This window comes from Priestia sp. 40 (assembly GCF_049368575.1).
In the GTDB taxonomy this organism is placed as follows: domain Bacteria; phylum Bacillota; class Bacilli; order Bacillales; family Bacillaceae_H; genus Priestia; species Priestia zanthoxyli.
The window spans coordinates 1,803,058-1,860,728 of sequence record NZ_JBMPZA010000005.1; the positions used below are offsets into that span (position 1 = coordinate 1,803,058).

Here is a 57,671-nt window from a genome sequence, read left to right on the forward strand (position 1 = left end):
TCGGTATGCGTAAATCTCCGCTTGAGGTGCTACACCTTTAACATTTCCGTTTGCTGCAATAATACCAGCTACATGAGTGCCATGCAGAGTAGGCTCTCCTTGCTCCCGAGTGGTTTCCATCGGCTCATAATCTTCATCTATTACATCGTACCCCCCTCTGTAGGTTTGTTTTAAATCAGGGTGAGAATAATCAACCCCCGTATCGATAACGCCTACTTTGATTCCTTTTCCTGTTAAGCGCTGATTGTGAGTATCTAACAAGCCTCTTACCTGTTCTGAGCCAATGAACGTTACGCTATTTTCTTCTGCAACCTGGTAGTTTTTAATAGAATGTGAACTAATAATAGAAGGATTATGAGATAGTTTTTCCAAATCCGAGATGGAGCCGTTTAACGAAAGTCCTGTAAACACCGTGTGAAATTCGCTTTTAATCTTTATATTAGGATAATTTTTTTGTAGCTGACTTTTAAATTTCGCGAATTTTTCTTTTTCAATCATGACAATTATTGATTTTTCCTGATGATTCATTTCTTGTTTTATAGAAGGAAATGTGGGATCGAGCGACATTTGCCCTCCCCCGCTTCCTAATATAAAGCTAATCATTAACCATTTAATCCACATAAAAAAACACCTCTCACACTATCGTGTCTCAAAGAGACACTTTTCATGTGAAAGGTGTTTAGAAATCTTACGAAAGCGGATTAAAAGCTTCCGGTCTGTTTTCACGACGGTTGAAATAGTAGCTAATAGCATCACAAATGCGTTTAGAAGCTAAGCCGTCTCCGTAAGGATTCGATGCTTGTGACATTTGCTTATATACGTCTTCATCTATTAACAGCTCTTTTGCTAGCGCATAAATCGTTTCTTCTTCCGTTCCTGCTAGTTTGAGCGTCCCTGCTTCAATTCCTTCCGGTCGCTCTGTTGTATCACGAAGTACCAATACAGGTACGCCTAATGAAGGAGCTTCTTCTTGAACACCACCCGAATCTGTCAAAATAATATGAGCGCGCTCAGCGAAGTTATGGAAGTCAATTACGTCTAACGGTTCAATTAAATGAATGCGTGAGTCATTTCCTAAGATATCGTTTGCTGTTTCTCTAACTACCGGATTTAAATGAACAGGATACACAACTTGCACATCTTCATGTTCATCCACAATACGTTTAACAGCACGGAACATGTTTTTCATTGGTTCGCCTAAATTTTCGCGGCGATGCGCCGTTAATAAAATAAGACGATCATCTCCCAATTTCGTTAACACTTCATGCTCATATGTCTCTTTTACTGTCGTTTTTAACGCATCGATAGCTGTGTTTCCAGTCACGAAGATTCGCTCTTCTTTTTTATTCTCTGCTTGCAAATTAGCTGCAGACTTATCGGTTGGAGCAAAATGCAAATCAGCGAGAACGCCTGTAAGCTGACGGTTCATTTCTTCCGGATATGGAGAATATTTATTCCATGTGCGCAAACCTGCTTCAACATGTCCCACCTGAATTTGATTATAAAAAGCTGCCAGTCCGGCAATAAACGTCGTAGTTGTATCGCCGTGTACAAGTACGATGTCCGGCTTTACTTTTTTCATTACGTCGTCCAAACCTTCTAATCCTCTGGTCGTTACGTCCATAAGGGTTTGGCGATCTTTCATAATGTTAAGATCATAGTCAGGCTGAATGTCAAAAATGCTCAATACTTGGTCTAACATTTCACGGTGCTGAGCCGTTACTGTAACAATCGCTTCGAACTCCTCCGGTCGCTTTTTAAGCTCCAGCACTAGAGGGGCCATTTTAATTGCTTCTGGTCTTGTCCCGAATATCGTCATTACTTTAATTGGCTGCTTCATGTTCATCACCCGAATCTACAAATTATTTTGTACCGAATAAACGATCTCCTGCATCACCTAAACCTGGAACAATATATCCATGGTCATTTAATTTTTCATCTAATGCCGCAATGTAAATATCTACGTCAGGGTGTGCTTCTTTTACGATTTCCACGCCTTCAGGAGCAGCAATTAAACACATAAATTTAATGTTTTTAGCGCCTCTTTTTTTAAGAGAGTTGATTGCTTCTACAGCTGACCCTCCTGTTGCAAGCATAGGATCTACTACAATAAAGTCACGCTCTTCTACATCATTAGGTAGCTTTACATAATATTCAACAGGCTGTAATGTTTCTGGATCACGATATAAGCCAACGTGTCCAACTTTAGCAGCTGGCATTAGTTTTAAAAATCCATCTACCATGCCGATACCAGCACGAAGAATTGGAACAATACCAAGCTTTTTCCCTGCAATAACTTTTGACTTTGTTTTGCAAACCGGTGTTTCAATTTCAACGTCTTCTAGCGGTAAATCACGTGTCGCTTCAAAAGCCATTAAGCTTGCCACTTCATCAACTAATTCACGAAACTCTTTCGTTCCCGTTTTTACATCGCGTATGTAAGTTAATTTGTGTTGAATAAGCGGGTGATCAAATACGTATACTTTGCCCATTGATATCTCTCCTTATATATAAAGATGTACACATTAAAATACCATTCAACGAATTGAATGGTACGTACTAGTAAAAACATATCTCTTGCTAATTAAATTTATACATTGCATTCATTTTACAGAAAAAAGTTTTTGAGTTCAAGCATTATTCAAAAAATGATTGAATTGCTACCACTTTCTCCATAAAAAAACAGGCACAAAGGCCTGTCTCTCTTAGAGTGATTTATACATTTCAAACTTGCTTGTTAAAGCTTCAACGCGTGTTTTAGCTTCAGCTAACTTTTCTTCATCTTCAATATTTTTAAGCGTTAATCCGATGATAGAAGCAATTTCATCCATCTCTTCTAAGCCAAATCCGCGAGTTGTAACCGCAGCTGTACCAATACGAATACCGCTTGTTACAAATGGGCTTTGCTCATCATAAGGAATTGTATTTTTGTTTGTTGTAATACCTACATCATCAAGTGCTTTTTCAGCTACTTTACCTGTCAAATTCATTGAGCTTACGTCGATTAACACAAGGTGATTGTCTGTTCCTTCAGATACAAGAGCAAATCCTTCTTTCTTTAATCCTTCTGCTAAACGATTAGCATTGTCGATGATATTTTGAGCATAGTGCTTAAATTCATCTTGTAATGCTTCACCAAACGCTACTGCTTTGGCAGCGATAACGTGCATTAATGGACCACCTTGAATACCAGGGAAGATTGACTTATCAATCTTTTTCGCGAATTCTTCTTTACATAAAATCATACCGCCGCGTGGTCCGCGCAGTGTTTTATGTGTTGTAGTTGTAACGAAATGAGCATGTGGCACAGGATTTTGATGAAGTCCTGCAGCTACTAGACCAGCAATGTGAGCCATGTCTACCATTAAATAAGCCCCTACTTCATCAGCGATTTCACGGAAACGCTTGAAGTCGATTGCGCGTGGATATGCGCTTGCACCAGCCACAATTAATTTTGGTTTATGTGTACGAGCTTTTTCTAATACATCATCGTAGTTAATACGATGTGTTTCACGATCTACGCCATATTCGATGAAATTGTACTGAACACCACTAAAGTTAACAGGACTTCCGTGCGTTAAGTGACCGCCGTGCGATAAATTCATACCTAGTACTGTGTCTCCAGCTTCTAAAACAGTGAAGTATACAGCCATGTTTGCTTGTGCACCTGAGTGAGGTTGAACGTTCACGTGCTCTGCTCCGAAAATTTCTTTTGCACGATCACGAGCTAAGTCTTCTACTACGTCCACGTGTTCACAACCGCCGTAGTAACGTTTAGCTGGATAGCCTTCAGCATATTTATTTGTTAAAACTGAACCTTGTGCTTCCATTACCGCTGTTGTTACAAAGTTTTCTGAAGCAATTAGCTCAATCTTAGTACGTTGTCTTTGTAATTCATCCTTGATCGCATTATAAACTGCTGGATCTTGTTGCATTAGTTGTTTCTCCATCAAAATCCTCTCCTCGTTTCGTATTCGCAATGTTCGTTATTTGTTGATTCAACTACATTGTAACATGATTTATTTAGAATAAAAAAGAAAAAATGTGTATTATTTTAATATATTTAATTACGAAAGTTCGTAAAACGCTCTCATTCCACCAATTAGTTTTGGACGCGTCTTTGCTACAGTAACATGAGCGTGTCCAACTGCGTTTAACGTACAACGAACGGGTACTGCGACATGCTTTAAATGCATACCAATGAATGTATCTCCAATATCAATACCGGCATCAGCTTTAATAAACTCTACCAAAACAGGATCTTTAAGCTGGCCATAGGCCTGTGTAGCCATCGCTCCGCCTGCCTTATGAATAGGAACAACACTAACGATTTCTAACCGCTCTTTACGAGCTAATTCTCTTTCTACTACCAGTGCTCGATTGAGATGTTCACAGCATTGAAATGCTAAGTGGACACCCGTTTTTTTTCGAAAATCTGCTAGTGTATCAAAAATCATTTCTGCGACTTCCATTGCGCCTGCGGTTCCTATTTTTTCACCAATTACCTCGCTTGTACTGCATCCAATGACAAGTGTATGTTCTGAAGACAACTGCACTTGCGCTAAAAAATCAGATAAAACTGTTTCCAACTGCTCTTTCCATTTCGTAAGTTCAGACACGTTTTTCTTCCTTTCTTTCATTGAATACGTTCACATTATACAGTTACTGTTGCATCGCTTTGCTGCTCATACTGTTTAATTTTATTCACGCGATTTTCATGGCGACCGCCTTCAAATTCCGTCATTAACCAAATTTTCGCAATTTCACGTGCAAGTCCCGGCCCAATGACACGTTCACCCATTGCCAAAATGTTGCTATCATTATGTTCTCTTGTTGCTTTTGCACTGAATGTATCATGCACTAGAGCGCAGCGAATTCCTTTTACTTTATTAGCTGCTATACTCATACCGATACCTGTTCCACAAATAAGAATGCCTCGGCTTACTTCTTGGCTCGCCACTTTTTGGGCAACGGGAAGTGCATAATCCGGATAGTCGACAGATGTTGAGCATTCACACCCTAAATCCACATATTCAATATTTAATTCTTCCATTAAAGAGATAATTTCCTGTCGCAAATTTATACCGCCGTGGTCAGATGCAATAGCTACTTTCATCTTTGTTTCCTCCTCATACATAACCTTCGTCTTATATTAAATTTCTGTTCATTTTAAGTCAGCAAAAATTTATGGGACCTTTTATAATTTGTCGACTATTTTGTTAATCATACGCTCTAACTCTTCTAAAGTCTGTTCGTACGTCCGTAATGATCCTCCAAACGGATCAGATACTTCACCTTGCTCGTCGGCAAATTCTTTTAGTGTAAACAATTTATCACTTACGTATGGAGCTTGGTTCAAAATCAGCATTTTATGCTGCTCCGTCATCGTAAAAATATAAGTAGCCCACATCAATTGTTCTTCCGTTAATGCTGCCGAAGCATGAGAACAAGCTATACCTTTCTGTTGAAGGGCAACTTGTGCATGAACAGAAGCTTCGCTTCCATTTGAAGCGAATACACCTGCAGACTTCACGTTTATTCCATCTATCTCTTTAGCTTTGAGCAACGCTTCTGCCATAGGGCTGCGGCACGTGTTTCCTGTACATACAAATAAGATGTTTTTCAAGATACATCCTCCCTTGCTTTCACTATGTTCGACTATGTTGACATTCCACCCTATTGTATCTCTATTGCTTGCATAAATCCAGTTCGCTTTTCTGGGTATTTTTTATCCATTACCGCTTCATCCATCTCGAAAAAACGACTTCGCTTTCCTTCTTTTATCGCTACAATCCAAAAGAAGCAAAAAAAGACCATAACCTGCATGGTCATGACCCCTTACCAATTTATATATAGTTAAAAAGGTAGTAACAATTTGATGCCAAAAGCTAATAAAATGCTCCCGCCCAGCGCCTCACTATATGAACCAAGCCAGCCTTGTACTCTTCTGCCTAGCAGCAGTCCTAACCAAGTTAATAGCATACTCACTACGCCAAAAACAATAATGGTCAAAAACGTTCTTGCCCCAAAAATACCTAAGCTAAGTCCAACAGAAAAACTATCTAGACTCACGCTGAGCGCAAAAAATAACAGTCCAAAGCCAACTGGTTTGATAAACGGCGTATCGTCATGCTTAAAGGAGGAATAAATCATCTGGGCTCCAAGAATCAGCAATAAAATCCCACCGCCATAGGTAGCAAACATTCCAAGTTTATCAGACAATAGTCGTCCAATAAACATGCCTAACAGTGGCATCCAAATATGAAATACACCGATAACAACACCAATGTAGAAAATTTGGCGAAAGCGTAAACGAATTAACCCCATTCCCAAACCAACTGAGAAAGCATCCATTCCTAAGGCAAACGCCATAATGACTAACGTGATCATTTCACTAATTAACTGAGATACATTCATCTTTACCCTCCTCGGACGTGCTCCTATTTCAAAATATGCACATTCGAAAAGGTTTAGAAGATGAATTTTATTGCTTAATCACATGATGTCCTGCCGCTTTCATTAATCGATTCATAACGGCATGACCGACTCCTTCTTCAGAAAAACTTTCACTAACGATAATATCTACATCACACTCATTAAATGAACGAAGCGACTCGTATAAGTGGCTAGCAACCGTCTCTAAATTTGAACGAGATCCACATGTGATAACCGCATCCGCTTTATACGCATCTTCATGTTCAGATGTCGTTAATACCCCCACTCGCTTACCCTGATCTTTATAGCGATCAATAATAGATTGGAAAAAATCTGAACTGCCGTCAACAATGACAAGCGGTGCATCAGGTGCGTAATGCGTATATTTCATACCTGGAGATTTTGGCGCTTCTTTATCACTTAATAACGCTCGATCTACTTTTACGGGACCAATTACATTTTCCAACTCTTTCTGAGTAATGCCGCCCGGACGTAAAATAATAGGAATCTCTTCGGTACAGTCAAGGACAGTCGACTCTACTCCTACCCCCGTTGCTCCTCCATCCACAACTCCGCTAATACGCCCTTCTAAATCATTCATCACATGATGAGCTAGAGTGGGACTTGGCTTGCCGGAAAGATTTGCACTAGGAGCTGCGATAGGCAAATCCACTTTCTTTAATAATGCGAGGGCTACCGGATGTGATGGCATTCTCACTGCAATGCTGTTTAAACCAGCCGTAACCTTATCTGAAACTCGATCTTTTTTAGGTAATATTACTGTAAGAGGGCCCGGCCAAAAAGCATCAATCACTTTCTCTGCTTTTGAAGGAATCGACTCTACAAATGTATGGAGCTGCTCTTTATCTCCAATATGAACAATAAGAGGGTTATCACTAGGACGTCCTTTCGCTGCAAAAATTTTATCCACAGCTTTATCTGATGTGGCATCTCCTCCTAATCCATACACCGTCTCTGTAGGAAAAGCAACTACTTCGTGATTGCGCAGCAAATCTGCCGCTTCTTCTATCTGTGGATAAATATCTTTTTCGTTCATAAAATTATCCACAACCCATAACTTAGTTTCCATCTTCTTCAACTCCTTTTTCTTTCTATATCTAGGTTTTTTTTACTTTAAAAGTACAATATGTATTAAAAGTAGTAAAATACATGAGTTCATTATATCAATAAACAAGCTTTATCCACAAAATGTGGATAAAGCTTATATTTTTGTGAATAACATTGTGGATACTCCATTAAAATGATTTATCCACATTTTCTTTTAACTAGCTGCATAAAACATCACGTAGACATCCTGAGGGTTTGGTAACTTTTTTAAATAAGAATGTTCTTTTAACAACTCCGGCAGTGCACTGTAAGATGTTTGCTGAAAATTCATCATTTGAAAAAAATGCAGAGAAGATGCCTTATTTGTTAGTAAATATAGTTGCTTCACGCCATGCTTTTGAGCCAGCTGGACGATGCTTTTAAATAGCAGCAGAATATCAGATTGCATTAAAGAAGGTGATACGACAAGGGAGCGGAGAATTCCATCCACACCTTCTTTTTCAAACCCAACTGTTGCTAGCAGCTCGCCTTCTTCATTTTCCATTATGACAAATTGATGAATATGCTCTTCCACGCCAGCTGTGCTAATGCCCGCTTTTTGTAAGAACTGTTGAATTCGGATATAATCATGTTTACTGGCAATTTTTAATTGTTCTCTCATTTTAATCACCTCAACTTGTTTTCTAGTAACAAATCTATGAGATGATTAAAAAAAGTAGAACTGAATTTTATTTTTAATGATTCTATTAATTAAATACTGACGATACCCATTCTACTACAAAAAACTTAACTTCTACAGAATCTTCTTTTGATTGAGAATCAGCTTTTTTCTTAGATGAAACAGACTTTTCAGCTTCTTTACTTTCCTTTTTTTCAACTTTAGCACTTGTTTCTTCCTTTACTGTGCCGATTGTATCTTTTGCAATTGCTTCTTTAGAAGATATTGTTGGTTGAGAAGGTTCCTCAGCTTTCTCCTCAATAGAATCCGATGTAATAGTTGCCGATTGAATTTCTGTTTTCACTGCGGGTTCTTTACTTTCAGCCGATTTGGCATCTGTTTTGTCTGCAGATTTTGATTCAGAAGCGGCTGGTTTCTCTTTTTCTTCCTTTTGCTCTTCTTCAGATGGTTCTGGCGCCTTTACCGCTTCACCGTTTGAGAAATCTAAGAAGCATAAAGGAGGGAATAGTACACACCACCAGTTTGCTCCCTCTCCTTTGCCAAGAGTAATAAGCACGGCTTCATACTCACCTGCTGGATATAAAAACTGACCGTACAACTTAGTAGGAAACTCTACTTTTCCGAATTTAACATGAACAGATTCATTTACGCCTTCTTCTTTTAGCACTTCTTTCGCAATTGTTTCAAGCGCCGGCAAATTTTCTTTAATTGTTTTTCGAGCTACAGTTACAGATGTTAAATCTTTTACCCATTCTGTGATTTGTTCGTTCACGCGGTCACGAATCAGACGTTTTACGTACTGATCTTTTTCACCGTCGCTGTTTGCTAAAATGCGCAGTCGAATTGCCTCGTCTGGAATGACTGCAGGCTGATCTGCCTGCACTTGGTTATGTGTATATATAAGTTGAGCATTTGCTCCAATAATTAATAAAATAAAATAAATGATAGCATATTTCTTCATTTCGGCCACCGCCCTTTCATAGGAACAGTATGGCCGAAAGCAAGATATCTTAAACTAGTAATTTAGTAAAAAAATGCATGATTTTCAAAAATCAAAGGGAAAATCATTCCCTCTGATTTTTTTAGTGCTCACGAAGTTGTGCAAATACCATTCGATCTTTTCCATTAATATCATATACACATTCTACAAAAGCTGTCGGAAACGTTTTTTGCAGCATCTCAGCTACATCTTTTGTCTGTCCGGCCCCAACTTCAAATCCAATAATAGTATTTGGCTTCGTCACGTATGGCAGCTCTTCCATAAAACGTCGATAAAAATCCAGGCCATCTTTTCCCCCAAAAAGAGCTCGATTTGGCTCATGATCTTTTACCACTGTGGACAACTCATCATCTGCTGGAATATAAGGTGGATTAGACACAATCACATCAAATTTCTGCTTCGATGATAGAAATGGTTGTAATAGATCTCCCTGTATAAACTTGACATCAGCATCTAGATTTTGAGCATTTTCCTTGGCTACATTTAGAGATTCCGTAGCTATATCTGTTGCTATAACATCTACTCTGTTAAGTTCGAGGGCCAAAGTGATAGCAATTGCCCCACTTCCCGTTCCAATATCTACAAGCTCAATAGGCTGGTGTTGAAATTCTTTTTTTATTCGAGAAATCATTCCGTATACCAGCTCTTCCGTTTCGGGTCTTGGAATTAATACATGTTCGTTTACAATAAATGAACGCCCGTAAAATTCTTCTGTCCCGATGAGATATTGTACAGGCATCCCTGCTTTATGAGCATGGACATCTTGTTCAAATCTTTTTAGAATTTCTTCTTCTAGTTCTTCCTGCAGAGAACCTAGCAAATGAGTTCTCGTCATTTGTAAGTGATGGCGAAGCAAGAGTTCTCCCGCGTTTTCATCTCGCTTTGCCTCTTTCAAAAAAGAAGAAGCCCACTTAAGGGCTTCAAATACTTTCATTAGTTCGAATCTTCCATTCGGCGCGCTTGGTCTTCCATTACTAATGCATCGATAATTTCATCAAGCTTGCCTTCTAAGATTTGATCTAACTTTTGAATCGTCAGACCAATACGATGGTCCGTTACGCGATTTTGCGGGAAGTTATACGTACGGATACGCTCAGAGCGATCTCCTGATCCAACTGCTTGTTTGCGCGTTGCATCGTACTCTGCTTGTGCTTCTCGCTGGAACTTATCGTACACGCGAGCACGCAATACTTTCATTGCTTTTTCTTTATTTTTAATCTGAGACTTTTCATCTTGACATGATACCACTGTATTTGTTGGTAAATGCGTTAAACGAACGGCTGACATCGTCGTATTAACACTTTGACCTCCAGGTCCACTTGAAGCAAATGTATCTACACGGATATCTTTTTCATGAATGTCCACTTCGACTTCTTCTGCTTCAGGAAGACATGCTACCGTTGCTGTAGATGTATGAATACGACCGCCTGATTCCGTTTCAGGAACGCGTTGAACACGGTGTGCACCGTTTTCAAATTTCATCTTTGAGTACGCACCTTTACCGTTAATCATAAAGATGATTTCTTTATAACCGCCTACTCCAGTAGTCGTTGCTTCCATTACTTCTGTTTTCCAGCCTTGTGATTCAGCAAAGCGCGAATACATGCGGTACAAGTTAGCTGCAAATAATGCTGCTTCATCTCCACCAGCCGCTCCACGAACCTCCATGATTACGTTTTTATCATCGTTTGGATCTTTTGGAATTAATAAAATACGTAGCTTTTCAACTAGCTCTTCTTGCTGCGTTTCTAACTCGGCAATTTCTTCTTTTACCATGTCACGCATATCTGCATCAAGCTTATCTTCAAGCATCGTTTTCGCTTCTGATAACTGCTCTTTTACATCTTTGTATTCCTGATAAGCGGCTACCGTTTGTTGTATATCTGATTGTTCCTTCGAATATTCTCTCAACTTAGAGGGGTTGTTTACGATCTCAGGGTCACTCAGAAGTTCGTTTAACTTCTCATAGCGCGCCTCTACCGCTTCTAAACGATCAAACACGTCATTCACCTCATTCTTTATCCATAACATTGTAATTATAGTATAGCTTTAAAATAGAGTCAAAACCTTGTTAATACACGTATATGAACAAAAAAACAGAACTGCGCGTTCTGTTTTTATCATCATAAAATTCTTGCTTTATTTTTCGACCATTTCGCTTGAGTCCACAGACACAGCTTGTCCTTTGGACTTTTGCACAACGTGGCAATGACGACATCTTGGTTCGTAAGATTCAGACGCACCGACTAAAATGATAGGGTCGTCATAAGAAGCAGGCTCACCGTTAATCAAACGCTGCGTACGACTCGCAGGAGAGCCACATGAAGCGCACACGGCCTGTAGCTTTGTTACCGATTCTGCAATGGCCATTAACTGCGGCATTTGTCCAAAAGGTTCACCTTTGAAGTCTTGGTCTAACCCTGCTACGATCACACGAAAGCCTTGATCTGCTAAAGATTGAACAATTTCTAAAATATCTGTGTCAAAAAACTGTACTTCGTCTATCGCTACTACGTCTGTCTCTTCATTTACTCGCTTTAAAATATCGCGCGATGCCGAGATTGAATAAGCCATAACAGATGTACCATTATGTGAAACGACAGCTTCTTCGCTATATCGATTATCAATTGCAGGCTTGAACACTTGTGCTTTTTGTTTAGCAAACTGCGTACGGCGCACACGTCGAATCAACTCTTCTGATTTCCCTGAAAACATACTGCCACAAATTACTTCTATCCAACCGCTTTGTTTCATTACGTACACCACTGCGGGACTCTCCCTTCTTCTCGTTCCGTTTCTGAGCGAACCGCTACTAACTTAATCTACGTCTTCTATGTAGATCTTATTCTTATGATAAAGTACCCACTTTTTTATCAAGCAGACACTGTTTTTCTACTTTTATAAGCAAAAAAACAGGCAAGAAGTTAAGCTACTTGCCTGTTTGTTTCGACAATGTGATTATTTAAGACCGTATTTTTTGTTGAAGCGATCAACACGGCCACCAGCTTCAGCGAATTTTTGACGACCAGTGTAGAATGGGTGACATTCAGAACAAGTCTCAACGCGGATCTCTTCTTTTACAGAACCACTTTCAAATTCGTTTCCGCAAGTACATTTAACCATAACTGTTTTATAGTTTGGATGAATTCCTGTTTTCATTCGTTTCATCTCCTTCCGCCCTGAATCATTCTGAAACAGAGTTTATTGATAAAGATAGTGATGAAATAATAACTATTTCACTGTGTACTTTATCAACACACATGATGAAATTATAACAAGGGTTGTATGCTTTTGCAACCACATGTTTTATAACTTATCGTTTATTTGCTAGAAGCGTTTTTTTCTCTTCCGTTAACATCGAGAAGAACTCTTCATTTGTCTTTGTTTGACGTAAACGTTTTAAGAATTTTTCTGCAAAATCAGGAGCATCTGCCATTGATTTACGAATTGCCCATAAGTGGTCTAAATGCTCTTTTGGAATTAACAGCTCTTCTTTACGTGTGCCTGAGCGACGAATGTCAATCGCAGGGAAGATACGTTTTTCAGCTAGTGAACGATCTAGATGCAGCTCCATGTTACCTGTACCTTTAAATTCTTCATAAATAACATCATCCATACGAGAGCCTGTATCAATTAAGGCTGTTGCTAGAATGGTTAAGCTGCCTCCATCTTCAATGTTACGAGCAGCTCCAAAGAATCGTTTTGGACGGTGAAAAGCAGCCGGGTCAATACCCCCTGATAGTGTACGACCGCTCGGTGGAATAACTAAGTTATAAGCACGAGCAAGCCTTGTAATGCTATCCATCAAAATGACAACATCTTTTTTGTGTTCGACTAATCTCATCGCACGTTCAAGGACAAGTTCCGCTACTTTAATGTGGTTTTCTGGCACTTCGTCAAATGTAGAACTGACAACATCACCGTCAACCGAACGCTCAATGTCCGTCACTTCCTCAGGACGCTCATCAATAAGAAGGACAATCAATTCTGCATCAGGATGATTCGTTGTAATGCTATTGGCAATTTCTTTTAACAGCATCGTTTTACCTGCCTTTGGCGGCGCAACAATTAGTCCCCTTTGCCCAAATCCAATTGGTGAAATCAAGTCAATAATACGCGTAGAGAAACTTCTTGGCTGAGTTTCCAGCAGCATTTGCTCATTTGGATAAATCGGGGTTAGTGCTGGAAAATGTACGCGTTCTTTTGACGTTTCTGGGTCTTCTCCGTTTACTGCTTCTACATGTAATAATCCGTAGTAGCGCTCATTTTCTTTTGGAGGACGAACTTTCCCCGATACCTTGTCTCCATTACGCAGATCGAAGCGACGAATTTGTGAAGCTGAGATATAAATATCTTCTGAACTCGGTGAATAGTTAATTGGTCGTAAGAAACCGAATCCTTCTGACTGAATAATTTCAAGAACGCCTTCCATAAATAAAAGCCCATCTTGTTCAGCTTGAGCCTTTAAAATAGCAAAGACAAGTTCTTTTTTCGTTAATTTACTATAGTACGAAACTTTATACTCACGAGCATGTTCATATAGCTCTTTTAATTTCATATTTTCTAAACTGGATAATGTTAAGTTCATTAGGACACCACGCTTTATAATGAATAATTTTTAACCGTTCCTCCCATATTAAATTCAAATATAAAATTGAGAGATGATATGGATGGAATAAATCTGTGAAAATGGAGAATATAACCTTTGAAGTATAATAAGTAGAATCAATTGATTAACTATACACTTTTAGAAGAATAATTCCGACATAAAACCATTTATATTATCTTGATAAATTTAACGTAGCAATTTATATTCTAACCTTTTTCTATCTTTTTAATCAATCTTTTTTTACTTTAGAAGATGAATAAAAAAAAGGAAATTTAATAGCTTACGAGGAGCGAGGAAAACCTTTTCATAATTTCACATTAAAGGAAATAAACTGGACGTTAAAATAAGAAGTGAAATTTATCTTTTAGCTTCCCTTTCTATCTATTTACCCTATTCATAAATATATAAGCTACACAGACATAGAAGAACCCTCCTACGCCTGTGTAGCTTATTAAAAAGCTCTTTTCTAGACTTTGATTTCATGACTGTGGCACCGATTTGCCTCTATGAATTTTGAAATTGCTCAATTTCCTCTTGAGTCATCTCTTCACGCCAAATCATTGCCCCTAACTCCGATAGCTTGTCTACTAAATGACTGTAACCTCGGTCAATGTGCTCTAAACCCGTTACCTCTGTAATCCCTTTGGCCATTAAGCCAGCGGTTACGAGAGCTGCTCCTGCTCGTAAGTCCGACGCTTTCACACGCGCACCTTGTAAGTGAATGGGACCATTAATAATAGCAGAACGTCCTTCTACCTTAACAGATGCATTCATTCGTCTCAGCTCATCAATATGCTTAAACCTTGCACCGTAAATTGTATCCGTCACAACGCTTGTACCAGACGCTCTTGTTAGAAGCGTCGTAAATGGTTGCTGTAAATCAGTTGGAAAACCTGGATATACTAGCGTCTTAATATCTACGGGCTTCAATAGCTGACGAGTCGCTACAAGAATCTGATCTGAGCTTGTTTCGATATGAATACCCATCTCACGCATTTTAGCCGTTAATGACTCCAAATGCTGAGGGATAACGTTGTCGACAACAACTTCTTTTCCCATACTCGCTCCCATGATCATATATGTGCCTGCTTCAATTCGGTCTGGAATGATGGAATGACGGCATCCTTTTAATTGATCTACTCCATCAATTCGAATAACATCCGTACCTGCACCTTTAATACGGGCACCCATACTTGTCAGTAACGTAGCTACATCAATAATTTCAGGCTCTTTAGCAGCATTCTCAATAACGGTACGCCCTTTTGCTCTTACAGCAGCGAGCATAATATTGATTGTTGCTCCTACGCTAACAACGTCTAAATAAATTCGAGCACCAATCAGTTCCTCAGCTCGAATGTAAATAGCTCCTTGCTCATTTGTTACTTTAGCGCCAAGAGCTTCAAAGCCTTTAATGTGCTGATCGATTGGTCTAGGACCAAGATAACAGCCTCCTGGAAGCCCAACTACCGCTTTTTTAAAGCGTCCTAACATCGCCCCCATTAAATAATAAGAAGCGCGTAATTTTTTTACTTTTCCGTTCGGTAAAGGCATTGCAACCATTCCGGATGGATCTACTGTTAATTCGTCGTTATCAATGGTTACTTTCCCACCAATTTCTTCAACTAAATCCCCTAATAACTGCACGTCTGAAATATCGGGCAGACCTTCAATTGTAACAGGTGACTCGGCTAAAATTGTTGCTGGAATAAGCGCAACGGCACTATTTTTAGCACCACTGACGCGGACGGATCCACTTAAGGTAAAGCCACCTTGTATTTTTAACTTTTCCATTTATAGCTCCCTTCTAGTGAAAGAAAGTTTCTCACCTAGTAATTGAGGAAAATTTTGGTACAAAGAATACCTAAAAGAATGGTTATTTTTCCTATTACCTACTAGTGTACACGAAAATGAAAAAATCATGTATAGTTTCGACAAGATAAAAGAAAAATATGGCATTCACCTGTCAGGATGGTAAATGCCACACAAATTTATACATGTTTAGACATTTCGTTTTTCCCAATCCGCTAAAAATTGGTCAATTCCTGCATTTGTTAACGGATGTTTGAACAATTGCATTAAAACTTTGTAAGGAATTGTCGCAATATGTGCTCCATTTTTTGCAGCTTCTGTTACGTGCATCGGATGACGAATAGATGCTGCAATAATTTCTGATGGAATGTCATGAATTGCAAAAATATCTGCAATATCTGAGATTAAATCGAGGCCATTAAAACCAATATCGTCTAATCTTCCTAAGAAAGGCGATACGTAAGTAGCACCTGCTCTTGCTGCCATTAACGCTTGGTTAGCTGAGAAAATAAGCGTAACGTTTGTCTTAATACCTAAACTAGTAAATTCTTTTACTGCTTTTAAGCCATCTGGAGTCATCGGTACCTTGATTGTAATATTCGGCGCAATCGCAGCAAGCTCTTGTCCTTCTCGAATCATGCCTTCTGCATCAAGCGCAATTACTTCTGCACTTACAGACCCTTCAACGAACTCTGTAATTTCACGAAGACGATCTTCAAATGTGATGTTCTCTTTAGCTACTAAACTAGGATTTGTTGTAACCCCCGCTAACAAACCTAATGAATGCGCTTCCTTAATCTCGTCTAAATTAGCCGTATCAATAAAAAACTTCATGAATGCCATCCCCCTGTGTTATGTATTCAGAATGATAAGAAAATTATAGTAAAAATAAAACCGCCTTACAATAAAAATAAGACGGTTTTATTTTTCAGACTCAACTAACCGCAAACAGGTAATCCGAAGATTTCAAATTATGCTTTGTTAGAAGAACCGAATTCACGCATTTTACCTTGAACCGTTTCTTTGATTGCTTCGCGAGCAGGTCCTAAGTATTTACGTGGATCATATTGTTCAGGTTGCGCAGCTAATACTTCACGAACAGCTTTAGCTGAAGCAATTTGGTTTTCAGTGTTTACGTTGATTTTAGCAGTACCTAAAGAAACTGATTTTTGGATATCTTTTGTTGGAATACCAGTTCCACCATGTAAAACTAATGGTAAGCCTGTACGATCTCCGATTTCTTTCATTTCAGCAAAACCTAGGTTTGGTTCACCTTTGTATGGTCCGTGAACTGATCCTAATGCTGGAGCTAAGCAATCGATACCTGTACGGTTAACAAGTTCTTCACACTCGTTAGCATCTGCATAGATAACGCCCTCAGCAATAACGTCGTCTTCTTGTCCACCAACAGTTCCTAGTTCTGCTTCTACAGATACTCCGTGGAAGTGAGCTAGTTCAACTACTTTAGAAGTAATTGCAATGTTTTCTTCAAATGGGTGGTGAGAAGCATCGATCATTACAGAAGTGAATCCAGCATGGATTGCTTTTGCACATGATTCAAAGCTTGAACCGTGGTCTAAGTGAATTGCAACTGGTACTTGAACGTCGTAATCTTCGATTAGAGCTTCAACCATTGCTACAACAGTTTTGAAACCGCCCATGTAGCGTGCTGCACCTTCAGATACACCAAGAATAACTGGAGAGTTTTCTTCTTTTGCTGCTTGAAGAATAGCTTGAGTAAACTCTAAGTTATTTAAGTTAAATTGACCTACTGCATAGCCTTGTTCTTTTGCTGTAATAAGCATTTCTTTCATTGATACTAAAGGCATATTGAAATCCTCCTTAAAATCAACCTTAGATTAGATGCTAACCAAAAGGCACACTCAAATAGTATGCTCTTGAATTGAGTGTTTCATGTAGAAACAACGCGCATCTTTACATAATAGATTGTCGAATTATGAATACAGTAATTAGGATACCAACTAACAATGAAAACAGCAACATTTTTAGGCTGATATTCAAAATTTGTTAGTATGAAAACCCTATCAAAACCTTAATTCGACTTTACTGGTATATATTCCCTAACAACTTTTCGGATTTCATCAATATCAAACGGTTTTGCAAAGTGTGTTAATGCTCCTAAATCTTTTGCTTCTTGAATCATATCCAATTCACCATAAGCGGTCATAATGATGACTTTAATCGTTTCATCGTGCTGCTTTAACCTTTTTAAAATTTCAATTCCATCCATTCCTGGAATTTTCATATCTAATAAGACAAGATCCGGTGCTTGCTCTTTTGTAATGTCAATCGCCTGGAAGCCGTTCGCCGCTTGAAATGTCGTATAGCCTTCTTTTTGCAGCACTTCCGTTAATAAAATACGTATACCATACTGATCATCAACAATTAAAATTTTCTCTGCCAATATAATCCCACCTTTTATATTCCTCTTATACAGACAAAACTAACATATGTATTTCGCCTTTAAAACAAAAATCCCTGCTAATTAGAGAAATTGTTACAAAACATAGCTTTTTTTGTCGTCCATCCAACTTCATTGCACTTTACTTTCATTGTAGCTCATTTCAAGATAGAATACAGATAGCTTTTTTCGTTATAATGTGTAGATAGACGGCTTTAGCCGCTTAAATCGAAGGGAGATTCTATGCTTAAAATTTTCACAACTCAACTTTCAGGCTTTTTTAAACGAATTGAAGAACAAGAAGAATTCCAATTTGAAGATGCTGCGCGTATTTTAGCCCAGGCCTCTGTCGGAGAAGGATTTATTTATATTTATGGTGTAGAAGAAATGCACGCCATTACGCTGGAAGCACTAAGCAGTGCAGAACCTTTAAGTCAGGCAAAAGCTTTACCTTTACATGAACTGGATCAGCTGACTAGCGTTGATCGCGTACTGCTTGTCTCTCGATTCTCAACAGATAATAAAGCAGTGGAAATAGCTGAACGTTTAAAGAAACGGGATATTCCATTTGTTAGCATTGCTGCTGTTCCTAAAGAGATAGCCGAACCTTCTTTAACAGCACTCGCAGATGCACATATTGATACAAAATTGTTAAAGCCGCTTATTCCTGGAGAAGACGGCTCACGATTTGGTTTTCCAGCAATGATGGTCGCTTTATACGCATACTACGGTTTAACTTTCACATTAAAAGAAATCGTAGAAGAATATAAATAAAAAACACGCTGTCTTTAGACAGCGTGTTTTTTATTTCACTTATTTGTTTTGACTTGATTCCATTGATGCGCGAATAAATTCTTTGAACAATGGTTGTGGTCTAGTTGGACGAGAAGTAAATTCTGGGTGGAATTGTGAAGCCAAGAACCATGGGTGGTCTTTTAGCTCTACAATTTCAATTAAACGGCCGTCTGGGCTTGTACCAGAAAAGATAAAGCCTTTCTCTTCCATTTGTTGACGGTATTCGTTATTAAATTCATAACGATGACGATGACGCTCATATACCACTTCATCTTGATATGCTTCATATGCAAGCGTATCTTCAGACAATTTACAAGGATATAGTCCTAAACGTAGTGTACCGCCTAGGTCTTCTACGTCTTTTTGTTCTGGTAATAAGTCAATAATTGGATAGTTTGTTTCAGGTGCAATTTCTGCTGAATGTGCGCCTTCTAAGCCTAATACATTACGCGCAAACTCAACTGATGCTAGCTGCATACCTAAGCAAATACCTAAGAATGGAACTTTTTGCTCACGTGCATATTGTGTTGCTACAATTTTACCTTCAATTCCACGATCACCAAATCCACCTGGAACTAAGATACCGTCTACATCACCAAGTAAATCTTGAACATTTTCTTTTGTTACAAATTCAGAATTTACCCACTTGATGTTTACATCTGCATCGAATGCATATCCAGCATGTTTCATTGCTTCTACGACAGAAATATAAGCATCTTGAAGCTCTACATACTTACCAACCAATGCAATTTTTGTTGTATTTGAAAGTCCTTTTACTTTCTCAACCAATGCTTTCCACTCAGTCATTTCTGCTTCTTTGCAATCTAATTTCAAGTGATCGCATGTGATTTGATCTAGGTGCTGCTCTTGTAGAGATAGTGGAATTTCATATAATGTTTCAGCGTCTGCACACTCAATAACCGCTTTTGGATCAATGTCGCAGAATAAAGCTAGCTTGTCTTTCATATCTTCAGAAATTGGCATTTCTGTACGAACAACGATAACATTTGGCTGAATACCTAAGCTACGTAACTCTTTTACACTATGCTGTGTTGGTTTTGTTTTCATTTCACCAGCAGCTTTTAAATATGGCACAAGTGTACAGTGGATATACATAACATTGTCACGGCCAATATCACTTTTGATTTGACGAATAGCTTCTAGGAAAGGAAGTGACTCAATATCTCCTACCGTTCCGCCGATTTCAGTAATAACAACGTCCGCATTTGTTTCTTTACCTGCACGGAAAACGCGTTCTTTAATTTCATTTGTGATGTGCGGAATAACCTGAACTGTTCCGCCTAAATAATCACCGCGACGCTCTTTTTTCAATACGGTTGAATATACTTTACCTGTTGTTACGTTGCTGTAGCGATTTAAGTTGATATCAATAAAACGCTCATAGTGACCTAAGTCTAAGTCTGTTTCCGCGCCGTCATCCGTTACGAATACCTCACCGTGCTGGTATGGACTCATTGTTCCTGGGTCTACGTTAATGTACGGATCAAACTTTTGAATCGTTACGTTCAATCCACGGTTTTTTAATAAACGGCCTAAAGAAGCTGCTGTAATCCCTTTTCCTAGAGATGATACAACACCGCCTGTTACGAAAATATACTTTGTCATCTATACTTCCCCCTCTAAATAATTTGAACTGTACAATATTAAAAGTTTTCACATAAACAATCACAATTCATTCATTGTGCATGCGAAATTATAAGAAACCTTATGAATGTGAAACGTTCAAGAACCAAAAGAAAGTTTCTATCAAGGATTTATAAGAACCTATCGGGGTGTAAAACATGGATAGATAAAATAAAAAAATTGCTCCCAATACCAAAACTGGATTGGGAGCAATAGTCTATTTTAAATAAAAACTTTTTAAATGCTTGTTTAAAGAGCCCAAAAAAGATTCTACCTACTTCGCTTGAAAAAGTCAAGAAGGATTATTTTTCTTTTTCGTCCTCATAATCTTCTTCTTCATCTTCTTCATCATCGTCTAGATCATCTTCTAAATCGTCAAAGTCGTCTTCTGCAAGGTCATCTTCATCTTCTTCTAGCTCGTCAATATCTTCAAAATCTTCTTCTTCGTCTAGATCATCAACATCTTCATAATCTAAATCTTCTTCTAGATCATCAAAATCTTCAACTTCTTCAACAACAGCTTTTTTCGCTTTTTTCTTTTTAGGTTTTGCAACCGGAATAACTTCTTCTTCAGCTTGGTCAAAAGGATACCATCCACGAAGACCCCAGTGGTTGTCCCCTACTGTTAAAAAGCGACCATCAATATTAATATCTGTATAAAACTGAGCTAATCTCGTTTTTAATTCTTGATCTGACATTTCAGCTGCTGCTTTAATTTCAGCAATAATTTCTTGGAATGACATTGCTTGACGATCTGTTTTTTCTTCTAGAAGCGCATAAGCAATCTCAATCATCGACATTTCTTTTAAATCCGTTTTTGAGTACTGTGCTAAACTCAAATCTGGCACATCCTTTCTATGGCTATGTATATCGAAAATCTATTAAATCAATTCATCATATGTGTAAATGATGGAAACGAATAAATACATACCATTCATTATAAACAAATTCAATACATTTATGCTAGCCTCGTTTCTAAAATTCTCGAGAATTTCGCATAAAACAACGAAAAAATAGACATTTTATTACTATAATACATTCTACTTAATACGCCAACAGCACCCTTTAATCAAAAGAGATTCACCATCAGTTATTCTGACTCCGTTGAGGTTAGGTCTATAAAAGCCGAGAGGACCAACACACGGTCATCTCGGCTTTTAATATATCACTATATACTAACGATACATTATTACATATTTCGGCGATATTGCCCACCGCATTCATATAAAGCTCGCGTAATTTCTCCTAAGCTGGCTACTTTAACGGTCTCCATTAACTCTTTGAAAATGTTCTCTCCTTCTGTTGCAGCTTTCTTTAACCTTTTCAGCGCATCTTCTCTTTTTTCTTCATGCTGCTGTTGAAACTTCTGAAGCTGATTAATTTGGTGATTTTTTTCTTCTTTTGATGCGCGGGCTAACTGCATGTCATCAACTGAGGAGCTCTCCTCTTCATTTGGATTAATATACGTATTTACTCCTATAATAGGTAAAGCTCCCGTATGTTTTTGCATCTCATATTCCATCGATTCATCTTGAATCTTACCTCGCTGATACTGCATTTCCATCGCACCTAAAACTCCGCCTCTATCATTTAAGCGTTGGAACTCAGCCAATACCGCTTCTTCTACCAAGTCTGTTAGTTCATCAATAATAAAAGAGCCCTGTAGTGGATTTTCGTTTTTAGTTAATCCATGCTCTTTTGTAATGATTAATTGAATGGCCATCGCTCTTCGTACAGATTCCTCTGTCGGTGTTGTAATTGCTTCATCATACGCATTGGTATGAAGGGAGTTGCAATTGTCATGAAGAGCCATTAAGGCTTGCAGCGTCGTACGTATATCATTAAAATTAATTTCCTGTGCATGAAGCGATCGGCCGGATGTTTGAATATGATACTTAAGCTTTTGACTGCGTTCATTCGCGCCGTATTTATCACGCATCACAATTGCCCAGATCCTTCTCGCTACACGTCCAATAACCGTGTATTCAGGATCAAGTCCATTACTAAAGAAAAAAGATAAATTAGGAGCAAAATCATCAATGTGCATACCTCGGCTCAAGTAATATTCCACGTACGTAAAACCGTTGGCTAATGTAAACGCTAGCTGAGAAATTGGGTTCGCCCCTGCTTCAGCAATATGATAGCCTGAAATAGACACAGAATAATAGTTGCGCACTTTCTCGTCAATAAAGTACTGCTGAATATCTCCCATCATTTTTAATGCAAATTCTGTGGAAAAAATACACGTATTTTGGCCTTGATCTTCTTTTAAAATATCCGCTTGAACGGTTCCTCTCACTTGTTTCAACGTACCCGATTTTACGTCCTCGTATTCCTCTTCTTTTAAAGGACGCTTTAATTCCGCTTCCTTTTTTTCCACCTGCTGACTGATAGCTGTATTCATAAACATAGCTAGTAATATTGGAGCCGGCCCATTGATCGTCATCGAAACGGAAGTCGAAGGATGGCAAAGATCAAATCCCTTATACAAGAGTTTCATATCATCAAGCGTACAAACATTTACGCCGCTTTCGCCAATTTTTCCGAAGATATCCGGCCTTGGATCAGGATTTTCTCCATAAAGCGTTACAGAATCAAACGCTGTACTTAAACGCTTGGCCTCATCATCTTTTGATAAATAGTGAAAGCGGCGATTGGTTCGTTCTGGTGTTCCTTCGCCTGCAAATTGACGCTTAGGATCTTCACCTTTTCGTTTGAAAGGAAAAACACCTGCTGTATAAGGAAACGCACCTGGCACATTTTCTTTATAAAGAAAACGAAGAACTTCCCCGTATTCTTCAACTTTTGGAAGGGCCACGCGCGGAATACGCAGTCCTGATAGCGTATCAACTTGCAGAGAGGTTTTAATTTCTTTATTTCTTATCTTTGTAATAAGTTCTTCTTGCCGATACTGACTTTTTAATTTAGGCCAGTTTTCCAGCTTTTCAATCGATTCAGCCGTTAGCTGTTTTTGATATTTCTCCTTTAGCTGAGTGAGCTCTTGCTTGGCTGTTTCTGTTTCCACTTCTTCCAGAGCACCCTCTAGCTGATAAAATTTACGCGCTGTTTGCACTTGAACATCAGTATTACGGTGATAAGAGCGAACGCTGTTTACAATCTCCTGTAAATATTGCTGTTGATCATTAGGAATGATGGTATATTTCTTTTCACTTACGCGCTCTGATGATTTTTCTACGTGCCAAGACGTATGGCATGTTTGATGCAGATGATTTACAAGATCTTCAAATAAAATATTTGTTCCCCCGTCGTTGAACTGACTCGCAATTGTTCCGTAAATTGGCATCGTAGAGAGATTATTTTCAAACAGCTGATGATTACGCTGATATTGACGCTGCACTTGTTTTTTTGCATCTTCGGAACCTTTTTTTTCAAATTTATTGATTACAATAAAGTCTGCGTAATCAATCATTTCAATCTTTTCTAACTGCGACGGCGCGCCAAATTCGCTTGTCATTACATAAAGAGAGACGTTTGCAATATCTTTAACTTGAGCATCAGCTTGCCCAATGCCGCTTGTTTCGACAATGATAATGTCGAAACCCGCTTTTTTCACGACAGCAATTCCATCTCGAATGGCCGCCGATAGCTCATGTCCAGATGAACGCGTGGCCAAACTTCTCATATACACACGAGGAGAAGCTGCAATGTTCATGCGAATTCGATCCCCAAGAAGCGCTCCTCCGGTTTTTTGTTTAGTTGGATCAACGGATAAGACAGCTACATGAATATCTGGAATATGTTCAATAAACCTTCTTACTAATTCATCCGTAAGTGAACTTTTCCCCGCTCCTCCTGTTCCTGTGATTCCAATAACCGGTATTTTTTGGTCTGTCTCGCTTTCGATTACACTTTCTCGGATTTCTTCAAGAGCGGCTGCATGCTCTTTTGTGTATTCATAGGCTTCATTTTCAGCACATGTAATAAGCTGGGCAATTAAACGGTCATTAGCCGGCGTTAAGGTACGATCCTTCGGCAGTACAGGGGGATTTGTGTAATAACAATCATCGATCATGAATTGAATCATGCCTTCTAAACCCATTTTTCGTCCATCTTCCGGAGAAAAGATTTTAGAAATGCCGTAATCATGAAGCTCTTGAATCTCACTCGGAATAATTACCCCTCCTCCGCCGCCATAAATTTTAATATGAGAAGCCTGTTGTTCTTGGAGTAAATCGTACATATACTTAAAATATTCTACATGGCCGCCTTGATAAGAAGAAATGGCAATCCCCTGCACATCCTCTTGTATGGAAGCGTTAACAATTTCTTCAACAGATCGGTTATGCCCTAGGTGAATGACTTCTACCCCCTTGGCTTGAAGAATTCGTCTCATAATATTAATGGACGCGTCGTGGCCGTCAAACAGGCTAGAAGCGGTTAAAAAACGAAGCGGTCTTTTGCTTGTATTCAAACTGTCTCCCCCTCACACAGTTGTTGAAATGAAAAATTTTTAAGTAAAAAATCTAACTGCATATTTGTATATTCTTCTAGTGAATAATGCTTTTGCAGCCACCATCTACGAAATGCCCACATCTGACCTTGAACAAATAAATGATGAGCAAACAGCGAAATTTCTTTATCCGTAAGTGCAAATTGATTGTTTTCTACGCAGCCTTCGATAATAACCTTAAACATTTCAACCATATCCAGCTCTTTTTTTAATACATATGGAAGCGCATCTTTAGACAGCGATTTCGCTTCTTGGTACATGACTAATACTTCATCTTGAAGCTCATCCACAACTTTAAAATAGTGCTGAATCGCTTGTTGAAGCTCAGCGATTGTATAACGATCCACTACCATCTCTTCTAATCGTTCTCTCACTTCATCGTAAATATTGTCACATACAAGATATAAAACATCTTCTTTAGATTGAATATATTCGTAAAGTGTACCGATACTGAACCCAGCGGCTTTGGCAATTTCCCTTGTTGTTGTTCGGTGAAAACCTTTTTCCTTAAATAGCGTGACGGCACCTTTAATCATTTGATTACGACGCTCTACAATCAGCTTTTCATCTTTAATGGATGTGAGAACTTCTCTCTTTTTCATTTTTTCACCTCTCCTACAACAAGTGTTTTATTTAGCAAGATACCTAGAAATGACGAGACGCTGAATCTCTTGTGTGCCTTCATAAATTTGCGTGATTTTTGCATCTCTCATAAAACGTTCTACTGGATAATCTTTTGTATAACCGTATCCTCCAAATACTTGAACAGCTTCTGTCGTTACTTTCATTGCTGTATCCCCGGCATATAATTTTGACATGGCTGATTCTTTGCCATACGGCAGCCCTTGGGACTCCAGCCAAGCAGCTTGATAGGTTAACAGTCTTGCAGCTTCTATACTCGTTGCCATGTCAGCTAACTTAAAAGCAATTCCTTGCTGAGAAATAATTGGCTTACCAAATTGCTGACGTTCCTTGGCATAAGCTACGGCCGCATCTAACGCCCCTTGAGCAATTCCTACCGCCTGCGCTGCAATGCCATTTCTGCCGCCATCTAGTGTCATCATCGCAACTTTAAATCCTTCTCCTTCATTTCCTAGCAAATTTTCTTTTGGAACACGGCAGTCCTCGAAAATAATTTCTGTGGTAGGTGAAGAGCGAATGCCCAGTTTCTTTTCTTTTTTACCAACTGAAAATCCCGGCATATCTTTTTCAATAATAAAAGCGCTCGTGCGTTTTTCATTGGGGTCGATGCGAGCAAATACGACGTAAATATCCGCTTCGCCGCCGTTTGTAATAAAGATTTTAGAACCATTTAAAATATAATCTTCTCCGTCTTTTACAGCGAGCGTTCTCATTCCTCCTGCATCTGATCCAGCACTCGGTTCGGTTAACCCATAAGCACCTATTTTCTCACCCGTTGCCATAGGTTTCAGGTATTTGTGTTTTTGTTCTTCTGTTCCGAATGTATAGATTGGCCAGCCGGCAAGAGAAGTATGAGCCGACAACGTAACGCCTGTTGATGCACATACTCTAGACAGTTCTTCAACAGCAATGCAATAAGCTAGATAGTCGCTGCCAATTCCTCCGTATTGCTCCGGCCATGGAATACCTGTTAATCCTAGATCAGCCATTTGCGTAAAGATTCCTCTGTCAAAACGCTCTTCTTCATCTCGTTCGGCCGCTGTCGGAGCCACTTCGTTTTTGGCAAAGTCCCGCACCATTTTTCGAATCATTTCGTGTTCTTCTGAAAGTTTAAAAAACATGACTATTCCCCCTATAATTGACTGCTAATCACGATACGTTGTATTTCGCTTGTACCTTCGTAGATTTCGCACACTTTGGCGTCACGAAAATACCTCTCTACTGGATAATCTTTCATATAACCGTATCCCCCTAAAACTTGAATTGCGTCCGTCGCTACATTCATAGCCGTTTGGGAAGCAAATAATTTCGCCATTGAGGCTTCTTTTTTACAAGGAAGTTTTTGATCATATAAAAAAGCGGCTCGGTACATTAAAAGCTTTGCTGATTCAACAGATGTTTCCATATCGGCAAGCTTAAAAGCAATTCCCTGCTGAGATAAAATCGGTTTTCCGAATTGATATCGTTCATTTGCATAGTTTTTAGCTGCCGTTAACGCACCTTCAGCAATTCCTACCGCCTGAGCAGCAATACCAATTCTTCCGGCATTTAAATTAGCCATAGCAATTCGAAAACCTTCACCTTCTTCTCCGAGACGATTTTCTACAGGTACCTGCATATTTTCGAAGTGCAGTTGAACCGTGCGGGAACCATGAAGGCCCATCTTATGTTCATCCTTTCCTACCGAAAATCCCTCCATCGTCTTTTCAACGATAAAAGCGCTCATTCCCCTCGACCCGCGTTCTGGGTTCGTTTTTGCAAATACAATATATGTATCTGCTTCTCCGCCGTTTGTAATGAAAAGCTTTGATCCATTTAAGAGGTAGTAGTCTCCTTTTCGTTCCGCTTTCGTTTTTAAGCTTGCGGCATCAGACCCTGCACTAGGTTCTGTTAAGCAAAAAGCCCCTAAATATTCACCTGTCGCCAGTTTTTTTACATACTTTTGTTTTTGATCTTCGGTCCCAAACACGACAATAGGATTCGTACCTACAGAAGTATGAACAGACAAAATGACACCGAGGGCTGGGCTTACTTTTGATATTTCGTGAATAGCAATCATGTACGATATAAAGTCCAGTCCTCCTCCGCCGTACGTTTGAGGAACGGGAATGCCCATTAGGCCAAGATCAGCCATCTGCTTTAATAAATCTCGAGGAAATTCGCCCTTTTCCATGTTTGGTACAGCTGCAGCGACTTCTTTTTCACTAAAATCAGCTACCATCTTTTTAATCATGTGTTGTTCAGACGTAAAAAAGATCATTTCGCCACTCCTTTATGTTTCGTACGTAAAAAATCCTTTTCCTGTTTTTCGACCAAGCCATCCTGCCTTTACATATTTCCTAAGCAATGGACAAGGACGATATTTGTCGTCGCCAAACCCTTTATGGAGCGTTTCCATAATAAACAAGCATGTATCGAGCCCGATGAAATCTGCTAGTGTCAATGGTCCCATTGGATGGTTCATTCCTAGTTTCATGACTTGATCAATATCCTCTTCGTTTGCTACACCTTCATAGAGCGTAAACACAGCTTCGTTAATCATTGGCATTAAAATTCGATTTGAAACAAACCCGGGAAAATCATGAACTTCCACTGGGGTTTTATTTAATTTTTTCGTTGTTTCATAGACTGCTTGATACACTTCATCGGTAGTAGCCAGCCCTCTAATAATTTCAACGAGTTTCATCACCGGAACAGGATTCATAAAGTGCATGCCAATTACTTTTTCAGGTCGAGTGGTCACAGCTGCAATTTCAGTAATAGGAAGCGAAGATGTGTTGGTTGCTAAAATAGTATGACTCGGGGCTAACGAATCCAACTCCGCAAAAATGGCTTGTTTGACCTCCATCTTTTCCACAACCGCTTCGACGATTAAATCTGCTTTTTGTGCTGCTGTTATTTCATTTGCCAGGTGAAGGCGCTCCATAATTTCTTCATATTCCTTAGCTGAGAGAGAACCTTTTCCCACCTGTTTTTTTAGACGTTTATCAATACCTTCTATTCCTTTTTGTGTATTTTTTTGATCAACGTCATACAAAGAAACTTGATATCCGCTCGCAGCAAATACTTGTGCAATGCCTGCTCCCATCTGACCTGCTCCAATAACCATAACTGTTTCGATATTCAAGTTGATATCCCCCTTTTACACCTCTACCATGATGGCATCACCTTGGCCGCCGCCGCTGCAAATAGAAGCAATGCCTAGACCGCCGCCTCGTCGTCTTAATTCATGAATGAGCGTGACAACAATACGAGCGCCGCTTGCGCCAATCGGATGTCCAAGTGCCACAGCCCCGCCGTTCACATTTACTTTTTCAGCCGGAAGCCCTGCAATCTCCATACTCATCAACGCTACTGCTGAAAAAGCTTCATTGATTTCAAACAGCGCAATATCGTCTACTGTCTTATTTGTTTTTTGCAGTAGCTTGTTAATAGCAAACCCAGGCGTTTTCGGAAATTCCCTTGGCTCCATCGCAAGAGAAGTATGGTTTATAATCGTAGCCAACGGCTCATAGCCATTTGCTTTTGCCACATCTTCATCCATTAACATGAGTGCAGCTGCTCCGTCATTTACGCTAGGTGCATTTCCTGCTGTAATGGTTCCACTGTGGCCAAATACAGGCCGAAGAGACGAGAGTTTTTCTATCGACGTATCTTTTCTTGGTCCTTCATCTTTTTGAACCGTTATCATTCCTTTTTTAGACGGAATATCAACTGAAATTCTTTCTGCATCCCATCTCCCTTTCTCTTCTGACTCTACCGCTAACTGATGACTGCGAAGCGCCCATTCATCCTGCTTTTCTCGGGAAATATTCATTTCAGAAGCTATTTCATTTCCATACGTACCCATTTGAACCCCTGTAAAGCTACATGTCAAACCGTCATGAACCATCAAATCCGTCACAACACTATCTCCCATACGGAATCCCCATCTTGCTTTTGGAAGAAGATACGGCGCGTTACTCATCGATTCCATTCCACCTGCAATAATTGTTCTTGCTTCTCCTAATCGAATCAGCTGATCAGCAGTTGTAATACTGCGCATGCCCGATGCACAAACTTTATTAATGGTTTCCGTCTCTACTTGCCACGGTAAACCTGCATAATGCATGGCTTGCCTAGAAGGTAGCTGTCCTTGGCCCCCTTGCAGCACGCACCCCATAATAACGGAATCAATTTCTGTACGTCCCTTTGATGCTGCTTGAATCGCTTTCCCGCCTAGTTCTGCCGCTTTTAGTCCGCTTACGCTGCCACCTAATTTTCCAAAAGGTGTTCGAACTGCACTCACAATAACTGTTTTCCCCACTATTGTTTCCTCCCCTTTTTCCTAATCTTTGTCCTTGCTGATTGAACGCTTGCTCAATTTCCTTTCTGTAAAAAGTAGAGATGAATACCATCTCTACTTCTCCTTTATGAAACCTGTTCTTGTACGTGACCATAAATTGACTTTTCAAGCAGTTCTGCTACGTCATACGTATGAACCTTTTCTTCTACTTCTTTTGCTTTTGTTCCGTCACTTAGCATCGTCAAGCAGTACGGACAACCTGAACTGATAATGCTTGGGTTAACGGCTAAGGCTTGTTCCGTGCGCGCTACGTTAATGCGCTGGCCGGTCGTTTCTTCCGTCCACATTAACCCTCCTCCTGCTCCACAGCACATACCATTTTCACGGTTGCGATCCATTTCAATCAAACTAACACCTGGAATCGCTTTCAAAATTTCTCTTGGTGGACTGTATACTTCGTTATATCTTCCTAAATAACAGGAATCATGGAAGGTAATTTTTTCATTAACCGCATGTTTTGGTGTCAGCTTACCTTCTTTCACCAACATAGCTAATAATTCTGTGTGATGATACACTTCTCCTTCAAAACCGAAATCTGGATATTCATTTTTGAAGATATTGTAAGCATGTGGATCAATCGTAACAATTTTTTTGATTTCATTTTTTTCAAATTCAGCGATATTTTTAGAAGCTAACTCTTGGAATAAAAATTCATTGCCCAATCTGCGGGGCGTATCACCAGAATTTTTTTCTTTATTTCCTAAAATCGCAAATGAAACACCAGCTTCATTGAGAAGCTTTGCAAACGATAGAGCGATTTTTTGGCTGCGGTTATCATAAGATCCCATCGAACCTACCCAGAACAAATACTCAAACGTTTCACCCGCTTTACTTACTTCTTTAACAGTCGGAATGTGAACATCTTCTCTTACATGTCGCCATTCTTCACGCTCTTTTCGATTTAATCCCCAAGGGTTTCCTTGACGCTCAATATTCGTCATGGCACGCTGAGCATCCGCGTCCATCTTTCCTTCGGTTAATACTAAAAAACGTCGTAAATCTATGATCTTATCTACATGCTCGTTCATTACGGGACATTGATCTTCACAGTTTCGGCACGTTGTACATGCCCAAATTTCTTCTTCCGTAATGACATCTCCAATTAGGGCAGGATTATATTCCGCTGTTGCTGCGGCTTCTGCTCCGCCTTGGCCCGCCGCCATCATCGCCAGCTGATTTCCTTTTGTTTTAGAGAATGCATACGTAGGAACCCAAGGAGCCTTAGATGTCACAACTGCGCCTTTTTCTGTTAAGTGATCGCGCATCTTCAAAATTAAATCCATTGGAGACAAAATTTTCCCTGTACCCGTCGCCGGACACATATTCGTACATCGACCGCATTCCACACAAGCATATAAATCAATAAGCTGATGCTGTGTAAATTCTTCAATCTTTCCAACCCCAAACGTCTCCTGCGTCTCATCTTCAAAATCAATCTTTTCAAGCTTACCTGGCTTAGAAACACGGTTAAAAAATACGTTAGCCGGTCCAGCCAGTAAATGAGCATGCTTTGATTGAGGAACATATACTAAAAATGTCAATAACACGGCTAAGTGAATCCACCATGAAACATAAAAAATGGAAATAGCGGCAACATCATTGATTCCCTTAAACAAGATGGCAATAGATGACGCAATCGGTTCTGTCCAAGCCGGTTCATGATTATGCCAGATGATTGACATACCGTTTCCAACAAGCACTGAAAGCATAAGCGCTCCAATAAAAATCAGTACTAAACCAGATTTAAACCCTCTTTTTAAACGCACAAGCTTTTCTACATAGCGACGATGAAAAGCCCAGACAACTGCTACTAAAATCAAAAACGTCACAATTTCTTGAAAAAATGTAAAGCCGGGATATAAAGGTCCAAGCGGCAAATGTTTACCTGGAAGCAAACCTTTTATAATGAAGTCTAACGCGCCGAACTGAACTAAAATAAACCCATAAAAAAACATGACGTGCATAATTCCACTTTTTTTATCTTTTAACAGTTTCTTTTGTCCAAATACGTTTACCCAAATTTTTTGCAGCCTTTCTTTTAACCGCTGATCAAATTCCACTTTTTTCCCCAATTGAATATACTCAATGCGTGTGCGAATTAAATATACAAACAAAGAAACAGCGTAAGCGGTTACAATAATAAAAAAGAGAAAATTCACCCACAGCAACCCTGTCATCTCGTCCCCTCCTTGAATAATTTGTTACCTTTCTTTCCTCCTGACGACTAAATTTTCTGATAATATATCTGTTTTCATTGTATATAATGAATGAGCATTCAGTCAATATCTTTTCGTTCTTTTGTTCATATTCTATTTAAACAAGGTGACACTAAGAACAACATAAAATGTATTTACATCGGGAAAAGAGGTGACATGATGAGCGGCATGGTGGTGATTTTACTTTTTATTATTTTTATTGCTTGGCTTGCAATTGACCTTGGCGTTGGAAAGAAAGTATTTTCTCAGGCTGAAAATACTTTTCCAAAACGCCGTGCTTCTCTCTTTTTGTTCGCAGACGGGAATGTCTTATATAAAGATTTATTTCACGAAATAGAAAATGCCTCTTCATTTATCCATTTATCGTTTTACATTGTACAAAATGATGAAATTAGCCAAGAATTTTTAGATTTACTAGTCCAAAAAGCACAACAAAATATTGAAGTCAGATTATTGGTAGACCGTGTGGGAAGCTATAAAATTAAGAAAAACAAAATTGCATTTTTAAAGAAACAAGGTGTTCATTTTGCTTACAGTCGAACGCTACGGTGGCCTTATTTGTTTTATACACTCAACGCACGCAATCACCGTAAAATGGCCGTTATTGATGGGAAAGTTGGCTACATTGGAGGTTTTAATATTGGAAGAGAATATTTAGGCCTCAACGCCAAGCTTGGGGTGTGGAAAGATTACCACCTGCGTATGGAAGGTGAAGGTATACAAGACCTTCAAATGCAGCTGTTGAGCGACTGGTATGCTGCTACCGGCTTAGACCTACGTAAAATGGAAAGATACTTTCCACCAACCTCTGAAGGAGACTATGTTATTCAGCTACAGTCGACTGAAGGTTTTTCACTTGAAGAAAGATTTTTATCGATTATCAACCAAGCCAACAGGGAATTGTACATAGGTACTCCTTATTTTATTCCAAGTGAACCTTTGATGAATGCTTTACTGCAAGCTCGTGCACGGGGAGTACAAGTTCATATTTTAATTCCAATGCGTGCAGATCAACCGCTTGTTCATCATGCTGCGTTTGCCTATCTTCCCACACTACTTCAAGCAGGTTGTATGATTTATCAATATTATTACGGCTTTTACCATGCCAAAGTATTAATTGCAGACAATGTTATCTGCGATGTAGGAACAGCTAATTTTGATAAAAGAAGCTTGTTCTTAAACGCTGAAATCAACTGTTTAATCTATGATGCAACATACATTGAAGAAGTAAAGAACAGCTTTAAAGCTTGTATGGGGGAATGCCCAATTTTGTCTTTAGAAGATGTCAAAAACCGAAAATGGAGTGAAAAATTAAAGCAAGGATTTGCAACCTTTATTTCTCCGTTACTTTAATGAACGAAAAGAGGAAGATTTATCATGAAAATTAGATTTGGCTATGTATCACATGCCCTGTCGCTTTGGGACTGCTCACCTGCTAAAACCCTCACGTTTACTAGATGGGAAAAAATGAAAAAAGGTGAGAGACTGGATAAGCTTCATCACGTCACAAAACAAAATTTGAATCATACTAAGCGCGCTTTGCATTTTAATATTGCTCATGAAATTATGCTGTATCGATTATCATCTTCTCTTGTCCCTTTAGCTACTCATCCTGAAGTAGATTGGAATTACATTGATGCGTTCCAAGACGATTGGTCAGAGATAGGAGAATTGATTCGGAATCATCAGCTGCGCGTGAGTTTTCATCCCAATCAGTTCACATTATTTACAAGCGATAAAAAACATATTACAGACAATGCGGTAAAAGATATGGATTATCACTATAGAATGCTTGAAGCGATGGGAGTAGCCAATCAAGCCCTTATTAATATTCATGTAGGAGGAGCCTATGGCAATAAAGAAAAAGCGATCGGTCGATTTCATGAAAACATTCAAACGCTGCCGCCTGTCATTAAAAAGCGCATGACTCTTGAAAATGATGATAAAACATACACAACTGAAGAAACATTAGCTGTATGCGAAAAAGAGAAAGTCCCTCTCCTTTTTGATTATCACCACCACAAAGCAAATGAAGGAGAAGAACCTCTTGAATTATTGCTCCCTCGTATCTTTGACACGTGGAAACATATCGGGTTAAAACCAAAAGTACATATCTCTTCTCCTAAATCTGAAAAAGAATTTAGAAGTCACTCTGATTATGTCTCAACTGATTTTATCGCACCTTTTTTGCAAATAGCTAAAGATATGGGACAAGATTTTGACGTAATGATTGAAGCAAAGTTAAAAGATAAAGCGCTGCTAAAATTAGTGGAAGATTTAGCATCAATGAGAGGAGTAAAGCGTACGGGAGGCGCCACGCTTGTTTTTTAAATAAAAAAGAGCCAAGAGGCTCTTTTTTTTGTTACATTTTTTCAGGTGCTGAAACACCAATTAGTTTTAAAGAGTTTTGAAGCGTTACTTGAACAGCTTTCACTAGTTCAATACGTGCTTTACTTGTTTCTACATTATCGCTGTCTAATACTTTTTCTGCATTATAGAAGCTATGGAACGTAGAAGCAAGATCAAATACGTAGTTCGTAATGCGGTGCGGAATACGTTTTGTTGCTGCTTCCGCTACGGCCTGAGGGAACTCTCCGATTTTCTTCAGCAGTTCCATTTCTTTTTCTGCACTAATTAATGAAAGGTCAGCGCCAGATGTTGATTGAATCCCCATCTCTTCACCTTGACGAAGAATACTGCAAATACGGGCATGAGCATATTGCGCGTAGTATACAGGATTTTCATTAGATTGAGAAACAGCTAAATCTAAATCAAAGTCTAAATGTGTATCCGCACTTCTCATCGCAAAGAAGTAGCGAGTTGCATCAAGACCTACCTCTTCTACTAGGTCACGCATTGTTACTGCTTTACCTGTACGTTTGCTCATCTTCATTTTTTCGCCATTTTGATACAGTTGAACCATTTGAATAATTTCTACTTCCAGCGTATCTTTTTCATAACCAAGCGCTTGAATCGCCGCTTTCATACGAGGAATATATCCATGGTGGTCGGCTCCCCAAATGTTAATTAGCTTATCAAATCCGCGTTGAATTTTGTCTTGGTGATACGCAATATCTGGTGTTAAGTACGTAAATGAACCGTCATTTTTAATTAACACACGGTCTTTATCATCACCAAATGTCGTAGAACGGAACCACGTAGCACCTTCTTCTTCATATACATGGCCTTGTTTTTTCAGCGTTTCAAGTGCAACTGAGATTTTATCATTTTTATAAAGAGACGTTTCAGAATACCATACGTCAAATTTCACACGGAACTGTTCAAGATCACGCTTTAATTTAGCTAACTCATAATCTAACCCGTATTGACGGAAGAATTCAAAACGCTCTTCTTCAGAAGCATTTACATACTTGTCTCCGTGCTCTTTTGCTAGCTCTTTTCCGATGTTTATAATGTCAGCACCATGATAGCCGTCTGCAGGCATTTCTTTCTCTAAACCAAGAGCCTGCATGTAGCGTGCTTCTACTGAATAAGCCAGGTTATTAATTTGGTTACCAGCATCATTGATATAATATTCACGTGACACATCGTAACCTGCTTTTTCAAGAACATTACATAATGAGTCTCCAACTGCAGCACCGCGGGCATGTCCTAAATGTAAATCCCCTGTCGGATTAGCTGAAACAAATTCAACCTGTACTTTTTGTCCGTTCCCTACGTTTGTTTGACCGTACGCTTCACCAGCTTTTACAATCGTTGGGATAAGCTCTGTTAAATAAGAGTTATTCATATAAAAGTTGATGAATCCAGGGCCTGCAATGTCAATTTTCTCGATAGATGCTTTTGATTTATCGAAGTTTGCTACAAGCTCTTCAGCGATAACACGCGGTGCTTTTTTGGCAATACGAGCTAGCTGCATAGCCATATTGGTAGAATAATCACCATGTGTTTTATCTTTTGGGGTTTCTAATAGAACTTCTGGCAGTTCTGCTTTTTCAGCAAGTCCTGCTTTGACCACAGCATCTTGAATTTCAGCTTTTAATTTTTGCTGCACTTGTTCGACGATGTTCATTTTTTCTCCTCCTTGAATGTAATGGTTAACGCATATTTCCCGGTAGGCTGACCCTGTACTTCTAGATCATACGTTAAAAATAATCGACCCTTTTGAGTCATTTGTTTATATTCAATGTTATGAGCGAATGTTAGTAAATCCATACGTCCATAAGGGCTTATATAAGTTCCTTCGATCTGTACCTTTTTACGAAACGATTGCTTCATTTGAACAGCACCGGTTCGATTAATTGATACTTCATCTTCGCTAATTTTCACCATTGTCCTAATATCTCCGATTTCCTCTTGGCGCTCTGTGTATGTAAGATAAATTTTTGATCCTTTTTCATAATACATACCTTTTGCATTTACCGATGTTGTCTCTTTTCGGTGACCATCGCGGATATCCGTCACAATTTTAACTTCAATGGGTTTCTTGACTTCTGAAGCGTTACTCACAAAAGACACTTCCTTATTAAAATGAATACGTTATAACTTAAATAGTATAAACATTCTGAAGCAAGAATTCAATAATACTTCAAAGGAAATATGATAGATACGCCGAGAATTCACCTTTTTACAGTACGTGACGCATTCACATATTTCAAATAAAAAAGGCAGCCACAGCGGCCGCCTTTTACTTTATTTATTTCTTTTGTACCCAGCCTAAGATCATTTCGCGAATAAGCTTGCTTGCTGTATTAGCTGTTTGTTCAGACGGATCATAAATTGGAGCTACTTCTACTAAATCTCCTCCGACAATGCGAAGATCTGATTTAGCAATTGCGTGAATAGAAGCTAAAAGCTCCTTTGATGTGATACCGCCTGCATCTACTGTTCCTGTACCAGGAGCGTGTGCTGGATCTAATACATCGATATCAATTGTTACATAAACAGGGCGACCTGCAAGTGTTGGTAGAATCTCTTTTAACGGCTCTAAAACTTCAAACTTTGAAATATGCATGCCGTTTTCTTTTGCCCATTGAAATTCTTCTTTCATTCCTGAACGAATACCAAATGAATAAACATTCTCCGGTCCGATTAGTTCAGCAACTTTACGAATTGGAGTGGAATGAGAAAGTGGTTCTCCTTCATACTCTTCACGAAGGTCTGTGTGAGCATCCATATGGATAATGGCTAAATCAGGATATTTTTTATACATAGCTTTCATAACAGGCCAAGAAACCAAATGCTCTCCGCCCATACCTAACGGGAACTTGTCTGCTGCTAAAAGCTGGTCGATATACTCTTCAATCATATTTAAGCTGCGCTGCGGATTTCCAAATGGAAGTGGAATATCTCCTGCATCAAAATATTTTACTTCCTCTAGCTCGCGATCTAAATACGGGCTGTATTCTTCTAATCCAATTGATACTTCACGAATACGAGTTGGGCCAAATCGTGAACCTGGACAATAGCTAACTGTCCAGTCCATTGGCATTCCGTAAAGAACCGCTTCACTTTCTTCAAAAACAGGGTGACTGCCGATAAATACATTACCTGAATAAGCTTCATCAAAACGCATATTTTGTTCCTCCTTCATTATTCATAGAAAAGATGCCAGCCTTAAGCCTCTGGCATCTCACTTGTATGTGATAACTTATTTAATAAGATCTTGCACAAATTTAGGTAAAGCAAATGCGGCTTTGTGCAATTCTTTTGTGTAATATTTTGTATCAATATCGAAGAAACGATCTTCACTTACTTCTAATGGATCATGTTTCTTTGAACCCATTGTAAATGTCCATAAACCGCTTGGGTACGTTGGAATATTTGCTACGTATAGACGTGTAATCGGGAAAATTTCTCTTACATCACGCTGAACATTTGAGATAAGTTCTGGCGTGAACCAAGGGTTGTCCGATTGAGCAACAAAGATACCATCTTCTTTAAGTGCTTTTGAGATACCTGCATAGAATCCTTTTGTAAATAAATTCACAGCTGGACCTACTGGCTCTGTTGAATCCACTAAAATGACATCGTATTCGTTCTCGCTTTTAGCGATGTGCATAAATCCGTCATCTACTTGTACATCAACACGAGGATCTTCTAGTTTACCCGCAATTGAAGGTAAGAATTTTTTTGAGTACTCAATAACTTTTCCATCGATATCAACTAACGTCGCTTTTTTTACGCTTGGGTGTTTTAAGATTTCACGGATTACGCCTCCGTCTCCTCCACCTACAACTAGTACGTTTTCTGGATTTGGATGCGTAAATAACGGTACATGTGCAACCATTTCATGATAAACGAACTCATCTTTTTCTGTTGTCATAACCATACCGTCAAGTAGGAGCATGTTACCAAACTCTTCTGTTTCAACCATGTCTAATTTTTGAAACTCCGTTTGCTCTGTATGTAAAGTGCGATTAATTTTAGCTGTAATACCAAAGTTCTTTGTTTGCTTTTCTGTGAACCATAATTCCATTTCAAAATCTTCCCTTCTATTTTGAGAATTAACCTATGCATAGATTACCCTAACATAATTTATACAAACATGAAAAAAGTATAGATGAATTCAGCAAAAAAGCAAGTAAAATTTTTAGCAATGGAGGTTTAAAACCTCCTTTTCTATTTCATACTGATGATAGATACAAGCTTTAGAATCTACTTGCACCGCTCTTTTAATAGAATTTTGTTGTGTTGAAAACAACATGTATGGTGCATAGTGACACATATTGGTGGTGAATAGAAATGGAAACGGTATTAACCGAACATTTAAAAAAGGCAAGACGCATCTTCCGAATTCTTCTCGTCCTTGGTATATTAGCGGGGGCTTTATTGTTGTTTGCCTACATAAGCATCTTTCTCTACGCCAAAATCGCTGGCCCCCCTCCGCTAAACGTTTCTCAAACAGCTGTTTTCTACTCAGCAAACGGTAAAGTTCTTGATGAAGTTCACAATGGACAAAAGCGCTACTGGGTTTCACTTAATCAAATTTCACCTTACGTAAAAGATGCGACTTTAGCCGTTGAAGATAAGCGCTTCTATGAGCATCACGGCTTTGATATGCATCGAATCGCCGGAGCAATTGTAGCTGATATAAAAGCTATGGGAAAAGTACAAGGTGCGAGTACTATTACTCAGCAGTATGCACGAAACTTGTTTTTAGAGCACGACAAAACGTGGACTCGAAAGCTTCAAGAAGCTCTGTATACGATTCGGTTAGAAATGAATTATAGCAAAGACCAAATTCTAGAAGGCTACATGAATACGATTTACTACGGCCATGGAGCTTATGGAATTGAAGCGGCAGCTAGGCTGTACTTTGATAAGCATGCCAAAAATTTGACGTTAAGTGAAGCGAGTATGTTAGCAGGTATTCCAAAAGGCCCTAGCTACTACTCTCCTCTTATTCATCAAGAAAATGCAAAAAAACGACAAAATATCATTTTATCTCTCATGAAAGAGGATGGAATTATTACAGCTAAGCAAGCAACAAAAGCGCTTGTAACACCTCTAGCATTCGCAAAGCCTGCCGAAAAAGACCCTAATAAAGAAGATGCTTCTTACTTTATGGATGCAGCGCTAGCAGAATTAAAGCAAGATTTAGGCATTGATGAAACCATGATTTATACAAATGGACTTCGCGTTTATACAACGCTGGATGAAAAGATGCAGCGAACGGCAGAAGAAAAAATGAAGGATGTAATCAGCAGCTCTTCAGACGTACAAAGTGCATTTGTTGCCATGAATCCTAAAAATGGACAAGTGAAAGCTCTTATTGGTGGAAGAGATTATGAAAAGAGCCCATTTAATCGCGCGACGCAAGCAATAAGACAGCCTGGCTCAACGATGAAGCCATTTTTATACTATGCGGCGTTAAAAGACGGTTTTACTGAATCTACCCCAATGAAAAGTGAAGAAACGACGTTCAAATTAGAAGATGGAGTTTCAACATACACACCTAGTAATTATCACAATTATTATGCAGACGCTCCTATTACAATGGCTCAAGCCATTGCGCTTTCAGACAATATTTATGCAGTAAAAACGCATTTGTTCATTGGGGAAAATCGCTTGATTGAAACAGCCAAAACACTTGGAATATCATCGCCTTTAAAGAAAGTTCCATCTTTAGCTCTTGGAACTTCGCCTGTCAAAGTCATTGATATGGTTAATGCATACGGCATCTTTGCGAATGGTGGAAAAGAAATTCGTCCAACATTTATTAAACGAATTGAAACCCATGACGGAGAAGTTGTCTATCAAGCTCCTTCCGAACGGAAACAAGTCATTGATAAACGCTATGCTTTCCTTACTACGCATCTAATGACAGGCATGTTTAATCAAAAGCTAAATGGCTATACAACCGTCACTGGGAAGCCTATTTCTAAATATGTGTCTCGCCCTTATGCAGGAAAATCTGGCACAACCTCTACGGACAGCTGGATGATTGGCTACTCTCCTCAGCTCGTTTCAGGCGTTTGGGTTGGCTATGATCAAGGGAGAACGATGGACGATGTAGCTGAAAAAGGATACGCCAAAAAGATGTGGGCATTATTCATGGAAGATGCTTTAAAAGGGAAGAAAAAAGAAAAGTTTAAAGCACCAAACGGATTAATGAGCGTAAACATTAATCCTCAAAATGGAAAGTTAGCATCCAAATCATGCCCTGTTCAATATAAAGCTTATTATTTAACTGGAACACAGCCAAAAACATATTGTACTGATCACATCGATCATGCAGCAAAAACGAAGAAAAAAGAGCGTGAAACAGAAGATAAAAAGTTTCACTGGTTCCCAAAATGGTTTGATTAAAAAAGCTTAAGGCCAAGGCCTTAAGCTTTTTTTTAGCATTACGATGTTTGAAGCGCTTCTTTTAAGTCATCATTAGATAACATCCAGATTTCTTCATTATGAGACTTCAAAAACTCACGAAGCAAAGCCTTAGACTTGTTATCCATTTCTTCTACCATAATGCGTCGTTTTAAGGATTTATCCATTTTGTTTACATGTTCAGGAAGTGACTTATAGCCGCGGCGAATTTCACGATCAACGGTCATTTCACATGCTGTCATACCTGCGTAGTAAGGTCCTTCTTGCTTGCGATCAATCGTTACCCACACAAGCCAATATAACTTGCCGTTTGGCACCTCGTCTTTATTCGGTAAAAACTTAATTCCTTTTTCCACTACACTTCTTGCATGCATCGCACCGATATCTACAAATACTTCTTCGTCGCTCGGACAAACAAAAACGGGTGAAATGTTTTCTAAACTTAACGCTCCAACTCCGTAACCGCCGTGGCCATCGGTTGAATCGTCTTTTATGATATTAAATCCTATACTTTTCTTTTTTGGCTGAGTCATAGTAAGCCTCCTCTATTCATTAAATCAGTGGTGCTAATATCTGCTGAAAGATATTCATAACAAACGTTGCTGCTCCGTTTAGAAGCGGCCAGATCACAATGCGATCCAGAGGTGTAATCACAAGAATCAAAAATACAAAAATACCCCAAGACTCATACTGCGTCATTTTGGCTCGCGTAGACGGCGGCACGAGGTCTTCAATCACGCGGTAGCCGTCTAAAGGCGGAAAAGGCAACAAGTTAAATACACCTAGCGTTAGGTTTATTTGAATAAATAATGTAAAAAAACGATAAAGCGCATCGTTGTCCACTGCGGCGTTATTCATCAAATAGTAAATAAGCAAGCCGATAAATGCCAACACCAAGTTGCTAAACGGTCCCGCTATCGATACTAGAATACCAGCTACACGAGGCTTTTTAAAGAAATAGCGATTGACAGGAACCGGCTTCGCCCACCCAAAACCTGCGATAATTAACAAAAGCGTTCCAAATGGATCTAAATGAGCCAGCGGAGAAAGCGTTAGCCTTCCTTGCTTTTTAGCCGTGTGGTCTCCAAATAAATAAGCTACATACGCATGTGCAAACTCATGCAGCGTAAATGCAACAATAAGTGTCATTACCACATAAGGAAGGTCTTGCAATGAAAAAGCTAAAAAATGTTCCACTCTTTATCTCCTTTATTTTAAAATAATTTCTACCTATCACATTTACTAGATGAATCTTTTTTTGCGGTAAGAAGGATACAAGGTTTCTTCAAATATGCCCTGAAAGTTCTCAAACACCAGATATGGGCTTCTTTTAGCCACTCCTAGTTTTTACATTAATATTATTATAAAAAGTATACTACAGATTGTGTCCTTCATCACTATCTCATACTGTCATTTTATTCAGAAAACGGGTACACTAATCATATAATGACTAAAAAGGAGTGTATACATCATGCCAGTTGTAACTGTTAAGATGCTTGAGGGTCGCACAGATGATCAAAAAAGAGCCCTTGTTGAAAAAGTAACGGATGCTGTTGTAGAAACGACAGGTGCTGCACCTGAGAAAGTATCTATTATCATTGAAGAAATGTCTAAAAATCATTACGCTGTAGCGGGCAAGCGCATGAGCGATCAATAACACCTACATATAAAAATGCCATAGGTTGACCTATGGCATTTTTTTAATGAACAGACAGCGTTGCCTGAAGTTTTTCAATGTATTTGTATGCTTCTACAATATCTTCTTCTGTATAGTTTTGCTTACGCTTTAGCGTAAACACTTTTTCTTTTACTTCTTCTTTCGGTAAATTATCGAAATATAAAATCGTAGAGACGAGCTCCAAAAATTTAGAGCTTTGTTCATTCATATCCTTCATACATTCCTGCAAGTGAGGAAGCTCTAAGTCATAGTGACTTAAAAATTCTTCCCCTGCTTCTGTTAATCCGTAGCGATACTGCATGTATCCGCCTTTTTTCTCTTTAATTTCACTTAAAAAGCCCAAGTTACACAGTTCTTCAATTCGAAGCGTTAATTCCTCAGAATAAGGCCCAAAAAAGTGAAAATTATACTTTTCATAAAAAGGAAACTTCAGTTTTTTTCCGATAAATATCATCTTTTGTAACTTTTTTCTGCCAACAACTTCTCCCGCCGCGGAAAATACTTTCACAATCTTTGCGTGATCGTTTAACACAGCCCCTTCAACTCCTATACTATTTAACTCTGATCTCCTTTTAGTAAGTTTATAATCTGATCTTTAACTTTTCGCTTAGACGACAATTGATCAATGAGATCTTGTGGAAAATATAATTTATGATCGGTTCTCTTTTTCCCTGAAATTGCTTCAACAATCTCCGACTGACGTGATAATTCACGCACTTCATTATTTGGCATCAACAGATGAATCGGCAAACGTTCTTCCTCTTCACCCGGTCGATAAAAATCGTATGGTAAGTCGCTTGAAGAATCGACGACTAAATAATAATCTGGATTAATGCCCGCTTTTTTAAATAATGTTGTAAGCTCCATCCACATTTTCATTTGTGAATTTGGATTAAACTCAATGTATTTAAAAAGCTGACGATTCATAAATCTTCGGCATAGATCAGATAAAATCTCATCCTCTTCTTCTTCCCATGCTTGAAAATAAAATAAAATAACGGATTCATCTAATTTCAAATACTCTTTTAGCGATATTTCTTCTTCAAAAATCGAATAAAAATGAGTTGGCTCCTGTTTGAACTCATAGTATTGATGATGGAGTTCTTTCGCACGATGTAAAATTTTTGTCAAGATAACTTCAGCACTTCTTGTAACGGGGTGGAAATACACTTGCCAATACATTTGATAGCGGCTCATAATATAATCTTCAACCGCATGCATACCGCTGTGTTTAATTACGGCTTGGTCTTCTCGTGGACGCATGACACGAAGGATTCTTTCCATATCAAAGTGACCGTAGCTCACTCCTGTGTAATAGGCATCACGCTGCAAATAATCCATGCGATCTGCATCAATTTGACTGGAAATTAAACTAACGACAAGCTTATTTTCATATGTTTTCGCGATTACTTCGGCCACTTTTTTAGGAAAATCCTTTCCTACTTTCGTCAACACTTGATTTACCTCCGTGTCACCTACAATAATGGCTTGTGTAAATTCTTCATGATCTAAGTGGAAAACCTTCTCAAATGAATGTGAAAACGGACCGTGACCTAAATCGTGCAGTAAAGCAGCACAAAGACAAAGAAGACGCTCATCTTCATTCCATTCAGGGCGTCCTTGAAAACCGTCATCAATAATACGGCGCACAATTTCATAAACACCTAAGGAATGACTAAAACGGCTGTGCTCAGCCCCATGAAACGTTAAGTATGTCGTTCCTAGCTGTCTAATACGACGCAGCCTTTGAAATTCGGCTGTCCCAATTAGCTCCCAAATAACACGATCTCTTACATGGATATAGCGGTGAACAGGATCTTTAAATACTTTTTCTTCACTGAGTTTTTCATTAGGATATGTCATTTACATACCTCTCTATCTTCACTTTGTTGTTGCTATAATTTTTCGACACTCACTTCCTATTTTCCTATTCAGAATAAAAAATCACCTTGCAAGCAACCAAGGTGATTTACCTAACAAACAAGACGATGCTGTTTGTAAGAAGCTCGTTCGACAAATAAGTAGCAGAAAAGTAGCTATTTATTGTTTCACTATCTATTTTTTTACTTTTTTCTCAATCTTCTCGATTAATTCATCCTCTGTTGGCGCTGCTACAGGACGGTTATTTACAAATGCAAATGACTTTTTACGTCCGGGTCCACAGTAAGACTGGCAACCGATTTGTACTTCAGCTTGTTCATCTATTTTTTTAAGTCGAGGTAACAACGTTTTGACGTTTGTTGCCTGACAATCATCACAAATTCTAAATTCATTTGCCATGTTGACACAATCCTTTCAAAATTGGTTCATCATTTTGTCTAAGGGGTATTTTACCCCTATTTGAAGTCCGATGCAAGTTAAAGAAGGAAGCAAAATCTATCATACTCCTAGAAGAAATGGTATAAAGTATGGATTTTTTGTACATGATGATACTACAAAACATGATTACTATGAGTCATGGAAAATAGAGGAGTGAACAAAGTGAAAGATAGACAAGATGCTTGGACAGAAGAAAACGACTTATTATTAGCTGAAACAGTATTGCGCCATGTCCGCGAAGGAAGTACGCAGCTGAATGCGTTTGAAGAAGTTGGAGATGAATTAAATCGAACTTCAGCAGCATGTGGATTCAGATGGAATGCTGTGGTACGCCACCAGTATGAAAAAGCACTGCAGCTAGCTAAAAAACAGCGAAAACAGCGTATGCGTGCACTTGGACAAGAGCAAGGCAAAAAGAAATTATTATATACGCCACCAGCATCTGTAGAGCATGTGGAACAAATGATGTCTGCACCTACAGCAACATATAGCTTACCTGAAACACACGTAGAAAGAAGCAGCAGTGAGGAGCTTTCAATGGCTGATGTTATTCGCTTCTTGCAAACAATGCCAAATCAAGCGAGCAATTTACAAGCATTGCAAAGCGAAAACAAACGCTTGATGCAAGAAAATGCAGAGTTAGCTAAGAAAAACACAGAGTTGGAAAAACAAATCAAACATCTCGAGGCAAATGCCACTACTATTCAAGAAGACTATGAAACATTAATGCAAATCATGAACCGTGCGCGAAAGTTAGCTCTATTCGATGAAGAAGAACGTTCTTCTACTACATTTAAAATGGATCGTAACGGGAATCTTGAGAAAATGGCTGAATAAGCTACGTGAACGAAGAAAGAGGGATGTCAAACTTGGCTCTTCTTTCTTCTTTTTCTATTTTACAGCCAATGACGCGACGCCTTTATGCTATAATATGTTCGTTTACTGTTTATAAAGGGGTTTGAGATATGCAGCAGAATAGTTTGAAGCTTTTAGCACAGCCCGCTTGGCGTATTATTGATCAATCCAGTCTAGGTCCTCATTTTGATGCCCGTCATTCTTTTGCCATCGATGACACGCTTTGTACAACCGTTGGAAGAGGTGAATCTCCAGCTGTCATGCGCTCATGGGTGCATCACGATACGATTGTGTTAGGCATCCAAGATACAAAGCTCCCTCATTTAGCTGAAGGTGCAGCTTATTTACATGAACAAGGATATAAAACAATCGTCCGCAATTCAGGCGGCCTCGCTGTCGTACTTGATCAGGATGTTCTAAACATTTCTTTAATTTTTCCTGATGCAGAAAAAGGAATTGATATTGATCGTGGGTATGAAGCCATGTTTGATTTGATTAAGGTCATGTTTGCATCTTACGGGACAGCAATTGAAGCGAAGGAAATCGTAGGCTCTTATTGTCCCGGCAGCTTCGATTTAAGCATTCGCAATCAAAAGTTTGCAGGCATTTCACAGCGACGCGTTCGCGGCGGAGTGGCCGTACAAATTTACTTATGCGTTAACGGAAGCGGCTCTAAACGCGCTTCTCTCATTCAAGAGTTTTACAAAAAAGGTCTCCAAAACACAGAAACTAAATTTTCATACCCAGATATCGAGCCTCATACAATGGCTTCTCTATCTGAACTATTACAGGTTGATTTAACCGTTTCTGATGTCATGCTGCTTTTATTGCAAACACTGAATAGCATGAGCTCTTCTCTTGTAAATATGCCTTTAAATGCTACCGAACAAATGCTGTTTGAGACGCAGCTGCAGCGCATGTATGACCGCAATGAAAAAGCATTAGGTTCATTAGCCGAATAAAAAAAACTCCGCCCTAGGACGGAGTTTTTTATTATAGTGCTTGAGCTGCTGTGATTAAAGCAAGCTTGTACACATCTTCTTCGTTACAACCGCGAGATAGATCGTTTACCGGTTTGTTTAGACCTTGTAAGATTGGACCTACTGCTTCGAAGTTTCCTAGGCGCTGTGCAATTTTGTAACCAATGTTACCTGCTTCAAGGCTTGGGAATACAAATACATTTGCATCTCCTTTAATCACTGAACCCGGTGCTTTCTTTTCAGCTACAGAAGGAACAAATGCTGCGTCGAATTGGAATTCGCCGTCTAACGTTACGCTTGGTGCTAATTCTTTTGCAATTTCTACTGCGTTTGCTACCTTTTCTGTTTCGGGAGATTTTGCTGATCCTTTTGTTGAGAAGCTTAGCATAGCAACACGAGGATCGATGTCGAACATTTCAGCTGTACGAGCACTTTCGATAGCAATTTCAGCTAAATCTTGGCTGTCAGGTGAGATATTGATTGCACAGTCAGCAAATACGTATTTTTGATCGCCACGAACCATAATAAATACGCCAGATGTTTTCTTAACACCTTGTCTTGTTTTGATAATTTGTAGAGCAGGTCGCACTGTGTCTGCTGTAGAATGAGCAGCTCCGCTTACAAGACCGTCAGCTTTATTCATATGAACAAGCATTGTGCCAAAATAGTTTTCATCTAATAAAATTTTGCGAGCATCTTCTTCTGTTGCCTTACCTTTACGACGCTCAACAAACGCTGCTACCATTTCATCAAATTCAGAGTAGCTTTGAGGATCTAGAACCTCAACACCGTCTAATTTTACGTTTAGTTCTGCTGCTTTTGATGCTACAGCGTCTTTGTTTCCAACAACGATAGGCTTTAAGATATTGTCGGCAGCTAAGCGAGAAACAGCGCCTAATACGCGCTCATCTAATCCCTCTGGGAATACGATTGATACATCGCTAGCTGATACTTTTTGTTTTAAACCTGTAAATAAATCACTCAAAGTAAATCCTCCTCGATATGTAAAAAACTTTTCTCATAATAGGATACTCCACTTTTTTTAAAAATCAAAGGCATGTCCTTCAAGAATCCATGATTACGAAAAAGTCTTTTAATTCTTAATTTTCCACTAACATCTAAAATGAAACCTGTTTTTACTTTGCGACAATTGTTTAAAGTTTAGTCACAAAATCACAGGTTTTTCATTCCAGTTCTTCGGACAAACTATGATATAGTAGAATTGGAATTTATCATAATCGGACAATAGGAGTGAAACGAAATGGCAGAAGCAGCACAAACATTAGACGGTTGGTATGCACTTCATGATTTCCGTTCAATCGATTGGGGCGCTTGGAAGCAGTTATCAAGCGACGATCGCCAAGCGGCCATCCATGAATTTTTAGGGTTGATTGAGAAATGGAAAGGAACTGAAGCTGAGAAGCAAGGCAGTCATGCTTTATATACCATTGTCGGCCAAAAAGCAGATTTTATGCTAATGCTTGTTCGTCCTACTATGGAAGAACTAAATGAAATTGAAACAGAATTTAATAAAACAAAGCTTGCTGAGTTTACCATTCCTACTTATTCATATGTATCAGTAGTTGAATTAAGCAACTACTTACCTGCTGGGGAGGATCCTTATGAAAATCCTCAAATCCAAGCTAGACTACATCCAACTTTACCAAAAGCTAGTCACGTTTGCTTTTATCCAATGGATAAACGTCGTCAAGGAAATGACAATTGGTACATGCTTCCCATGGAAGAGCGACGCAGCTTAATGCGCAGTCATGGAATGATTGGACGTCAATACGCTGGAAAAGTAAAGCAAATCATTACGGGTTCTGTTGGGTTTGATGATTACGAATGGGGCGTTACTCTTTTTGCAGATGACGTTCTTCAATTTAAAAAATTAGTATACGAAATGCGTTTTGACGAAGTAAGTGCTCGCTACGGGGAATTTGGCAGCTTCTTTGTCGGAAATTTATTAAAAGAAGAAGCTGTTGCACGCTTTTTACACGTTTAAACTAAGCTGCAAAAGCGTTCATCGCTTTTATAACGCCTTGAGCAATGAATATCAATGAGCTTTATCTAAAAAACCTGTTTCCAAGTGGAAACAGGTTTTTTATTTTCTAGCCATGGCATATTCGTATTTACAGGACCATATATATACAACAGTGTCACAAGTAAGCGAGGTGGGATAATGGCAGTCGTTGCACACAACGAAGAAGATGTTAAGCTCCTAGCCAGACTCATTCGAGCTGAAGCTGAAAGTGAAGGAAAACAAGGGATGTTACTGGTAGGAAATGTAGGCGTGAACCGCGCTAAAGCTCCCTGTTTGGATTTTAGAAATATAAGAACCATTCGTCAGATGGTGTTTCAAAACCCAGGCGGATTTGAAGCAACTCAAAAAGGCTACTTTTATCAGCGTGCCCGCCAGTCTGAAATTACACTTGCACGACGTGTATTAAGAGGGGAACGTTTTAACCCCGCAGAAAACTCACTGTGGTTTTTCAAGCCAAGCGGCGACTGTCCTGCTCAATGGTATAACCAAAATAACACAGGACGATTTAAATCTCACTGTTTCTTTGCACCAACTCAAGCTGATTGTCCAGGAGTTTACTAATTTCTTTTTGTTTGAAGGAGGTTCCTATGAAAAAACCAAAGTCTAATCAACCGCAACAGCAATATATGCAAAACCCTTATATGAGTCCAAACTACCCTTATTATATGCCTCAGCCGCAGCAGCCCCAGCCAGGCGGCCAGCAGCAAGTTCAAGGGCAAAGCCAAGGAGGGCCACCCCCTACCTCTTCTGGAGGCAGCGGTGCCCCACAAGATCCAAATCAACTGCCTATTGAAGAATCATATATTGAAAATATTTTACGTTTAAATCGAGGAAAAATAGCGACTGTATACATGACATTTGAAAATAATACGCAGTGGAACGCGAAGGTCTTTAGAGGTATTATTGAAGCGGCCGGACGCGATCATATCATTTTAAGCGATCCACAGACTGGAACTCGTTATGTACTGCTTATGGTTTATCTTGATTACATTACCTTCGATGAAGAAATTAAATACAATTATCCATTTGGCGGTGGAGGCCAGCAGTTGAGCAATTATTCTCCGCGTTAAAAAAAACCCCTTTTCAGGGGTTTTTTTATAGCCATTTTACAGCTGCAACAACAATTAAAATCCAGGCTACAATAAAAGCAACTCCACCTAGGGGAGTAATCGCGCCAAGAACTTTAATACCGGACGTACTTAATACGTAGAGACTGCCTGAAAACAGCACAATCCCTGCAAACATAATCCAACCCGAAGCTGTTAACAAAGAAGACTGAGGAAATTTGCTTAATAAAAACGCAATCACAAACAGCCCCATTGCATGGAACATTTGGTACTGCACTCCCGTTTTCCATACCTCTAAATACTTCTCTGAGATTTTCCCTTCTAACCCGTGTGCTCCAAAGGCACCAAGAGCAACCGCTAACATCGCATTGATTGCACCGATTATTAAAAATAGTTTCATGTTTTTCTCCTCACTTTAGAAATCAAACAAACTATCGCCGTTTGCATCATCTGATTTCAATTTCGTTCCTTCAAAATTAGGTTTGGATGACTGAATAATCTGTTGCTGCATAATCTCAGGCGATTGCATAATTTCCGGTGAAGACATTACAACAGGTTTTGAAACCGAGACAGGTTTCGATACTGAAACCTCTTCATTTTGATCTAATGCAAGCTCACACAGTGCTTTTATGGCAACCAATTGATCTCGAACGTTCCCACTATTCGAATGGTGCTTCGCTTTTTGTACTTCTGCACTAATTTTATCAAGGAGCTGCGCCATTTTTATATCCATGTAGACACCTCATCTTACATTCAATATGACTTTATACAGCTATTTTATCAAAAGATGAAATAGGAGGCTATGTCTGAAGCTAATCTTCATGAAATGCTCACTTTTACACATCGTCAATTTGCCAATCAATGGATTGACGTCCGTGTTTAACTAAAAAGTCATTTGCTCGTTGAAAGTGGTTGTTGCCAAAAAAGCCTCGATTAGCTGAAAATGGGCTAGGGTGTGGACTTTCCAAAATTAAATGGTGCGAATGATGGATGAGCTCTTTTTTAGCTTGTGCATGTTTGCCCCACAGCAAAAACACGACTGGCTCCTCTTTTTGTGCCACTAATTCAATAATGCGGTCCGTCAGCTGTTCCCACCCTTTTCCTTTGTGAGAGTTCGCTTCTCCTCTTCTAACTGTTAAAACAGTGTTAAGCAAAAGAACACCTTGTTCTGCCCATTTGACTAAATAACCGTTATTCGGAATATGATAATCCATTTCATTTTTCAGCTCTTTGTAAATATTCACTAAAGAAGGCGGTGTTTTTACTCCTGGTTGAACAGAGAAGCTCAGTCCATGCGCTTGATTTGGTCCATGATAAGGATCTTGTCCCAATATGACCACTTTTACATTTTTATAATCCGTATAGTGTAAAGCGTTAAAAATATCATATTTATCAGGGTAAATGGTGCGGTGATTATATTCATCCACTAAAAATTCTCGAAGCTGTATGTAATAGTCTTTTTGAAATTCTTCTTCTAATAAAGGAGCCCAGTCATTTTTTAAAATACTCATTGCTTATCACCTCATAATAATCTTTTTTGTTATTTTATCGCAAACGCTGCCCCCTGCTCAAACGTTGCCTGTTTTAAATATGCTGACAGCCTGGGCATATTTTAATATTGTCATGTTCGATGAAACTTTGTATACACTTATAAAGAGTGTATTTTTATATTAAAGGAGGGATTCCATATGATCATCAGCAATCCCCACCAAATAGACGTAACCTACAGCCTGGGTGTTACACCCGTTGAACCGATGATACCAAGAAAATACACCGTTTTCCCAGGTCAACACACTTCTGTTCCTTCCATCCAAATCGGCATTGAATTTGCCTACGATCATATGCAAAAAGAGCGGAACGAATATTTAGCATCCTTCGTCTTTGATAAAGGTTTTTATTCCCTTACTGTGTATTATTACATCGGTGCGCATACATCAACAGATGAAACCATTACACGCTACCTTCACTTTTTAGAACAGCTCCCTGTTATTCTATCGTCTATCTATCACGCTGATGCTTCCTTTTTCGAAAAACATCCACTTTTAATGCACTGTCCTATTTTTATCATCGCCGATAGCCCTGACTTGCCATTTTCAACAAAAAAATCTATCGGTTCCCTGTATCAATATAAATAAATGAGAAAAGCTACTGTTAAAATAACGGTAGCTTTTTCTCCGTATTCGAAACAAAATACTTTTAAACTTGTTAAAAACATGGAATAATAACTACAAATTGTTTTAATCTATTTGCGTTAACCCTTTAAAATCGTTACAATTTATTAGTAGTTCTATACATAAAGGAAAAGGTAAACAAGCAATCATTCGTTTGTTTATAAAGGCCGAGTTTAACGGGCAATGAATCCCCAGATTTCATTTAAGTGTTGTCTGTTAAAGCGGAAAAAAATTGAACGTAACTACGACAAAGTGAGGTCCTAGAAGTAATGACAAATGTACAACCAAAATCCATTATCGTAATTTTTGGCGCTACAGGTGATTTAGCAAAACGTAAGTTATTCCCCTCTATTTTCCGCTTATATAAAGCGAACAAACTATCGGAAGATTTCGCTGTTGTTGGTGTCGCAAGAAGACCTTGGACTAATGACGAATTACGCGAAAATGTAAAAAAATCAGTGAGCAGTTTCAAAAACAGTGACGCTGACATTGAAAAGTTTGCTTCACATTTTTATTACCAACCGTTTGACGTAACAGATGTCGCTTCTTATCAAGAATTAAAAAGCCTAACAGAAAGCCTTGATGAGCAATACAACGTACCTGGAAATCGTATTTTCTATCTAGCAATGGCACCTGAATTTTTCGGAACAATTGCTTCGAATTTAAAAAATGAAGGTTTAACACAAACAGAAGGTTGGAGTCGCCTAGTCATTGAAAAGCCATTTGGCCATGATTATCCTTCTGCTAAAGAACTAAATGAACAAATTCGCCATGCATTTAAGGAAGATCAAATTTATCGTATCGACCACTATCTCGGTAAAGAAATGGTGCAAAATATCGAAGTTATCCGTTTTGCAAATGCTCTATTTGAACCGATGTGGAACAACCAATACATTTCAAACATCCAAATTACGTCTAGCGAGACGCTTGGTGTAGAAGACCGTGGCCGTTACTATGAATCTTCAGGTGCCCTTCGAGATATGGTACAAAACCATATGCTTCAAATGGTGGCCCTGCTTGCAATGGAACCGCCAATTAAATTAACACCGGAAGAAATTCGTAGTGAAAAAGTAAAAGTACTGCGTGCTCTTCGCTCCTTATCAGTAGATGAAGTAGATGATTATTTTGTACGAGGCCAATACGGCAAAGGTATACTTGAAGGAGAAGAAGTGATCGGCTATCGCGAAGGAAACTCGGTTGATCCTGAGTCTAATACCGCTACATTTGTATCTGGTAAGCTTATGATTGATAACTTCAGATGGGCTGGCGTACCAATTTATATCCGTACAGGCAAACGCATGAAAGAAAAAGCAACGACAATTGTTGTACAGTTCAAAGACTTACCAATGAACCTGTACTTCAATAAAGATAAAGAAATTCATCCAAACTTGCTTGTCATTCATATCCAACCGGAAGAAGGCATTACGCTTCACTTAAACGCGCGTAAAACGCCGGGTGCAACATCGTCCACACCAATTAACTTGAACTATTGCAATAACTGTGGAGATAAAATGAATACACCGGAAGCTTATGAGCGCCTTATTTATGATTGCATGCTTGGAGATGCAACGAACTTCACTCACTGGGATGAAGTAGCCCTTTCTTGGAAGTTTGTTGATACCATTTCAGAAGCATGGGAAAGCACAAAAGCACAAAACTTCCCGAACTACGAATCAGGTTCAATGGGACCAAAAGAATCAGACGCATTGCTTGCTGAAGACGGTTTCCACTGGTGGCCAGTCGGAGAAGACAACTTCTCACCTAAAGAGTAAATAAAAAAAGCAGCTGTAGTATACAGCTGCTTTTCTTGTTTTTTATTTCAACCACTCAGTATGGAATACGCCCTCTTTATCAACACGTTGATATGTGTGAGCTCCGAAGTAGTCACGCTGCGCTTGTAAAAGGTTCGCTGGTAACGTTTCTGTACGGTAGCTGTCATAGTAAGCTAATGCACTTGAGAAACTTGGTACAGGAATACCTTGTTTAACCGCAATCGAAATAACTTCACGAAGAGCTGACTGATAGCCTTCTACGATATCCTTGAAGTATGGGTCTAATAATAAGTTTGTTAGATCTGCATCGCGATCGTAAGCTTCTTTAATTTTTTGTAAGAATTGTGCACGGATGATACAACCACCACGGAAGATCATTGCAATATCACCGTACTGTAAATTCCAGTCATATTCTTCAGAAGCTGCTTTCATTTGAGCAAACCCTTGCGCATATGAACAAATTTTACTCATGTACAATGCTTTACGGATTGCTTCTACTAATTCGGTTTTATCGCCTTCAAATGCAGCTGCATTTGGACCGCTTAATACTTTGCTTGCTTTTACACGTTCTTCTTTCATAGCTGAAATAAAGCGCGCAAATACAGATTCAGTAATGATTGGTAGTGGTACACCTAAGTCAAGCGCGCTTTGGCTTGTCCATTTACCTGTACCCTTTTGACCTGCAGTGTCTAAAATAACGTCTACAAGTGCTTTACCTGTTTCTTCATCTTTTTTCGTAAAGATATCCGCTGTAATTTCAATTAAGTAGCTATCTAGCTCGCCTTTATTCCATTCAGCAAATACTTCATGTAGTTCATCTGTTTCTAAACCTAATACGTTTTTCATAATGAAGTATGCTTCACAAATTAACTGCATATCCCCATACTCGATGCCGTTATGAACCATTTTTACGTAGTGACCTGCACCATTTGGTCCAATGTATGTGCAGCAATCATCGCCTTCAACTTTCGCTGAAATAGCTGTTAAGATTGGTTTTACAAGTTCATATGCTTCTTTTTGTCCGCCAGGCATGATTGAAGGTCCTTTTAATGCGCCTTCTTCTCCGCCGGATACGCCTGTACCGATGAAATGGATACCTAATTCTTCTAGCTCTTTGTTACGACGAATTGTATCCTGGAAGAATGTATTTCCGCCATCGATTAAAATGTCGCCTTTTTCTAAGTATGGTTTTAACGAATCAATTGTTGCATCTGTAGCAGCACCAGCTTTAACCATTAATAAAATTTTACGCGGTTTTTCAAGAGAATTAATAAACTCTTCCACACTGTATGTACCTGCAAAATTTTTACCTTCTGCTTCTGTTTTTAGGAACTCTTCTGTCTTTTCAGGAGAGCGGTTATAAACTGAAACAGAATAGCCTCTGCTCTCAATGTTTAGCGCCAAGTTTTTCCCCATAACCGCTAAACCGATAACACCGATTTGTTGTTTTGCCATGTTAAATTCTTCCCTTCATGTGTAATATGAATTGGTCAACCTAATCGTAACTGAACATATCATAAAGAAAGTTACAGATTCAAGTTTGATATAACCATAATCATACGTTTTATTATACACATTTGAAAAGAATCATGCTCACCGAACATTGATTATTTTGAAGAAAATTTCGATAAAATAAGTGAAATGAACGCAGTTACTAATCATCCGTACATTCTTAACTACTTTTAGACGCATTTTAACATTTTCTTAAACAATTACTTTTGTTAAAATATTAAGCAGTTAATCATTTCAATGAATTGATGATCAACACGGTTGTTACCGTTTTACTATATTTATTGCAGCTAAAAAAGCTGTACTAGCACTTATTTTGTTTTATGAAGAGGGATTTTATATATGACGAAACCAATCAAAGATCCGTTCAAGGAAAATTTTGATACGCTTGAAGAATTCGCTGATCGCATTAGCGAAGTATTGAACTGTCCTATTACCATTGAAGATGCTAATCATCGCTTATTAGCTTATAGCACCCATGACGAAAGAACGGACCAGGCGCGTATTGCCACGATTATTGGAAGAAGAGTTCCGGAAAAAGTCATCAACAACTTATGGAAAGAAGGCATTATTCCTAAACTGCTTGAGACAAATGAACCTGTGCGTGTGAAAAATATAAATGAAATTGGGCTTGGAGATCGTATAGCTATTTCCATCTGGAAAAATGAAGAAGTTCTAGGATTCATTTGGGCTGTTGAAATTGAGAAAGCCTTAGGCGACGAAGAAGTAGAGCTATTAAAAAAAGCTGCAAATGTATTAAAAAATAAATTGCTACAGCTTCAAATTCGAAAGTATAAACGAGAGGAACGTTCACAGGAATTTTTCTGGAAATTATTAACTGGCCACATTAAGTCTCGCCAAGAAATTTCAGAAGCGTTTTATGAAGCTCAAATTACAGCTCCATCAACGTTTTCCATTGCTATCTTTCGCTTCCAAGAAGATATTACACCTGAAGCTGAACGCCAAATCTCGTATATGTTAAAAACAATGCACCGCTTGAAAATCGTTCTTTATACGATTGATTGCAATGACTTGATCTTACTGCTTTCTTTAGATGCGGTTGAAAACCCTCTTGATGAACAGCGAGATTTTGTAGACTATTTTAGAGGCAACATGTATGAACGCTTTGATGTTACTCAAATTAAAGCCAGCTGCAGCAGTATTTATTCATCGCACGATCATATCGAAAAAAGTTATAAAGAAGCCTTGAACGTATTAGATATGAAAAGTAAGTTTCCAGAAGAAACGAAAGAGATTATTAACTATCAGGAATTAGGTATTTATCAATTTCTTGATGTTATTTTAGAAAAGCGCGTGCAAGATCAATTTGAAAACCATTCTTTAAAGAAGCTAACTGATTACGATCTTCGTCATAATAGTAACTTGGTGGAGACTCTCGAAGTATTTTTAAATAATGATAATAATATTAACGAAGCAGCAAAAGAATTAAATGTGCATATGAATACACTTAGCTATCGATTAAAGCGAATTTCAGAGATTGGTGATATTAACTTAAAGGACGTTAATCAAAAAATGACTCTTTATATTGATATTAAGTTAACGAAATACAAAAGATAACAACTAACGTTACATCTTTTAACAAAGAGCTATTTATTTATTTTCCAATAAATAAATAGCTCTTTGTTTATATTTTATTCCCCTATCAATGTTAGATATCCTTACACAAAAATTAAAAATTCTGATAAGTAAGCGGTTACATTTGTGTGTTTAAACAAAAACCGCTTCTTCAATTCTTCTTTCTAGACAAAGAAATTTCATAAAACTTTCTTTATACTAAAGGTACACAAACGACCAAGGGGGAAATTAATCATGATTATTGGCGTACCAAAAGAAATCAAAAACAACGAAAACCGAGTAGCGATTACACCAGCAGGCGTAGCATCATTTGTTGGTACAGGTCATCGTGTATTAATTGAAAATGAAGCGGGTATTGGAAGTAACTTCACAAACGAAGATTATGTAAAAGCCGGAGCTGAAATTGTTGAGACAGCAGCTGACGTTTGGGCACAAGCTGAAATGGTTATGAAAGTAAAAGAACCATTAGCAAGTGAATACGGCTATTTTAGACCAGGTCTTATTTTATTCACATACCTTCACTTAGCAGCTGAACCAGCACTTGCAAAGGCATTAAAAGATAGCGGCGTAACAGCCATTGCTTATGAAACAGTAGCAGTAAATCGTACATTGCCTCTATTAACACCTATGAGTGAAGTAGCAGGACGTATGGCTGCTCAAATCGGTGCACAATTCCTTCAAAAATCAAACGGTGGAAAAGGAATTTTATTAGCGGGTGTTCCTGGAGTTAGCCGCGGAAAAGTAACGATTATTGG

At 38.8% G+C, this 57,671-nt stretch carries 58 protein-coding genes (2 of these 58 only partly in view); 14 read left to right on the forward strand and 44 right to left on the reverse strand.

Going from position 1 to position 57,671, the window contains the following annotated elements:
* The 21 genes from ACO1DI_RS10480 to ACO1DI_RS10580 all read right to left on the reverse strand — a co-directional run.
* Window positions 1-621, reverse strand: the 5' end (the start) of a protein-coding gene (locus tag ACO1DI_RS10480; protein ID WP_226556368.1) for a S8 family serine peptidase. The gene continues 1,572 nt to the left of window position 1, outside the view; only the first 621 of its 2,193 coding nucleotides appear in the window; the start codon lies at window positions 619-621; its stop codon lies beyond the left edge, outside the window.
* 67 nt (window positions 622-688) lie between these two features.
* Window positions 689-1,840, reverse strand: coding sequence for a non-hydrolyzing UDP-N-acetylglucosamine 2-epimerase (gene wecB, locus ACO1DI_RS10485; protein ID WP_042991812.1), 1,152 nt, complete (start codon window positions 1,838-1,840; stop codon window positions 689-691).
* Window positions 1,841-1,862: 22 nt separating this feature from the next.
* Entirely contained in the window at window positions 1,863-2,492 is a 630-nt protein-coding gene (upp, locus tag ACO1DI_RS10490) for a uracil phosphoribosyltransferase (RefSeq protein WP_013059810.1), read from the reverse strand.
* Window positions 2,493-2,705: 213 nt separating this feature from the next.
* Window positions 2,706-3,950, reverse strand: coding sequence for a serine hydroxymethyltransferase (gene glyA, locus ACO1DI_RS10495; protein WP_013059811.1), 1,245 nt, complete (start codon window positions 3,948-3,950; stop codon window positions 2,706-2,708).
* Window positions 3,951-4,067: 117 nt separating this feature from the next.
* The gene (locus ACO1DI_RS10500) at window positions 4,068-4,619 is read right to left on the reverse strand and encodes a TIGR01440 family protein (RefSeq protein ID WP_029319400.1); all 552 of its coding nucleotides are present in this window, start codon (window positions 4,617-4,619) and stop codon (window positions 4,068-4,070) included.
* A 35-nt stretch (window positions 4,620-4,654) separates the two neighbouring features.
* Window positions 4,655-5,116 (reverse strand): ribose 5-phosphate isomerase B, encoded by a 462-nt coding sequence (gene rpiB, locus ACO1DI_RS10505; RefSeq protein ID WP_042991811.1) that lies wholly within the window; start codon window positions 5,114-5,116, stop codon window positions 4,655-4,657.
* A gap of 81 nt (window positions 5,117-5,197) precedes the next feature.
* Window positions 5,198-5,626 carry a low molecular weight protein arginine phosphatase gene (locus tag ACO1DI_RS10510; RefSeq protein WP_042991810.1) on the reverse strand — a complete coding sequence of 143 codons (429 nt, stop codon included), beginning with the start codon at window positions 5,624-5,626 and terminating at the stop codon, window positions 5,198-5,200.
* A gap of 50 nt (window positions 5,627-5,676) precedes the next feature.
* Entirely contained in the window at window positions 5,677-5,826 is a 150-nt protein-coding gene (locus tag ACO1DI_RS10515; RefSeq protein ID WP_157876225.1) for a hypothetical protein, read from the reverse strand.
* Between the two features lie 30 nt (window positions 5,827-5,856).
* Window positions 5,857-6,417: a manganese efflux pump MntP family protein gene (locus tag ACO1DI_RS10520; protein WP_013059815.1), complete on the reverse strand. Its 561-nt coding sequence runs from the start codon at window positions 6,415-6,417 to the stop codon at window positions 5,857-5,859.
* Window positions 6,418-6,484: 67 nt separating this feature from the next.
* On the reverse strand, window positions 6,485-7,525 hold the full coding sequence (locus ACO1DI_RS10525) for an L-threonylcarbamoyladenylate synthase (protein WP_014457758.1): 1,041 nt from the start codon (window positions 7,523-7,525) through the stop codon (window positions 6,485-6,487).
* A 192-nt stretch (window positions 7,526-7,717) separates the two neighbouring features.
* Window positions 7,718-8,164, reverse strand: coding sequence for a GNAT family N-acetyltransferase (locus tag ACO1DI_RS10530; protein ID WP_014457757.1), 447 nt, complete (start codon window positions 8,162-8,164; stop codon window positions 7,718-7,720).
* An 85-nt stretch (window positions 8,165-8,249) separates the two neighbouring features.
* Window positions 8,250-9,143, reverse strand: a complete 894-nt coding sequence (gene spoIIR, locus ACO1DI_RS10535) for a stage II sporulation protein R (protein ID WP_049166300.1) — start codon at window positions 9,141-9,143, stop codon at window positions 8,250-8,252.
* A 121-nt stretch (window positions 9,144-9,264) separates the two neighbouring features.
* Complete coding sequence (gene prmC, locus ACO1DI_RS10540) at window positions 9,265-10,116, reverse strand: peptide chain release factor N(5)-glutamine methyltransferase (RefSeq protein WP_049166301.1); 852 nt, start codon at window positions 10,114-10,116, stop codon at window positions 9,265-9,267.
* Complete coding sequence (gene prfA, locus ACO1DI_RS10545; RefSeq protein WP_013059820.1) at window positions 10,116-11,183, reverse strand: peptide chain release factor 1; 1,068 nt, start codon at window positions 11,181-11,183, stop codon at window positions 10,116-10,118. The genes prmC and prfA overlap by 1 nt, the downstream gene beginning before the upstream one ends.
* 138 nt (window positions 11,184-11,321) lie before the next feature.
* Window positions 11,322-11,936 carry a thymidine kinase gene (locus ACO1DI_RS10550; RefSeq protein ID WP_153252841.1) on the reverse strand — a complete coding sequence of 205 codons (615 nt, stop codon included), beginning with the start codon at window positions 11,934-11,936 and terminating at the stop codon, window positions 11,322-11,324.
* Between the two features lie 204 nt (window positions 11,937-12,140).
* Window positions 12,141-12,341: a 50S ribosomal protein L31 gene (gene rpmE / locus ACO1DI_RS10555; RefSeq protein ID WP_013085477.1), complete on the reverse strand. Its 201-nt coding sequence runs from the start codon at window positions 12,339-12,341 to the stop codon at window positions 12,141-12,143.
* Between the two features lie 154 nt (window positions 12,342-12,495).
* Complete coding sequence (gene rho / locus ACO1DI_RS10560) at window positions 12,496-13,770, reverse strand: transcription termination factor Rho (protein WP_014457752.1); 1,275 nt, start codon at window positions 13,768-13,770, stop codon at window positions 12,496-12,498.
* A 525-nt stretch (window positions 13,771-14,295) separates the two neighbouring features.
* Window positions 14,296-15,582 (reverse strand): UDP-N-acetylglucosamine 1-carboxyvinyltransferase, encoded by a 1,287-nt coding sequence (locus ACO1DI_RS10565; protein ID WP_014457751.1) that lies wholly within the window; start codon window positions 15,580-15,582, stop codon window positions 14,296-14,298.
* Window positions 15,583-15,789: 207 nt separating this feature from the next.
* Window positions 15,790-16,434, reverse strand: coding sequence for a fructose-6-phosphate aldolase (gene fsa, locus ACO1DI_RS10570; RefSeq protein WP_042991807.1), 645 nt, complete (start codon window positions 16,432-16,434; stop codon window positions 15,790-15,792).
* A 137-nt stretch (window positions 16,435-16,571) separates the two neighbouring features.
* Window positions 16,572-17,429 carry a class II fructose-bisphosphate aldolase gene (locus tag ACO1DI_RS10575; RefSeq protein ID WP_013059826.1) on the reverse strand — a complete coding sequence of 286 codons (858 nt, stop codon included), beginning with the start codon at window positions 17,427-17,429 and terminating at the stop codon, window positions 16,572-16,574.
* Window positions 17,430-17,653: 224 nt separating this feature from the next.
* Window positions 17,654-18,028 (reverse strand): response regulator, encoded by a 375-nt coding sequence (locus ACO1DI_RS10580; RefSeq protein ID WP_087944205.1) that lies wholly within the window; start codon window positions 18,026-18,028, stop codon window positions 17,654-17,656.
* 237 nt (window positions 18,029-18,265) lie between these two features.
* Here ACO1DI_RS10580 and ACO1DI_RS10585 point away from each other — a divergent pair, with 237 nt between their 5' ends.
* Window positions 18,266-18,796: a DUF2529 family protein gene (locus ACO1DI_RS10585; RefSeq protein ID WP_014457749.1), complete on the forward strand. Its 531-nt coding sequence runs from the start codon at window positions 18,266-18,268 to the stop codon at window positions 18,794-18,796.
* Between the two features lie 39 nt (window positions 18,797-18,835).
* Here the strand turns inward: ACO1DI_RS10585 and ACO1DI_RS10590 are convergent, their stop codons facing one another.
* From ACO1DI_RS10590 to ACO1DI_RS10630, 9 genes are all read right to left on the reverse strand, one after another.
* Window positions 18,836-20,443, reverse strand: a complete 1,608-nt coding sequence (locus tag ACO1DI_RS10590) for a CTP synthase (RefSeq protein ID WP_014457748.1) — start codon at window positions 20,441-20,443, stop codon at window positions 18,836-18,838.
* Between the two features lie 320 nt (window positions 20,444-20,763).
* The gene (gene rpoE, locus ACO1DI_RS10595) at window positions 20,764-21,300 is read right to left on the reverse strand and encodes a DNA-directed RNA polymerase subunit delta (RefSeq protein ID WP_013059830.1); all 537 of its coding nucleotides are present in this window, start codon (window positions 21,298-21,300) and stop codon (window positions 20,764-20,766) included.
* Window positions 21,301-21,650: 350 nt separating this feature from the next.
* Entirely contained in the window at window positions 21,651-24,893 is a 3,243-nt protein-coding gene (gene icmF / locus ACO1DI_RS10600) for a fused isobutyryl-CoA mutase/GTPase IcmF (RefSeq protein ID WP_014457746.1), read from the reverse strand.
* On the reverse strand, window positions 24,890-25,534 hold the full coding sequence (locus ACO1DI_RS10605; protein WP_014457745.1) for a TetR/AcrR family transcriptional regulator: 645 nt from the start codon (window positions 25,532-25,534) through the stop codon (window positions 24,890-24,892). Before ACO1DI_RS10605 ends, icmF begins: the two co-directional genes overlap by 4 nt.
* A 27-nt stretch (window positions 25,535-25,561) precedes the next feature.
* Window positions 25,562-26,695, reverse strand: coding sequence for an acyl-CoA dehydrogenase (locus tag ACO1DI_RS10610; RefSeq protein WP_014457744.1), 1,134 nt, complete (start codon window positions 26,693-26,695; stop codon window positions 25,562-25,564).
* Window positions 26,696-26,706: 11 nt separating this feature from the next.
* Window positions 26,707-27,834, reverse strand: a complete 1,128-nt coding sequence (locus tag ACO1DI_RS10615; RefSeq protein WP_014457743.1) for an acyl-CoA dehydrogenase — start codon at window positions 27,832-27,834, stop codon at window positions 26,707-26,709.
* Window positions 27,835-27,846: 12 nt separating this feature from the next.
* Window positions 27,847-28,701 (reverse strand): 3-hydroxybutyryl-CoA dehydrogenase, encoded by an 855-nt coding sequence (locus ACO1DI_RS10620; RefSeq protein WP_014457742.1) that lies wholly within the window; start codon window positions 28,699-28,701, stop codon window positions 27,847-27,849.
* Between the two features lie 15 nt (window positions 28,702-28,716).
* Window positions 28,717-29,880, reverse strand: coding sequence for an acetyl-CoA C-acetyltransferase (locus ACO1DI_RS10625; RefSeq protein ID WP_042991806.1), 1,164 nt, complete (start codon window positions 29,878-29,880; stop codon window positions 28,717-28,719).
* 104 nt (window positions 29,881-29,984) lie between these two features.
* Window positions 29,985-32,096: a (Fe-S)-binding protein gene (locus tag ACO1DI_RS10630; RefSeq protein ID WP_014457740.1), complete on the reverse strand. Its 2,112-nt coding sequence runs from the start codon at window positions 32,094-32,096 to the stop codon at window positions 29,985-29,987.
* A 198-nt stretch (window positions 32,097-32,294) separates the two neighbouring features.
* Between ACO1DI_RS10630 and cls the strand changes: the two genes are divergently transcribed.
* Window positions 32,295-33,488: a cardiolipin synthase gene (gene cls / locus ACO1DI_RS10635; protein WP_423145224.1), complete on the forward strand. Its 1,194-nt coding sequence runs from the start codon at window positions 32,295-32,297 to the stop codon at window positions 33,486-33,488.
* A gap of 24 nt (window positions 33,489-33,512) precedes the next feature.
* The gene (gene uvsE, locus ACO1DI_RS10640; protein ID WP_014457738.1) at window positions 33,513-34,466 is read left to right on the forward strand and encodes a UV DNA damage repair endonuclease UvsE; all 954 of its coding nucleotides are present in this window, start codon (window positions 33,513-33,515) and stop codon (window positions 34,464-34,466) included.
* 31 nt (window positions 34,467-34,497) lie between these two features.
* Here uvsE and argS read toward each other — a convergent pair whose 3' ends face one another.
* The 4 genes from argS to speE all read right to left on the reverse strand — a co-directional run bounded on the left by argS (window position 34,498) and on the right by speE (window position 38,574).
* A complete protein-coding gene (argS, locus tag ACO1DI_RS10645; protein ID WP_014457737.1) occupies window positions 34,498-36,168 on the reverse strand; it encodes an arginine--tRNA ligase in 1,671 nt (556 codons plus the stop codon).
* Window positions 36,165-36,605, reverse strand: coding sequence for a DUF1934 domain-containing protein (locus ACO1DI_RS10650; RefSeq protein ID WP_014457736.1), 441 nt, complete (start codon window positions 36,603-36,605; stop codon window positions 36,165-36,167). Before ACO1DI_RS10650 ends, argS begins: the two co-directional genes overlap by 4 nt.
* A gap of 187 nt (window positions 36,606-36,792) precedes the next feature.
* On the reverse strand, window positions 36,793-37,671 hold the full coding sequence (gene speB, locus ACO1DI_RS10655) for an agmatinase (RefSeq protein WP_423145225.1): 879 nt from the start codon (window positions 37,669-37,671) through the stop codon (window positions 36,793-36,795).
* A 75-nt stretch (window positions 37,672-37,746) separates the two neighbouring features.
* A complete protein-coding gene (speE, locus tag ACO1DI_RS10660; protein ID WP_013059843.1) occupies window positions 37,747-38,574 on the reverse strand; it encodes a spermidine synthase in 828 nt (275 codons plus the stop codon).
* Between the two features lie 266 nt (window positions 38,575-38,840).
* Here speE and ACO1DI_RS10665 point away from each other — a divergent pair, with 266 nt between their 5' ends.
* Window positions 38,841-40,907 carry a transglycosylase domain-containing protein gene (locus tag ACO1DI_RS10665; RefSeq protein ID WP_099000247.1) on the forward strand — a complete coding sequence of 689 codons (2,067 nt, stop codon included), beginning with the start codon at window positions 38,841-38,843 and terminating at the stop codon, window positions 40,905-40,907.
* A gap of 38 nt (window positions 40,908-40,945) precedes the next feature.
* Here ACO1DI_RS10665 and ACO1DI_RS10670 read toward each other — a convergent pair whose 3' ends face one another.
* Together ACO1DI_RS10670 and ACO1DI_RS10675 are read right to left on the reverse strand one after the other, a co-directional pair.
* Window positions 40,946-41,458 carry a YwhD family protein gene (locus ACO1DI_RS10670; RefSeq protein ID WP_014457734.1) on the reverse strand — a complete coding sequence of 171 codons (513 nt, stop codon included), beginning with the start codon at window positions 41,456-41,458 and terminating at the stop codon, window positions 40,946-40,948.
* A gap of 19 nt (window positions 41,459-41,477) precedes the next feature.
* Window positions 41,478-42,122: a site-2 protease family protein gene (locus tag ACO1DI_RS10675; RefSeq protein ID WP_042991805.1), complete on the reverse strand. Its 645-nt coding sequence runs from the start codon at window positions 42,120-42,122 to the stop codon at window positions 41,478-41,480.
* 274 nt (window positions 42,123-42,396) lie between these two features.
* Here ACO1DI_RS10675 and ACO1DI_RS10680 point away from each other — a divergent pair, with 274 nt between their 5' ends.
* A complete protein-coding gene (locus ACO1DI_RS10680; RefSeq protein ID WP_013059847.1) occupies window positions 42,397-42,582 on the forward strand; it encodes a 2-hydroxymuconate tautomerase in 186 nt (61 codons plus the stop codon).
* A 43-nt stretch (window positions 42,583-42,625) separates the two neighbouring features.
* On the opposite strand, the gene ACO1DI_RS10685 is transcribed toward ACO1DI_RS10680, so the two are convergent.
* From ACO1DI_RS10685 to ACO1DI_RS10695, 3 genes are all read right to left on the reverse strand, one after another.
* Window positions 42,626-43,135 (reverse strand): YwgA family protein, encoded by a 510-nt coding sequence (locus tag ACO1DI_RS10685; protein ID WP_042991804.1) that lies wholly within the window; start codon window positions 43,133-43,135, stop codon window positions 42,626-42,628.
* A gap of 23 nt (window positions 43,136-43,158) precedes the next feature.
* Window positions 43,159-44,466 (reverse strand): HD domain-containing protein, encoded by a 1,308-nt coding sequence (locus ACO1DI_RS10690; RefSeq protein ID WP_099000249.1) that lies wholly within the window; start codon window positions 44,464-44,466, stop codon window positions 43,159-43,161.
* Between the two features lie 192 nt (window positions 44,467-44,658).
* Window positions 44,659-44,883, reverse strand: coding sequence for a DUF1450 domain-containing protein (locus tag ACO1DI_RS10695; RefSeq protein ID WP_013059850.1), 225 nt, complete (start codon window positions 44,881-44,883; stop codon window positions 44,659-44,661).
* A gap of 201 nt (window positions 44,884-45,084) precedes the next feature.
* On the opposite strand from ACO1DI_RS10695, the gene ACO1DI_RS10700 reads away from it, so the two are divergent.
* Together ACO1DI_RS10700 and ACO1DI_RS10705 are read left to right on the forward strand one after the other, a co-directional pair.
* Window positions 45,085-45,759 (forward strand): RsfA family transcriptional regulator, encoded by a 675-nt coding sequence (locus ACO1DI_RS10700; protein WP_033580385.1) that lies wholly within the window; start codon window positions 45,085-45,087, stop codon window positions 45,757-45,759.
* A 128-nt stretch (window positions 45,760-45,887) separates the two neighbouring features.
* On the forward strand, window positions 45,888-46,739 hold the full coding sequence (locus tag ACO1DI_RS10705; protein ID WP_371906262.1) for a lipoate--protein ligase family protein: 852 nt from the start codon (window positions 45,888-45,890) through the stop codon (window positions 46,737-46,739).
* Window positions 46,740-46,770: 31 nt separating this feature from the next.
* On the opposite strand, the gene pta is transcribed toward ACO1DI_RS10705, so the two are convergent.
* Entirely contained in the window at window positions 46,771-47,742 is a 972-nt protein-coding gene (pta, locus tag ACO1DI_RS10710) for a phosphate acetyltransferase (protein WP_013059853.1), read from the reverse strand.
* A 276-nt stretch (window positions 47,743-48,018) separates the two neighbouring features.
* On the opposite strand from pta, the gene hemQ reads away from it, so the two are divergent.
* The 3 genes from hemQ (at window position 48,019) to gerQ (ending at window position 49,871) form a co-directional block, all read left to right on the forward strand.
* On the forward strand, window positions 48,019-48,762 hold the full coding sequence (gene hemQ, locus ACO1DI_RS10715; protein ID WP_423145226.1) for a hydrogen peroxide-dependent heme synthase: 744 nt from the start codon (window positions 48,019-48,021) through the stop codon (window positions 48,760-48,762).
* Between the two features lie 177 nt (window positions 48,763-48,939).
* Window positions 48,940-49,362, forward strand: coding sequence for a cell wall hydrolase (locus tag ACO1DI_RS10720; protein WP_016765947.1), 423 nt, complete (start codon window positions 48,940-48,942; stop codon window positions 49,360-49,362).
* A gap of 26 nt (window positions 49,363-49,388) precedes the next feature.
* On the forward strand, window positions 49,389-49,871 hold the full coding sequence (gerQ, locus tag ACO1DI_RS10725; RefSeq protein ID WP_014457725.1) for a spore coat protein GerQ: 483 nt from the start codon (window positions 49,389-49,391) through the stop codon (window positions 49,869-49,871).
* A 25-nt stretch (window positions 49,872-49,896) separates the two neighbouring features.
* On the opposite strand, the gene ACO1DI_RS10730 is transcribed toward gerQ, so the two are convergent.
* The 3 genes from ACO1DI_RS10730 to ACO1DI_RS10740 all read right to left on the reverse strand — a co-directional run bounded on the left by ACO1DI_RS10730 (window position 49,897) and on the right by ACO1DI_RS10740 (window position 51,379).
* A complete protein-coding gene (locus tag ACO1DI_RS10730; protein ID WP_013059856.1) occupies window positions 49,897-50,268 on the reverse strand; it encodes a DUF423 domain-containing protein in 372 nt (123 codons plus the stop codon).
* Between the two features lie 15 nt (window positions 50,269-50,283).
* On the reverse strand, window positions 50,284-50,589 hold the full coding sequence (locus tag ACO1DI_RS10735; protein ID WP_258523630.1) for a YwdI family protein: 306 nt from the start codon (window positions 50,587-50,589) through the stop codon (window positions 50,284-50,286).
* 115 nt (window positions 50,590-50,704) lie between these two features.
* The gene (locus tag ACO1DI_RS10740; protein WP_209368070.1) at window positions 50,705-51,379 is read right to left on the reverse strand and encodes a uracil-DNA glycosylase; all 675 of its coding nucleotides are present in this window, start codon (window positions 51,377-51,379) and stop codon (window positions 50,705-50,707) included.
* 177 nt (window positions 51,380-51,556) lie between these two features.
* On the opposite strand from ACO1DI_RS10740, the gene ACO1DI_RS10745 reads away from it, so the two are divergent.
* Window positions 51,557-52,003 carry a staygreen family protein gene (locus tag ACO1DI_RS10745; protein ID WP_025752460.1) on the forward strand — a complete coding sequence of 149 codons (447 nt, stop codon included), beginning with the start codon at window positions 51,557-51,559 and terminating at the stop codon, window positions 52,001-52,003.
* Window positions 52,004-52,308: 305 nt separating this feature from the next.
* Complete coding sequence (gene zwf, locus ACO1DI_RS10750) at window positions 52,309-53,811, forward strand: glucose-6-phosphate dehydrogenase (protein WP_423145227.1); 1,503 nt, start codon at window positions 52,309-52,311, stop codon at window positions 53,809-53,811.
* A gap of 42 nt (window positions 53,812-53,853) precedes the next feature.
* Here zwf and gndA read toward each other — a convergent pair whose 3' ends face one another.
* A complete protein-coding gene (gndA, locus tag ACO1DI_RS10755) occupies window positions 53,854-55,266 on the reverse strand; it encodes an NADP-dependent phosphogluconate dehydrogenase (protein ID WP_013059861.1) in 1,413 nt (470 codons plus the stop codon).
* Between the two features lie 396 nt (window positions 55,267-55,662).
* Here gndA and ACO1DI_RS10760 point away from each other — a divergent pair, with 396 nt between their 5' ends.
* Window positions 55,663-56,898 (forward strand): PucR family transcriptional regulator, encoded by a 1,236-nt coding sequence (locus ACO1DI_RS10760; protein ID WP_014457722.1) that lies wholly within the window; start codon window positions 55,663-55,665, stop codon window positions 56,896-56,898.
* Window positions 56,899-57,150: 252 nt separating this feature from the next.
* On the forward strand, window positions 57,151-57,671 hold the start of the coding sequence (gene ald, locus ACO1DI_RS10765; RefSeq protein WP_013059863.1) for an alanine dehydrogenase. The gene runs 613 nt beyond the window's last position; the window shows 521 of its 1,134 coding nt (coding positions 1-521); it begins with the start codon at window positions 57,151-57,153; its stop codon lies off the right edge, out of view.

Bases quoted from the DNA above. Each gene is read 5' to 3' on its own strand.
- ACO1DI_RS10630 (WP_014457740.1), bottom strand. From the start codon at position 32,096: ATGACAGGGTTGCTGTGGGTGAATTTTCTCTTTTTTATTATTGTAACC.
- ACO1DI_RS10565 (WP_014457751.1), bottom strand. From the start codon at position 15,582: ATGGAAAAGTTAAAAATACAAGGTGGCTTTACCTTAAGTGGATCCGTC.
- ACO1DI_RS10680 (WP_013059847.1), top strand. From the start codon at position 42,397: ATGCCAGTTGTAACTGTTAAGATGCTTGAGGGTCGCACAGATGATCAA.
- ACO1DI_RS10760 (WP_014457722.1), top strand. From the start codon at position 55,663: ATGACGAAACCAATCAAAGATCCGTTCAAGGAAAATTTTGATACGCTT.
- ACO1DI_RS10575 (WP_013059826.1), bottom strand. From the start codon at position 17,429: ATGCCTTTAGTATCAATGAAAGAAATGCTTATTACAGCAAAAGAACAA.
- ACO1DI_RS10605 (WP_014457745.1), bottom strand. From the start codon at position 25,534: ATGAAAAAGAGAGAAGTTCTCACATCCATTAAAGATGAAAAGCTGATT.
- ACO1DI_RS10530 (WP_014457757.1), bottom strand. From the start codon at position 8,164: ATGAGAGAACAATTAAAAATTGCCAGTAAACATGATTATATCCGAATT.
- ACO1DI_RS10705 (WP_371906262.1), top strand. From the start codon at position 45,888: ATGCAGCAGAATAGTTTGAAGCTTTTAGCACAGCCCGCTTGGCGTATT.
- ACO1DI_RS10695 (WP_013059850.1), bottom strand. From the start codon at position 44,883: ATGGCAAATGAATTTAGAATTTGTGATGATTGTCAGGCAACAAACGTC.
- rpiB (WP_042991811.1), bottom strand. From the start codon at position 5,116: ATGAAAGTAGCTATTGCATCTGACCACGGCGGTATAAATTTGCGACAG.
- rho (WP_014457752.1), bottom strand. From the start codon at position 13,770: ATGAACTTAACATTATCCAGTTTAGAAAATATGAAATTAAAAGAGCTA.
- ACO1DI_RS10610 (WP_014457744.1), bottom strand. From the start codon at position 26,695: ATGTTTTTTAAACTTTCAGAAGAACACGAAATGATTCGAAAAATGGTG.
- gndA (WP_013059861.1), bottom strand. From the start codon at position 55,266: ATGGCAAAACAACAAATCGGTGTTATCGGTTTAGCGGTTATGGGGAAA.
- hemQ (WP_423145226.1), top strand. From the start codon at position 48,019: ATGGCAGAAGCAGCACAAACATTAGACGGTTGGTATGCACTTCATGAT.
- spoIIR (WP_049166300.1), bottom strand. From the start codon at position 9,143: ATGAAGAAATATGCTATCATTTATTTTATTTTATTAATTATTGGAGCA.
- ACO1DI_RS10690 (WP_099000249.1), bottom strand. From the start codon at position 44,466: ATGACATATCCTAATGAAAAACTCAGTGAAGAAAAAGTATTTAAAGAT.
- ACO1DI_RS10585 (WP_014457749.1), top strand. From the start codon at position 18,266: ATGCTTAAAATTTTCACAACTCAACTTTCAGGCTTTTTTAAACGAATT.
- ACO1DI_RS10515 (WP_157876225.1), bottom strand. From the start codon at position 5,826: ATGCAGGTTATGGTCTTTTTTTGCTTCTTTTGGATTGTAGCGATAAAA.
- ACO1DI_RS10590 (WP_014457748.1), bottom strand. From the start codon at position 20,443: ATGACAAAGTATATTTTCGTAACAGGCGGTGTTGTATCATCTCTAGGA.
- ACO1DI_RS10665 (WP_099000247.1), top strand. From the start codon at position 38,841: ATGGAAACGGTATTAACCGAACATTTAAAAAAGGCAAGACGCATCTTC.
- ACO1DI_RS10525 (WP_014457758.1), bottom strand. From the start codon at position 7,525: ATGGAAACTAAGTTATGGGTTGTGGATAATTTTATGAACGAAAAAGAT.
- ACO1DI_RS10550 (WP_153252841.1), bottom strand. From the start codon at position 11,936: ATGAAACAAAGCGGTTGGATAGAAGTAATTTGTGGCAGTATGTTTTCA.
- prmC (WP_049166301.1), bottom strand. From the start codon at position 10,116: ATGAAAGTATTTGAAGCCCTTAAGTGGGCTTCTTCTTTTTTGAAAGAG.
- upp (WP_013059810.1), bottom strand. From the start codon at position 2,492: ATGGGCAAAGTATACGTATTTGATCACCCGCTTATTCAACACAAATTA.
- ACO1DI_RS10735 (WP_258523630.1), bottom strand. From the start codon at position 50,589: ATGGCGCAGCTCCTTGATAAAATTAGTGCAGAAGTACAAAAAGCGAAG.
- ACO1DI_RS10615 (WP_014457743.1), bottom strand. From the start codon at position 27,834: ATGATCTTTTTTACGTCTGAACAACACATGATTAAAAAGATGGTAGCT.
- ACO1DI_RS10730 (WP_013059856.1), bottom strand. From the start codon at position 50,268: ATGAAACTATTTTTAATAATCGGTGCAATCAATGCGATGTTAGCGGTT.
- speB (WP_423145225.1), bottom strand. From the start codon at position 37,671: ATGCGTTTTGATGAAGCTTATTCAGGTAATGTATTTATCGGCAGTCAC.
- ACO1DI_RS10520 (WP_013059815.1), bottom strand. From the start codon at position 6,417: ATGAATGTATCTCAGTTAATTAGTGAAATGATCACGTTAGTCATTATG.
- argS (WP_014457737.1), bottom strand. From the start codon at position 36,168: ATGAACATCGTCGAACAAGTGCAGCAAAAATTAAAAGCTGAAATTCAA.
- ACO1DI_RS10740 (WP_209368070.1), bottom strand. From the start codon at position 51,379: ATGAGTATTTTAAAAAATGACTGGGCTCCTTTATTAGAAGAAGAATTT.
- ACO1DI_RS10670 (WP_014457734.1), bottom strand. From the start codon at position 41,458: ATGACTCAGCCAAAAAAGAAAAGTATAGGATTTAATATCATAAAAGAC.
- rpmE (WP_013085477.1), bottom strand. From the start codon at position 12,341: ATGAAAACAGGAATTCATCCAAACTATAAAACAGTTATGGTTAAATGT.
- uvsE (WP_014457738.1), top strand. From the start codon at position 33,513: ATGAAAATTAGATTTGGCTATGTATCACATGCCCTGTCGCTTTGGGAC.
- glyA (WP_013059811.1), bottom strand. From the start codon at position 3,950: ATGGAGAAACAACTAATGCAACAAGATCCAGCAGTTTATAATGCGATC.
- gerQ (WP_014457725.1), top strand. From the start codon at position 49,389: ATGAAAAAACCAAAGTCTAATCAACCGCAACAGCAATATATGCAAAAC.
- zwf (WP_423145227.1), top strand. From the start codon at position 52,309: ATGACAAATGTACAACCAAAATCCATTATCGTAATTTTTGGCGCTACA.
- fsa (WP_042991807.1), bottom strand. From the start codon at position 16,434: ATGAAGTTTTTTATTGATACGGCTAATTTAGACGAGATTAAGGAAGCG.
- cls (WP_423145224.1), top strand. From the start codon at position 32,295: ATGAGCGGCATGGTGGTGATTTTACTTTTTATTATTTTTATTGCTTGG.
- ACO1DI_RS10745 (WP_025752460.1), top strand. From the start codon at position 51,557: ATGATCATCAGCAATCCCCACCAAATAGACGTAACCTACAGCCTGGGT.
- speE (WP_013059843.1), bottom strand. From the start codon at position 38,574: ATGGAATTATGGTTCACAGAAAAGCAAACAAAGAACTTTGGTATTACA.
- wecB (WP_042991812.1), bottom strand. From the start codon at position 1,840: ATGAAGCAGCCAATTAAAGTAATGACGATATTCGGGACAAGACCAGAA.
- ACO1DI_RS10720 (WP_016765947.1), top strand. From the start codon at position 48,940: ATGGCAGTCGTTGCACACAACGAAGAAGATGTTAAGCTCCTAGCCAGA.